Consider the following 57,671-nt stretch of genomic DNA (forward strand, 5'->3'; position numbering starts at 1 on the left):
CGGCATGACCGCCGACATATTCCCGTTCGACGCCGGCTTCCTCTCCCGCGTGGCGACGCGGATCGTGAACGAGGTCGCCGGCATCAACCGCGTGACGTACGACTATACCTCGAAGCCGCCCGGCACGATCGAATGGGAATGATTTAGGCCCCTCCAGAGGGGGCCGGGACCACGCAGAATACGACGTAAGTGACTGATAAAATCTATTTTTAACACAACGAGATTCAACAACAATCGGTGGGTAGCAGTTAAATCCGTCAGGCGATTTGACGGTATCGCCTCCTCGTGTCGATCGCCAAAATTGCCGTTACCGTCAGGGGGCGAGTATGTCGGCTTTCAGGGTGCGTCCGTGAACGGGATCGAGAACTTCTGGCGGCACCTGAAATGCTCGCTCACCGGCACGCACGTCAGCGTCTCGGCCAAGCACCTTGGGAACTACACGAAGGAGTTTGAATACGGCTTCAACCGTCGCCAGGACGCGGCTTCGATGCTGCCGGAGCTTCTTTCACCTTTCGGACCATTGAAGCCAAACCGCGATTGAAGGCGGCTTCGTCGCCGGGCGGGGCTTGCTCGGCCTCACGCTCGGCGATGAACTCGGCAAGCTTGCCTTGCTCGCGGGCCTCCTTAAGCGTTGTCATGTCCGCACCAGTTGGACCTTCGGGCGTGCGCGTATCGTCTCGACTGCGCTTTGTTTAGCGGTTGACTTGCGGCGCCAAAGGACGCCTGTCACACAGGCTACCGCCAGCGTCGCGGACGCAACAAACATCGAAACTAGGTCCGTTTTTGTTGCAGGGTGCACAGCATCGCCAAATCGGCTCAGACCATCATATGCTGGCGTTATGGCGCCGACGAAGCCACCCAGCGCCCATAAGCAAATGTCTTTCACTGGGTCCTGTTGCATTTCGCTTAGACCTTCAAGTTCGTTATCGGTTATATAGTGGCAAAGGGCTGATGGCGAAAGAGTCACCTCCGTCACCTGCGCCCCTACAGGCATCTGCATAGGCCCCAAGGCAGGCTGCTTAACCGCCATCAAACCCCGCCAGTTTTGGCTCAGCGGCGAGCGACTTTTGGTACTCTTTGATGAGGCGGTTTACCACTATCTGGTTGAAAAATCTAACAAAACCGCAATTGTTACAAACCGTGCTCAAGAGGGGTTGGTGCTCCCCTCCTAGCATCATTGGATTGGTTAAAACGTCTGCTCTGTAGATGTGGACAGTAACCTCATTGTTGGGGCTACCGCATACCGAACAGCCGTCCTTGGGGGACAACTGCCTTCCGGTTGATGTGTTCAACGACCGATGTATACTCAGGCATCGACAACCGAACAGCGGGGTCCACCGGCGGCGGAGCAGAGGGTGCGTCATCGGCCATTAACAGCTTGGTAGCGTGCAAGCGCGAGGAGAGTCGATTCCGTATGCGAAGGGGATAGACCACCTTTTTTGAGGACATCACCCCGGCCAGCGTGGTCAAGCCGTTCTATCAACTGGGCGAAGCGGAGGCTTGATTGTCAGGGGCAAAATAAACTGATCTTCCAGCGAACATCGCTATCGACATCTGAATTTGAGCACATGCCGAGTACGCCGTCATCGGGAGTGCGATGACGATCAGCAGCCTTCGATGATCATGATGTCGCCGACGGCATGCCCGACACGGAGGCTCCGAGCAGCCTGGTATTCGGGCGAATGGTAACAACGAAGCGCAGCATCGACGCTGTCGAATTCGATCACCACGTTTCGTGGGCGCTCCGTGCCCTCAAGCGAAACCACGATTCCGCCCCGTGCAAGCGGGCGGCCACCATACTTCTTGAAGGCCTCGGTCGCTCCGGTCGCGTAGAGGCCATACGGCTCAACGTCGTCGACCCGGACGTGCGCTATCCAATATCCCTTGGCCATACTGTGTTTCCTCAACTTCAGGGGTGAGTTTTCTGGCGGGGCGTCCGGGGCGTCCGGGGCGGGCGGGCCAGCTCCCCGCGGCGTGTTTCCGCGACGGTTGGAACAGACGGCCAGTCCACGCCGGACACGCTATTCGAACTCGGCTGGAGAGCTGTTCGGCCAGTAGAGCCGCTGAATGCTCGACATATCGAGCAATCGGTTTTCGGCGCCATTGGTCGCGTGCAGCGCAAACAGGTTTCGGGCGGCCGCGCCCAACGGGATAGGGGCGCCGGCCGCCTGAGCGGTATCGACGGCAAGTCCGAGATCCTTGAGCATCAGGCCGACCTGGAAGCCGCCCTGGTATCCGTGGCTCGCCGGGCTTTTCGCATCGACGCCCGGCCACGGGTTCCATCGTTCCAGTACGAAGTTGCAGCCCGTGCTCTTCCGCATGATGTTAGTCAAAATATGCGGCGCGAGCCCCGACCGCGCGCCGAGGGCGAGGACCTCCGCACTGCCCACCATGAGAATTGCGGCCATCATGTTATTGCAGACCTTCGCCAGCTGCCCCGACCCGTTGGGACCGACGTGAAAGGAGGTCGCGCCCATCGCGGCAAGAACCGGCTGCGCACGGCCGAACGTCTCAGCGCTACCGCCGACCATGAAACTGAGGGTGCCGTCTTGCGCGCCCCTCGTGCCGCCCGAGACGGGTGCGTCCAGCATCGCGAAGCCCTTCGCCCGCGCACCTTCCGCGAGTTGAATGGCCTTAGCGGGCGCGATGGTCGAGCAATCGATGAGGATCGCATCGGGCGGGAGGGCATCGAACAGGCTGTCGGGGCCGTTGTAGATCGCCTCCACGACGCGTCCGTTCGGAAGCATCGTGATGACGAATTGAGCGTCGTCGCTCGCATTCCTCGCGGATGTGGCGCCGATGGCTCCTGCCGCCTGGAGCTTCGCGATCGTCGCGGGATCACGGTCGAACACCTTCAAACGGTGGCCAGCGTGGAGCAGGTTGAGGGCCATAGGCGTGCCCATGTTCCCGAGGCCGACGAAAGCGATGTTTCCCACGATCGATCTCCAGTTTGATGCTCGTGACGCAGCGGTGTCCCCGCGCTGAATGCTGCTGCTCAGACGCCTGTGACGATATCCTCGCCGACGATGGTGTTCGTTAGCGTTCCGATGCCGTCGACGGTCACGCTGACCGTGTCCTCCGGCTTCATCCATAGAGGAGGCGTCCGCCCGGCCCCGACTCCACCGGGGGTGCCTGTTACTATGACGTCGCCCGGCAACAGCTCGGTAAAGATCGAGCAATATGCGATCAGCTCGGGTATGGTGAAGATCAACTGGTCGAGGGAGGCGGATTGAACGACTTGGCCGTTCAGCGTGGTCTGCAGGAAGAGGGACTGCGGGTCTGGGATCTCGTCGGCCGTCACCATCCACGGGCCGAAGGCGCCGGTCGCGGGGAAGTTTTTCCCCGGGTGAAATTGACTGGTGTGCCGCTGGAAGTCGCGGAGGCTGGCATCGTTGTAGCATGCGTAACCAGCTACGAAGGAGAGGGCCTCCTCCTCGCGGATCCGTCGACCTGCTCGGCCGATGATTAGCGCGACTTCCCCCTCGTAGTCGAGCATCTGGGATTCGTGAGGACACAGGATGGCCTCCATGTGTCCGGTCTGGCTTGCGGCGAAGCGCGCGAAAACAGTCGGGTGCCCGGTGCGTTCCCGCCGGGACTCCACCCGATGCTCGTCGTAGTTGAGACCGATGCAGAGTATCTGCCTGGCATCAGGAATCACGGGATCGAAACGAATGGTCGACGGATCGATGTCGGTCTCGCACCCCTCGCTCCGGTCGCGGATCTGATCGATCGACAAGCTGGCAAGCGCACGGCGCAGGCTCGGAAACTCGGGAAGTCGCGCTCCGAGGTCGATCACGCCGTTGTCGTCGATGATGCCCCATGACCTTCGCGATCCATGCGAGAAGCTGATCAGTCGCACTTGGAAGTCTCCTTTGAATTTTATGATGTTTGATCTGCCTGTGGGACTTGCCGTACTGGGGGTGTTGCTTCGATCGTCATGAAAGTGCGTCGGAGTTCGGGCCGACGGGCGCGTTGAATGCGTCTCGCCTCGATCCGGCGAAGTGCGCGTCGAATATGAGCACGCTGGCGATGACGCCCAGGACCAGCGACGCGGTTTCCAGGAAGAACAGGGACGGCGTCGCGTAGGTCAGTATGAGGTCACCAATCATCGTCCCCGCGATTCCGCCGAGGCGCCCCACAAGCGCCGCGAGCCCTGTCCCCGACGCTCGGCACTCGGGCCGATGAAGTCGGTCTTCCTGAAGGCGGTGATGCTTGCCACCGAGAATGCGTCGAACTTCTGGTCGACGCGTAGGCTGACACCGCCGGTCTTGATCCTGTTAAGCGGCTCGTAGTTGGCGTCGATGTACCGATCGCTGCCACCATAGGCGGGGCCAAACGGTGCTGGTATTGTCGCGCCGCGGGGGACCCGCAGACCGGCCAGGCTGTTCTTGTCGTCGCTGTAGTCGAAGATGAGCCGGGCTTCGGTCCCCTCTCCGGGCGAAAGGAACCACTTCGAGCGAACGCCGACGTCGTGATCGATGCGGCCGACATACTTTCCGCTTGCGAGATTGCGTCCGTAGCCGTCGCCCATGGTGGTTCCGACGACCGCGATATCGGCTGAGAGGTGCGGCGCCACCGGTCCTGTGAGATAGAAGTCGCCTTTGAGGGTTTCGTAGTTGCCGTAGCTTAGGTCGGCTTTTCCCCCGAAGGTGGCGCTTGGATCCTTAGTCTTGACCTGTATGAGGCCGCCGGTCGCATTCCTGTGAATCAGCGTGCAATGTTGACCCCGTTCGGGGCTGATCGGCGTGCAAAATTGACCCCCCTGAACTGAGCGGTTCACGCCCGGCGCTTTGCGCAGGAGCGGTCGGGGAGAATGCTGGTCGTGGAGACGGTGGCGCGCATCCGGCGCGAGTTCTACGTCAAGGGTAAGAGCATCAAGGAGATCGTGCGCGACCTGCGGGTGTCGCGGAACACGGTGCGCAAGGTGCTGCGGTCCGGCGAGACGGACTTCTCCTACGAGCGGACGGTGCAGCCGCTGCCGAAGCTCGGGCCATGGTCGGCGGATCTCGAGCGGCTGCTGGAGGCCAACGAGCGCAAGCAGCGGCGCGAGCGCCTGACGCTGGTCCGGGTGTACGAGGAGCTGCAGGGGCTGGGCTACCGCGGCGGCTACGATGCCGTGCGTCGCTATGCCACGGCATGGCAGCGTGAGCGGTCGGCGGTCACGGCCGCGGCCTACGTGCCGCTGAGCTTCGCGCCCGGCGAGGCCTACCAGTTCGACTGGAGCCACGAGGTCGTCGTCATCGCCGGCGCGACGACGACGGTGAAGGTTGCGCACATGCGGCTCTGCCACAGCCGGATGTTCTTCGTGCGAGCTTATCCGCGCGAGAGCCAGGAGATGGTGTTCGACGCCCACGACCGGGCGTTCGCCTTCTTCGGCGGCGCCTGTCAGCGCGGCATCTACGACAACATGAAGACCGCGGTGGACGCCATCTTCGTCGGTCGTGAGCGGCGCTACAACCGCCGCTTCCAGCAGATGTGCGGCCACTACCTCGTCGAGCCGGTGGCGTGCACGCCGGCATCGGGCTGGGAGAAGGGCCAGGTCGAGAACCAGGTCGGGCTCGTGCGCGAGCGCTTCTTCACGCCGCGGCTGCGCTTCAGGAGCTACGACGAGCTCAACGCCTGGCTGCTCGACCGCTGCACCGCCCATGCCCAGCGTGCCGCGCATCCCGAGCTCAGGGACTACACAGTCTGGCAGGTGTTCGAGGCGGCCGACCAGCCTGCGCTCATCGCCTACCGTGGTCCCTTCGACGGCTTCCACGCCTTGCCGGCGGCGGTGTCGAAGACGCTGCTGGTCCGCTTCGACTACAACAAATACTCGGTGCACGCGAAGGCGGCGGGCGCCCGGTCGAGGTGCACGCCTATGCCGAGCGCATCGTCATCCGGCAGGACGGCGAAGTCGTCGGCGAGCATGCCCGGCGCTTCGGGCGCGACCAAACGGTCTACGACCCTTGGCACTATGTGCCGGTCCTCGAGCGCAAGCCGGGTGCGCTGAGGAACGGTGCGCCCTTCAAGGACTGGCCGCTGCCGGTGGCGCTGGAACGCGTCAGGCGGAGGCTGGCGGGCCATGCCGACGGCGACCGCCAGATGGTGGGCATCCTGGCGGCGGTGACGACGGACGGACTGGACGCCGTCGAGGCGGCCTGTGCCGAGGCGCTGGCCGGCGGCACCGTCAGCCGTGACGTCGTGCTCAACGTGCTCACCCGCCAGCGCCAGACCGCCGCGCCCGCCAGCATCGCCACGCCCGAGGCTCTGCGGCTCGCCCGCGAGCCCGTCGCCGACTGCGCCCGCTACGACAGCCTGAGGAGGCCTTATGGAACGTCACGCCATCCTGGAGATGATGGGAACGCTGAAGCTCGTCGGCATGCGCCATGCCTATGACGAGGTCGTCGCCGATGCCGTGAAGCGGCAGCACTCCGCTCAGCGCGTCGTCGGCGACCTGCTCAAGGCCGAGATAGACGAGAAGCAGGCCCGCTCCATCCGCTACCAGATGACGACCGCCAAGCTGCCGCTCGCCAAGGAGCTCGCCGACTTCGACTTCGCCGGCACCGGCATCAACGAAGGCCTGGTCCGCGATCTCGGCACGGGTGCCTTCCTCGAAGCGCAGCGCAACGTCGTGCTGGTCGGCGGCACCGGGACGGGCAAGACGCATCTCGCCATCGCCATGGGCCGTGCCTGCGTGCGGGGCGGAGCGAGGGTCCGCTTCTACAACACCGTCGACCTCGTGAACCAGCTCGAGGCCGAGGCCCGTGCCGGGCGCCCCGGGCGCATCGCCGACCACCTGTCGCGGCTCGACCTCGTCATCCTCGACGAGCTTGGCTACCTGCCCTTCGCGCTCTCGGGCGGCCAGTTGCTCTTCCACCTCGTCAGCAAGCTCTACGAGCAGACCTCGGTGGTGGTGACGACCAACCTTGCCTTCGGCGAGTGGCCCACGGTCTTCGGCGACGCCAAGATGACGACCGCGCTCCTCGACCGGCTCACCCACCACTGCGACATCGTCGAGACCGGCAACGAGAGCTGGCGCTTCAAGAACCGCGAAGCCGCCTGAAACCCTTCCCCCGGACCCCCATCCCCCGGGTTGACCCGGTGGGTCCACAGGCACCTCCCACGGCCGTCACCGCCTGCGCTCGTGGCGGCGCGCGGCGCCGGCCGCGGGGCCCTCCTGTGGACTACCGGGACAACCCGGCTGCCATCAGAAAAGGGGGTCAAACTTGCACGCCGATACGGGGTCAACTTCCCGAGCCGATTGACATCTCAGATGCTCCCCTGATGATATTCGCTGTGGAGCTGGGCCGCGGTGTGGGAGCTGAAGAGCGTGTCGAGTCTCGCGAGCGCCTGCTCTTTCCTGAACTCGCCACGCAGCGTGGCGTCACCGGCATCGTGCATCGTGTCGGTCATCCACACGCTGAATTCCTGATACTTCCAGATCCGCGCGAGGCAGGTGTCGGAATAGACTTCAAGTGCGGACGGATCGCCATCCCGCACGGCCTTCGCCAACCCTTGTGCGAGCACGTCAACGTCGTGAAGCGCGAGGTTCATCCCCTTGGCGCCAGTAGGAGGAACCAGGTGGGCGACATCGCCCGCGAGGAAGAGGTTGCGGTAGCGCATCGGCGAGTAGACCACCGAACGGAGCGGCACGAAGAGCTTGTCGTGGATCTGAGCGTTCTCGAACGTCTCGTCCCTGAGGCGGAGCCGGATCTCGTCCCACACCCGTTCGTCGGACCACTTCTCGGGGCCGTCGCTGAGATCGCACTGCAGATAGAACCGGCTGCGCTGCGGGCCCCTGGGCAACTGGCCCACGAACCCGTCGTCGCTCACGCCCATGATCGGATGCCCCCGCAAGGGCGTCTCGGCGAGCACGGCCAGCCACGCATAGCCGAATTCATGGCTGTCCATCGTCAGCACGCCTTCGGGTATCGACGACCGACTGGTGCCCCGGCTGCCGTCGCACCCCACGATGAAGGTGCAAGCGATCTCGTGCACCCCATGCGCATCGGTGAAAGAGACCGAGGGTTGTCCGGTCTCGGGATTGTTGATCTGGACGTCGTTTACTTCGAACCTGACGTCGCCGCCGCTGACGTCGATCAGCTCTCGAAGCAGGTTGTTCACGAGCATCTGCTGCGTACAGAAGAGGCTCTGCTCGCTTTCCTCCCCCTTGATTTCGAACACACGGCCGACGCCATTGACTTGATAATCGATCTTCTGGGCGACGGGACCGCCGAGCAGCTTTTCGGCCAGCCCCCACCGTTCGAACATCTTGGCGCCGCGGGCCTCCACCACGCCGGCCCGGGCGCGGATTTCGACATAGGCGCGATCCCGTCGCTCGATGATCACGCAGGGAACGCCGGACCGGCCGAGAAAGGTCGCCAGCGTGAGACCCGCCACGCCACCGCCGATGATTACCACGGCCGTGCTTTCTTGCGTCAAATCCACCGGACTTCCTTCCGCTTTCTCATAGGAATCTAACGGCAGCCAATATATAAGTTATAGATTATATTGGCTAATCACATTCCGAAGAAGGTGAGGAAACCGGGCGTGGCCAGAGATATGCGGTTGAAAAAGCAGGCGAAACAGGCGCGATCGATAGCTACAGTTTCAGCCATTGTGGAGGCGGCCACTTACATTCTGCTGCGCGACGGCCCCGGTGGATACACTGCAAACAGAGTGGCCGAGCGGGCGGGGGTCAACATCGCGTCCTTCTATCAGTATTTCCCCAACAAGGAGGCGCTGCTGTTTCACATCATCCAGAGAAACTGGGAGGAGCAGTTGGCGAGACTGACGCCGATCCTGGGACAGCCTGGGCGGACCCATGCGTTGAGGCTGCGCGACTTCATCCGGGAATTCTTCCTCATCGAAGCGGCGGAGGCCGGGTTGCGCGGGGCGTTGCGGCTCGCATCGGTCGACATCCGCGACAGTGAGGAGTTCCGCGCGCTGATGGCGAAGGGTTACGGCCTGACGCGAACCTTCATCGCGGAGGCCGTGAAGGACGGTTCGTCCGAGGATCTGGAGTTCATCGTGAATTTCGTCGTGCTCGTCATCACGAGCTTCGGGGAGCGCACGACCGACGCCAAGCCTTCCAGCGCTGAACTCATCCGGCAGGCCGACCTGCTCAGCGAGATGCTTACCACCCAGTTCGGAATTGCGTGAGACGCATCGGCACGGACGTACGGTCGGCCTCACTGAGGGGCGCTGTCGTGGCCGATCTCCACGGTCGGTGGTATCCGCTCCGATCCTGGCTCGTGGCAGCCGTAGCCTGACTGCTTAACGCCTCCGAAAGGCACTGCTACGTCCAGATGCTGACCATTGTTGAAGCGCTCTTCCATGGAGGGATCGACGAGGCTGATGGTCTCGCCGGTGGAGCTCGGCACCCCTCCGTTGTCGATGAACAGGCCCGCGAAGCCTCGGAGCGGATTTGGACAGGGAATCCAGGCATCATCCATTCTCCTGGGTGGGCGCGGCTTCCGCGCAATCTAGGAACTCCCGCAGCAGATCGTTGAAGGCTGAGGGAGACTCGAACGGTGGGAGGTGGCCGAGGCCTGGCATGACTTCGAGCCCACGCAAGCAATCGCGATGTTCGCCGCCGGTCGACGCGAGTGAGCGTACATCTGTCGAGGCTGACGGCAAGATTCATAGCGGCTAATCTGTGGCCGGATGGGCTGGTCAGCGATATCGGACGTCTTTGAGAGATGGCTTGTGAAAAGCAGCAAACTTCCTGACACGGTATCAAAACCTTTGGCATTTTGAACGCTCCGCTAACCTGAGCCTTGATGGGCATCCGGATGTTCGACGTGTCAAATGTCGCTGACAGAGCGTTTTCGCAAAAGGGGAAGAAATTTCCCCAGGGAACCAAGAGCTTGCCATTTCGACGGCCTTGCTAGCGGCCCATAACAACAGAAACCTTTTATACTAAAATCAGGAGGTTATAGCCGAATGAACAATCGAGTGGGAGTGACTCTGGATTCTCCAGAGGATTCGGAACGACCGGATTAGAGGTATCGGTAAGAGGCGTCTCGCCGCCGCTGACACGCCCTCGCGCACGCCGGTTGCTCCCGGGCGCACCGCATTTGATGTCAGAGTTTTTCGAACTGAAACGGAGCGGGAAAGCGGCTTGGGTCGCTGCCAACAGGGCGCGCGTGGCCCAAAGCCGGTGAACCGCCGGCGGCAAAGCGCCGGACAGACGGCGATAACTCCCAGCCGCAGCAGAAGCTCTTCAGATCCTTGGATGTGCTGTGTTTGTTTGGTGCGCCACGCAGTCACTAGCGAACCCGTCTCGCCTGTTAAGTGCCGGTTTACAGGCTGATCGGCATAAAAACAGGAGGCGTTTTCTGCCGATCACGCGCTAAGTAGCCGTGTAATGAGCATAATTTGTGAAACGACCTGCATTGAGTAACAGGCCGTTATCAGGCGACAGCAGGCACACGCGGTGCAAAGAGCAGGAGAAGCAGGCGATTTCGTCCGATCACCGGCCTTGACGTGTTGGATCCTGCTCACCATTAGATGTACGTGACCCGAGAAGGCTAAGGATCAGGCTCGCTGGAGCCTCCCAACATGCCGAGGCGGCCGTGCGAACCGGGGGCCACTTCAGAACCATATTTGCGTTTCGACGCTGCCGAACGGCTGCGTGGTCGCATTTGTCTGGAGTGACCAATATGGTTGCCGATCGTATGAAGCCGCCTCCGCGCGCCAGCAACGTCGCTGGCGTCGCCATCCACGTCGAGAATGTACCCCCAGCGAGCCTGACCCCGCCGGCGCGCGAAGTCCGCCGCCGCACGCGGCAGCATGTGCAGCGTATCGCGCGCAGCCTTAGTGAGTTCGGCTTTCTCGTGCCGCTGATCGTCGACGGGCAGATGCGCATCGTCGCCGGGCACAGCCGCTGGGAGGCGGCCAAGCTGCTTGGCCTCTCAAGCGTGCCGGTCATCCGCGTCGAGCACCTGACCGAGGGACAGTTACGTCTCTTCGCCATCGCCGACAACAAGCTGCCCGAGGGAGTGGAGTGGGATCAGGACCAGCTTCGTATCGAATTCGGCGAGATCGAACTGGTCGCGCCGGAACTGGAGCTGAGTTCCAGCGGCTTCGCCATCGCCGAGATCGATACGATGTACGGGCGGCACCGGACCACTCAGCTGAGCGAGCATGACGACGAGCCGGAACCGCCCGCCGAGGACTCCGTCAACCGGCTGGGCGATGTATGGCGGCTCGGCCGTCACGCCTTCGCCTGCGGTGACGCGCGCGATAGCGCGTTGATCGGACGATTGCTGAACGGCGCGAGCGTCCGAACGCTTCTTTCGGATCCGCCGTGGAACCTGAAGATCGAGGGTGTTGTATCCGGAAACGGGCGCGTGAAGCACGCGGACTTCGTCATGGCGGCGGGCGAAATGACCAAGCCGGCGTTCACCGCCTTCCTCGGCGACTTCCTCGGCGCTGCCAAGCCGCACCTCTCCCCGGGCGCGCTGGCCTACGTCTATATGGACTGGCGTAACTATGATGCCCTCGTCGCCGCCGCTGTCGCGTCCGGTTTCGAGCAGAAGAACATGCTGGTGTGGTGCAAGGACAACGCCGGCATGGGATCCATGTATCGGTCGCAGCACGAACTGGTCGGTCTGTTCAAGGCTGATGATGCCCCGCACACCAACAACATTAATCTCGGGCGCCACGGCCGCAACCGGGCGAACTGCCTGTTCTATCCCGGCGTCAACAGCTTCGGCAAGGGCCGCGACAGACAGCTGAAGGCGCACCCGACTTGCAAGCCGGTGTCGATGCTGGCCGACCTCATCCTCGACAGCAGCGCACCCGGCGAGATCATCCTCGATCCGTTTGGCGGGTCGGGTTCCACCCTGATCGCTGCCGAGAAGGTCGATCGCACCGCTTGCCTGATCGAGCTCGATCCAGGCTACGCCGACGGCATCGTTCGCCGCTTCGAACGGGTGGTAGGCACCCCGGCACTTCACGTCGAAACCGGCCTGTCGTTCGCCGAGCTCGCGCATCATCGCGCAACGGAAGCGTTGGCGGGGGAGAAGGCCGATGTCTGATCCGACCATGGCATCCGAGGATAGCCCGCCACGTCGCCCGAACGGCACCATGATGCCCGGCCACACGGCCAACCGGCGCGGGCGGCCGCCAAAGTCGCGCGGCATGCTGACGATCTTCAACGAGCTGCGTGATGGCAAGATCTCGCTGAAGGTCGACGGCCGCTTGGTCAAGATGACGCGCATGGAGGCTTGGGTCACCAATTTGTGGAACAAGGCGATCAGCTGCGATCCGAAAGCCTCGGCGATGGTGATGGCGATCCTGCGGGCGAGCGGACAGCTCGACCCAGCACCCGGCGACGACAACCTCGACGCGGATAGCGCGGCGGCCTTGCAGGCGCTCATCGAGCGCCTGGGCGGCGGCGCTGGCAGCATGGAGGCCGGGGATGAGTGATGTCCAGGATGCGTTCCGCCTCGCCTGCCGCCAGCACCTCAGCATGTTTATCGATCGCACCTTCCGCGAGGTGTCGCCGGCGGATAGGGTCGAGATAAGCTGGTATCTGCAGGCGGTCGCCTATCATCTCGAGCTCTGCGCGCGGCGGGAGATCCGCCGCCTCATCATCAACATTCCGCCGCGGCATGGCAAATCGATCTCGGCTTCCGTCGCCTTCATCGCCTGGCTGCTGGGGCACAACCCGGCGGAGAAGGTCGTTGGCATCTCCTACGCCAGCGATCTGGCGTTGAAGTTCGCGCGCGACACCAAACGGGTGATGGAGAGCCGCTGGTATCGTGCGGTCTTCCCCGGCACCCGGCTGGGCGGGCGAGCGGCCGTGCACGATTTCGAGACGACCCGCCGCGGCTCTCGCTACACCACCTCGATTGACGGCGCGCTCACCGGCCTGGGCGGCAACATCTTTGTCGTCGACGATCCTAACCAGGCCAGCGACGCGCGATCCGCGGCCGGGCGAGCTAAGGTGATCGAATGGTATAGGGACACGCTGGTGTCGCGCGCCAACAACGCGCGCCAGTCGGTCATTATCGTTGTCCAGCAGCGTGTGCACGTGGAGGATCTGAGCGGCCATCTGCTCGAGAGCGAGCCGGGCGACTGGGTGCACCTCAACCTGCCCGCGATCGCCACACGCGACGAGGCGATCGCGATAGGGCCGGATCGGTGGCACCAGCGCCGTGTTGGCGACCTGCTCGATCCGATTCGCGAAACGCGAGAGACGTTGGAGCAGCGTCGGCGCAGCATGACGAGCCAGATCTTCTCGGCGCAGTTCCAGCAGGATCCGGTGCCGGAAGACGGCGAGATCATCAAATGGGGGTGGTTCAAGCGCTACGCCACGTCGCCGATCATCGAGGAGGGTGATCGTTTCGTGCAGAGCTGGGATACGGCTTCGAAGGCCGGCGAGCTGAACGATTTTAGCGTGTGCACCACCTGGTTCGTCAAGGGCCGCGACTATTATCTGCTGGACGTTTGGCGTGGGCGGGTCACCTTTCCCGACCTCAAGCGCCAGGTCTACGCCCTGGCGGCACGCTGGGGCATCGATCAGCTACTGATCGAGGATAAGGGATCGGGCACGCAGCTGATCGCGCAGCTGGAGGACGAGGATAGCGCGGGTCTGCCGCGCCCGATCGCGCGGGTGCCGAAAGAGGATAAGGTGACGCGCATGTCGGCTCAATCCGTCTGGATCGAGCAGGGTCATGTCCACATACCGGCCGAAGCGCCTTGGCTAGCGACGTTTCAGTCCGAAATGCTGCAATTTCCAAGCGCCAAGCACGACGATCAGGTGGATAGCGTCAGCCAGTTCCTCATGTGGGTGACCGAGCGGCCGGAAACGCATACTTTCTTCATGTTCGACTTTCACGGCAACCGGTTGATCTGAGCCAAGTTCACGGCGCTAGGGCTTAGATTGAAGTGCCCATCAGTTGCGCGTTAGCCCGAACTGCCCGGTGAGCAGCTTGCGTTTCCAGCTGGCCTCAGCGGCGAGAATGTCATCCGGCGTGGCGGTCGAGCCGGAGACCTCCAGCACGCTGGCGACATAGTCGCTGCGCTCGCGCCCCCGCATTGCGACGTTGCCGCCGTGGCCGTTGGCGCGATACTCGCTCCAGCGCTGCCAGAAGCCACCCTCGCCAGTGGCCGAGCCGATATACAGGCTGCCGTCGCGCGGGCAGGTCAGGAGATAGACGCCGCGCGCCTCCTTCAGCCGCTGCGCCCAGGTCGGCGGCGCCGCGTCAAGCGACGACAGCGGTGCCGTCAACTCCATCAGGCCCGGGAACGGCCGGTCGCTGGCATCCAGCGTCAGCTCCGTCACAAGCTTGTCCTGCGTCTCGGCCTTCTGCACCCACGCCCGTTTACCCGACGCGCCGCCACCCCAGTCGATGAACAGGCGGCCGGCATAGCCCTTCAGCGCGTCGGCAAGGGAGGTCGGATAATGATCGTACTGGCCGCCGGGATCGACAACCCCGCTGATTGGCGCAACGCGATCTTCGGCGATCAGCGTCGGTGCGTCAACCTCGTAGAGGCCGACGAACATAGTCCGGCCATCCCACGTGCCGATGAACGCCGCCCAGTAGGCGCGCGAGAATTGAACACGCTGGGCAGTGGCTTGCGCCGCCTGATAGAGTTCGAACAGGCTCGGATCGTTCCGCCATATGTCGGCGAGCGATTGGCCGCCCACCGTCGGCTGGTGTCGCAGCAAGCGCACTTTCGCGGGATCGATCCCCGCCTCTTCCAGCAGCATGTTGAAGCGAAACGGCATGGCGTTCTCCACTTGGAGACGCGCCGCGCTCACCCCCTTGGCTCGCTTCGTCGCGCCTATGTCCTCTCGGAGCGACGGCCTGAGCCGGATGTTGAGAACCTGTTACGCACAGGCGCATGCGCCTTTACCGTTACCGGCTGGACATGCGCGCATGCCACCCGGCCCCAGCAAAGCTGCGACCGAGGATGCGTAAAGGGGTTCTCACGCCCCGCCCCCTGGCTTTCACAGGAGGCGCGACCGTGATTGCTCGGCCGGCACTGGAAGGCAAGTCATCTTCGAGCTGTGCGGCCGGCGAAGGCTGCGTGAAGAAGCGCTCGCGCTCGAGGCCGACCTGGTTCTAAAACTGTCTATTCTCCCAGCCCGACGCTGGTGTGCACGCCACCGGTTCGACGACATAGTGGCCGCACATCTGCTGGACGCGTCGGTTGTAGTGCCGCTTGCGACCCACGAAGATGGCGTCCATTGCGGTCTTCATGTTGTCGTAGATGCCGCGCTGGCAAGCGCCGCCGAAGAAGGCAAGCGCCGGGCCGTGGGCGTCAAACACCATCTCCTGGCTCTCACGGGTAGTCCCGCACGAAGAACATCGGGCTGCGGAGCCGCCGATGGTCTGGTCACGGTAAGGGCGTGGACTTACAAGATGCAAGAAGGCGCATGACTGCAGTATCAGCGTGCGTCCATGAACGCAGTATCAATGATCGGTATCTTAGTCTCATCATAGCCTGACTGCCCAGACAGGAAGACCTGATTTCATGAAATTTTCAATTGCGGGCCAGCGCCGCCTGCGCCCCGCGAGCCGTGCGATCGACACGCGGTATTGCGATGCGCTCACATAATCGAGGCCGATCTTCGCAGAAAGCGATCGAGGCGGGGTCGCCGCCATGCTCGCCGCAGATGCCGAGCTTGCCTGCCGCTGAACGATGTTGCTGCGCGTCCCGCGTTCCTGCAAGCCAGCTTGCACCAGCGTCCAGCATTCTAGTGGGGCTAAATGCACGAGCGTGGATATGCGTTCCCAGCTAATGGGCTACCGACTGCCACATGATATGGTAAGAAATTTGATAATGAAGTAATGAGGATTCGTGCGTTCAAGGAATAGGAATATAGATAGATCCGAGCCATCCAGCAGGCTCTTGAGCCTTTCCTGATCAGCTGCGTTGTTCGAGATTCAGCCTAGACGGCGCTTCGATACAACCCCATATTCTTAGCTTGCTATCATCTTGAAAGAACGGTCTTCCTTGGATCGCTAATTGTTCGTTATCCATATCCCTTACGGGATCGTCAAATTCCCTAGCGCAGCCTTCTGATAGGCAAATCTGCCAAAAGCGGCGGAAAACCAAAGGCTTGAGTCGACGTCGGCGGCTGCGGTTTCCCGCGCTCAACAGGAGAGCGACGATGAAAAGTAATCAGGCGACCGCCTACGCATCTATGTCTGCTGCCTTTCGGCTGTTTTATGGCCGGCGGCGGCTGTCTGGCTTGAATCGAAGCACTTCCACGCTCGCCCTACTTCTCGCATCGACCTTCGGTGCTAGCCAGGCACAAGCGCAATCCGTGACGCCAAACCTCGTCAGCGCGTGCTCCGGGATCAGCCTACCGCCTTCGGTCGTCACGGGCATCATCGCACCCATCGTGAATGGCATTGTCGCTCCTACCGAGGGGACGGTCAACTCGCTGTTGGGCATCGTTACGCCGCTCGACATCGATACGGTGACATTGCTCGCCAATGCGGCGGCTGGCGCCCCAATCACGCTTCAAGTGCTCAACCAGGCCGGTACCGTCGTAGGCCCGGCCGATCGCTGCGATCTGCGTGCCGACTCGTTCGGCCTCAATACGCAGGGTGGCGTCGCGATCGGCGGCAACCGTATTACCGGCCTTGGTACCAACGGACTTGATGCCTTCGCAGGCGAGGCGAGTTCGATCGCCTTCGGCAACTCCGCCGTTACAGACGCAACGGCAACCGGCGCGATCGCTTTCGGGACCGGCGCCGGCGTAGGTGCCGGGGCGGTCGGCGGTGCGGCGCTCGGCACCGGCGCGCAGGTCATAGCGGCAAATGGCGTCGCGCTTGGGGCCGGGAGCATGGCCGCGCGCGGGGCGCTTGCAAGCTATGGGGCGCTCGGCCTCATCGCGCCGCAAACATCCTCGGGGGAGGTTTCGGTCGGCATGCCCGGGGCGGAACGCCAGATAACCAATGTCGCGGCCGGCTCGGCCCCCACCGATGCGGTGAATGTCGCGCAGCTCGCTGGGGTCGCTGCCCAGGTGGGCACCGTTGCCGGAAATGTCGTACTTTATGACGATGTATCGCGCAGCCGCGTGTCGCTGGGTGGGGTCGGCACGAGTGCCCCGCCGGTGGTGTTGGGCAACGTCGCCCCCGGTACGGTGGCCGCCGGCTCTACCGAGGCGGTTAATGGAGGACAGTTGTTCGCCGCCAACGGTGCCGTCACGAACAACAGTACCGCGATCACCAACCTCACCAACAATGTCTCCAACGGCGCGCTTGGACCTGTGCGCTATGCGGATCCCGCTGCGCCGACCGTCCCCAACGGTGGGATCCCCACCAACGACGTCACGCTGGCAGGCGAGGCGGCAGGGCCGGTGGGCTTGCACAATGTCCGCGACGGCGTGCTTGGCGCGGGTTCCACCGATGCGGTGAATGGAGGGCAAGTCGCGGGGCTTGGCGGCAGCGTGGCGGCCGCCATCGGTGGTGGCAGTGCATATGACTCGGCAACGAACCTGGTCACGACCGGGCTGACCCTTGGCGGCGTCAGCTACGGCAGCATTCAAGCGGCGTTTGATGCGGTGAACGGCACGGTGAACGGCGGCGCGGGCAACCGCTTCTTCCGCGTGCAGTCGGCGCGGGGCGACGCCGTCGTTTCGGCCGACGACACTGTGGCGATCGGCCCGGATGCGATTGTCTCGGCCGCCAACAGTGTCGCGCTCGGGGCTGGCGCCGCCGCCGCTCGGGGTGCGAACGCCGGCTATGCCGCGATCGGCTTGAGCTCGCCGCAAACCTCGACAGGCGAAGTCTCGATTGGCGCTACGGGCGCGGAGCGGCAGCTGACCAACGTCGCTGCCGGGTCTGCCGATACCGACGCGGTGAACGTGGCTCAATTGGCCGGGGTGGCGGAGCAGGTCGCGGCGCTCGGCGGCAGCGCGGTGCAATATGACGGCGCTGATCGCACGACGGTGACGCTTGCCGGCGCTGGCGGCACCACGATCAGCAACGTGCGCGCCGGTGCGCTCAGCGATACGTCCACCGATGCCGTGAACGGAGCACAGCTTTTCGCCACTAATGCTGCTACCACAGCCAACAGCAATGCGATTACCAACCTTACGAACAGCGTGGCGAACGGCGGCACCGGCCCTGTCCGTTACTCGAGTCCCGGCAGTGCGACGACGCCCAATGGCGGCACACCGACCAACGATCTGACATTGGTCGGCGCGGCGGCCGCGCCGGTGGCGCTGCATAACGTCGCGAGCGGCGCTATCGCGGCGGGATCGACGGATGCCGTGAACGGTGGACAGATTTTCGATCTTGCGCTCACCGCGGTAAACGCGGTTGCCTACAACACCGACACGACGGGCGCTCGCACCAATACCGTCACCTTGCAGGGTGGGAACCCGGCGACTCCGGTGACGGTGACCAATGTCGCCCCCGGCGCCGTCGCGGCCGGATCGACCGACGCTGTTAATGGCGGGCAGCTTCAGGCGACCAATCAGGCAGTTGTCGCGGCGCAGGCCACCGCCGGCACCGCCCTCACGCTCGGGCAGAATTCAGTGCAGTATGACAGCCCGCGCCGTAGCGATATCACGCTGGGCTCCGGCGCCGGAGGCGGGTCCGGCGCCCCGGTCGCGTTGCATAATGTCGCCGCGGGCACCTCGGCTACCGATGCGGTGAATGTCGCGCAGCTTGGCAGCGGTCTGTCTAATGCGATCGGCCAGGCCAATAACTATACCGACCAGCGGCTGGCCGCAGTGAACTTCGACCTCCGCCGGGTGCGCCGCGACAGCGCCGCCGGCACCGCCGGTGCGCTCGCCGCCGCCAGCTTGCCGCAAGCCTATGAAGCAGGTCGAGGAATGGTCGCCTTTGCTGGCGGCACATACCGCGGTCAGTCGGCCTTCGCGCTCGGTCTTTCTAAGGCCATGGACGACGGCCATACGGTCGTGAAGCTCAGCGGAAGCTACGATACGCAGAACCGCGTCGGTGGAGCTGCTGGCGTAGGCTATCAGTTCTGAATCCTGGGGCGGCGGAGCGCGATGCTCCGCCGCCCAAACAATGTCGGTATCCGCAGCGGCAACCGAATCTGACAGTTATATGACCGCTATTTGCCAACATTCAGACCCGAGCCCTTAAACGGACGTAAAGGTTCCGGGTCAGCAGCGCGGGCAGCAAACCAGAGGGCAGGCGCACTGCGGTTTTCCGGAGCACCTGGACCTCAAGCCGGCCGTTGGAAGCGGAGGGCTCACAACTCGCTCATCCTGCTCGGACTAGGTGCCGTTAGGCCCTGGTACGCCGCGACGGTTCAGCGCGGACGCCATGGCCGTAGCGCCAATCGCACCTTCCGTCGCGATCTGACGCAGAGTCGGTGCGTCCGCCGCCGCCGGCTGCACTGCCGCCGCGCGGATGGCCGCCCCGATCGAAGCAGGCCGCGTCCACATACAACCGGGAGCCACCTGGCATGCCGACCTTCGATCCGAGCTCGCGCAATTCCCGAACGGCAGGTTTGACGACCAGGTCGACAGCATCTCGCAGTTCCTGTTGTGGGTAAGGTCGCACCGGACGCCGAGCTTCCAGCTCGCGCGCACCCGTTAGGCGGCGGGCTGCCCGTCTGAAGTCTCAAGTGACGACGCTGCGCAATGAACAACTTTCGCGAGATCGTCGATGCGGCACGGCTCACCCAGGCGCCGTACGCCTCGCAATCCAATCGTCTGCTGATGAGGTAGTCTGCTCGCTCCCACCACATAAAAGCTCCACTGTTGCGGATCGCGGTGGTCGGCAGAGGCGTCCAGAACTTCGTGGAGAGCAAAGATGTAGAGGTCTGCCCACCTGCGACGATCGCCGATCCACTCGGCTCCATCCCACCTTCCGGTCCGTTCCGCGATGTCGAAGGCGCAGCGGCTTGGCCTGATGCTCTCCCAGCTCTGGCGCATGGCGGATTGCTTGACCTCCAGCCGAAGGCCATCCGCTCGCTCGAAATCCCATGCGTGATAATCCTGAGAACACCAACGCCAGGACGGGCAAAGGGCGGCGGCTACAATCGCTTCGACCACCAGGCCTCGCAGCACGTTCGTTACGAGCGGCCTGCCAAATGCTGCAGCCGATGCTGCTGCCATAATCTCCACGACGCCGACTCCATCATGCGTCGTGGTGGCGGGTGCTTCTCCGGAGTACATACTATAGAGGATAAACTCTCACCGGCGAACCAGTCAACTCGGCGCGCATGGATATGCGTAAGCTGGTGGGAGACAATGTGCGGCGCGTACGCCATAAGGCCGGGCTGTCGCAGGAGCAGCTGGCGGAACACTCCGGCTTCACCCAGCAGTACATCTCCGATCTCGAACGCGGTCGACGCAATCCGACGGTCGTCTCGCTGTTCGAACTCGCCCAGGCGTTAGGAACCACACCGGTCGCGCTCATCAGCCCCTAAGGCAAGAGGTCTGCCACCCTGGGTCCGGTGATCGGTGTCAGGAAGTCGCTCACTGTAACGGGTGAGGGGAGGTGCTAGACGGCCTGGAATTGTCGGAGCAGCTCGCACGATGCGACGCCCTCGTTCGTGGCTACTGTTGCTAAGAGGCTGTGTCGGAAAGGGTTGAGTGGCCGGAGTTTGGTTGATTCTAGCGGAGCGCTTGAATTGCTTCAGCGTCAGCAAGCTAGAAAGCAAACGGGGCTTTGAACTCGGCCACGCGTGCAGGTGGGCCATCACGTCACGTCCGCCAGGGCGGCGTCTTCCGGTGTCGTGATTGCCGCGATCGCGTCCTCCAGCGAGCGAACATAGCTGTTCGCCCCGACCGCCTGCTGGATGCCACGATCGCCGAGCACCGCCTCGCCTTCAGGCCACAGGCCGACAACGATCCGCGCGGCCGGAGCGCGCTGGCGTAGGCGTCGGACCAGGTAGCGCACGTGTGAGGGCGACCCGGCCAGTTCGAGATAGGACAGCATGATGACATCGAAGCCGGCGAGATCGAGCTGACCGATAGTGTCACGCCTGACGGCGCTGTGCGGGACCATGCGCGCGACGACACCGCGTTGCTTGAGCAGCTGGATCAGCATCCCCGAGACGGCATCGTCGAACGGTCCGCGACCCGACACGCAGGCGATCGTGCCTACGCCCTTGTCGCTCGCGATCGATCCGGCCTGCTCGGTTGGCCCGGTCGCATCGACATGATCCTCAAGGTCGCCGATCACCGCCAGCATCGCAAGGCTCATCTGCCGGGCCCGGTCGCGGTCGATCGTGCCGCGCGCCTCGTCCTCGGCGGCCAGCTTCAGGCCCTTGAGCACGACGCCGTCATAATAGTCGACCAGAGAACGATCGGCGAGCAGCAGCTCCGCCTGTGCCAGCGCCTCGTCCGGGTTGTTGGCAAGCACGCGCTGGTAGAAGCTCTCGACCGGAGACAGCGCCGGGCGGTCTCCCAGAAGCACGTCGAAGAACTCGAGGCTCTTCACGTGCCGCCCCATCACCACCAGGCAGAGCGTGAGCGGCGTCGACATGATGAGGCCGATCGGACCCCATAGCCACGTCCAGAACACGGCCGAGACGATCACCGACACCGGCGAGAGCCCGGTCGAGTGGCCGTAGAGCAGTGGCTCGACGACGTAGCCGACCAGCGGCTCGACCACCACGAAGAGCAGCGCAACGTAGATTGCCATCGACCAGCCCGGATCGACCGCCGCGCCCAGGGCTATCGGCGCGACGGCGGCAAGGAACGAACCGATGTACGGCACGAAGCGCAGCAACCCCGCGAGGATGCCCCACATCGCCGGCGACGGGATACCGATCGCCCACAGGCCGAGCCCGATGATGACGCCGAAGCCGGTGTTCACCGCCAGTTGCGACAGGAAGTATTTGCTGAGCCGCTTGCCGGCATCGTCCATAGCCAGCGTGGTGCGATGGAGGTCGCTCGATCCGAACAGGCGGATGAAACGATCGCGCAAATCCTCCTTCTGCATCAGCACGAAGATGGCGACGATCAGCACGATCACCGTCGTTTCGAGCGGGCCGAGGATCGGCTCCAGGATGGTGCGCGCGAGCGTCAGCGGCGAGGTCTGCGGCTGCGCCATCTCGACCAGCACGGGCCGGCGCGAGACGGAAGCGGCGGGCGTGCCGGCGGCCGGAGGCGCTAGCGTGGCCGGGGTGGCACCGTCCCTCGCGCGCACGGCGGGCTTGGTCCCGCCGCCCAGCTCCTTGGTGAGCGAGGCTAGCCGGGCGACGGCGAAGCCCTGCACACCCTGCACCTTCGCCTCGATCGTCTTGGCGTATCGCGGCGCATCGGCCGTGAGGGCCGCCGCCTGGGAACCGATCAGCGTGCCGATCAGCCCCATCAGGCCGAGCGCCGCCAACACCGTGAGGATCACCGCCGGCGCTCGCCAAAGGCGCAGCCGCTGGAGCAGGTCCACCACCGGCGACAGCACAAACGACAGCATCACTGCGAGCATGATCGGGATCAGCACGTCCTGCGCGAAGTAGAGCGCCGCCACCGACAGCGCCGCCACCGCGATGCCAAGCAGGCTCTTCAGCTCCGGCGACGAGACGCCGGGCACCCGCGCGGCACCGGGCGTCGTCTCGCTGCTGCCGGTGACGACATCCTTGTAGCCGGCCACGTCATCACCGCTCATTACCTATCCTTCAATGATGCGGTTTTCCGCGAGACCGTTGCCGAACCCCTGATGGCCGCGATATCGACAAGGCGCGCCGCGTCGGCCGTTGTCCACCATCTTTTAATGCCTTCCCGACGGGTTTCACCAATCAGGTCAAGTAAGGCTCGAACTGGGGGCGCGCTTCGGCTAACCCGCGGTCGCCCGTCCGGAAGATGCTGGCGATCCCGTCGCCAGGCAACGAGCCCGCAGAGAGCCACACTCACGACCCCTTTTCGGCAGCGCTGAGAGGCGGAACATCGTATCCTTCTGTTCGCTAAACGGAATGTCACGGCTGATCTGGCCGGTGGCACCCGAGGAGCGCTGCCATGTCAACCCCTGAGGATCTCAAGGACATCTATACCGACGAGCTGAAGGATCTATGGTCCGCCAACGACCAGATGAAGCGGCTGTTGAAGAAGATCTCGACCAAGGCCAGCGATCCGCAGCTCAAGGAAATGCTGACGAAATCGCAAGAGGGCATCGATAAGCACACCGACGTGCTCAAGGAACTGATCGCCGGGCAGGACGAGAAGGTCTCTAAGGAGCATTGCAAGGGTATGGAGGGCCTCGTCACCGAGGCGACCAAGCATGTCGTGGAGGAAGGGCCGGAGAAAGGACCGCTGCTCGACGTCATCATCATCGCGCAGTACCAGCGGATGACGCATTACGGCATCGCCGGCTTCGGCACCGCCGCCGCCTACGCCAAGGCGCTCGGCCTGAAGGACGACAATAAAAAGCTGCGCGACGCCACCAAGGAAATCTACGGCGGCGACGAGTATATGACGAAGCTCGCCGAGACCGCCGTCAACCTGCACGCCGAGGCTGCGGGCGATTGATCCCCCAGGCCCGCCGGTACGCCGGCGGGTCACCCTCGATCATCTGAAGGACAGCGGATGTTCGAGTTTTCGCCCTACCATATGGCCCTCGCGGTGCTCGGTTGCGGCCTGATCGTCGCTTACTGGCTGCCCCGCTTCGTCTCGGGGCGAGAGCCCGCCGCCTCCACCCTCCTGATCCTCTCCGGCATGGGGTGCCAGCACGCTGCTGCCGGGACAGCCGGTATACCCGCCAGGACGTCAGCCTGTCCTCAGCTTTACTCCGGATCAACTCGCCCTCTGCGCGTTACACGCTAGAGCCGGCTAAGCTTGCCGGGCAGAGCGTGCCGCGCGGAGCAGCAGTAGTGCCGCCAGCCCGGTTCCGATCAGGCCGAGCAGCAATGCCGTCCGCAGTCGCTTGGCAGGCTCGCCTGTCGCTACATCGCTGATCGCGCCGATCAGCGGTGGTCCGGCGCCGTAACCCGCGAGAGTGGAGATCATCACCAGCAGCGCAGCGGCGGTCGCGCGAGTCTCCGGTGCGACGCGGGACTGCGTCGCCGCAATCGTCATCGGCCCGGAGGCGGAAGTGGCGCCATAGGCCAGCGCAGCGAAGATGCAGAAAAGTGTGAAGGATCGACTGCTCAGCGCGGCGACTAGCAACATAATGCAGAGCCCGTGCCCCGCTGCCGCCATCAAGATCGGAGCGGCCATCGTCCTGCGCGAGAGCATATCGGCGATGCGCCCGGTGAGGATCATGACGGCGGCCGAGATCAGCCCGGTGGCGAGGCCAAGGCCTTGCCCCACTTCCGCCTTGCCGAGCGCGAACGTGCGGACCGCATAGGTAGGCGCCCATATGACAATCGCGAACATCTCGATGCTGCCGAGCGCGGCGGCAAACGCCACCCAGCGGTAGAACGGATCGCAGAAGAGCCGGGCGAAGGTGGCGAGGAGCAGGCCGACCGCTTCTGCCGGCGACCGTGCGCGCGTCGCCGGGGGCGTCGCGCCGGGCTCCATCGCGCCGCGCACCGGCTCGCGTATCGCCAGCACCAGCACCAGCGCGAGCAGGAGGCCGGGTGCCGCCGCCGCGACGAAGGTCCAGCGCCAGCCGATCGCCTCGGCGACGATGCCGCCGATATAGAGCGAGATCAACGTGCCAGCCGGAACGGCCGAGAAGAAGATCGCCGTCACCGTGGCCCGTCGCTCGGGCGGATAGAGATCGCCGATCAGTGACAGCGAGGCGGGATAGCCGCCCGCTTCCCCGATCGCGACGCCGACGCGTGCGAGCGAGAGCTGGACGAAACTGCCGGCGGCGCCGCACGCGGCAGTCATGATGCTCCACGCGACAAGGCATCCGGCGAGCAGCCGGACGCGATTACGCCGATCCGCCAGATAGGAGAGCGGTATGCCCATGAAGACGTAGAGGAGCGCGAAGCTCGTGCCGGAAACGAAGCCCAGCTGCCAGTCGGCTAGGCCGAGGTCGCGCTGGATATCCGTTGCGACGAGGGCGATCACCTGCCGATCGACATAGCTGACGAGGCAAACCAGATAGAGGATGGCCAGCACATGATGCGGGCGTGTCGCTGCCTTCCCGCCGCTCACCGCTCTCTCCGACTTGTTATGGCGATAATGCTAAGTGGATTACCGGCCGGGTCAACCTTCGGTACGCGATCCGAACTCAGCCCTGATGAAAAGAATAGTAATGCCCGACCCATGCCTCCACTTGACGGTGGCTGGCGACTTAAACATTATGGTCAGCATAAATAGGGTGACCTGCAGAAGCGGGGTGCCCGGACCGTCAGGAAGACGGCGAAATGCAGGAGGGGTGAGACCATGCTCAGAACAAGTTCGTCCGTGCTGGCGCTTTCGCTGGGGCTGCTGCCGGCGTCGGCCTTCGCCCAGGCCACGGCGGCGTCGGGCAACCCGCCGGTTTCCGCCACGCCCGACGCGGCGGCAAGCCGCTCCAGCGAAGCGGCCGGTGATGGCCTTACGGACATCGTGGTGACGGCGCGCCGTCGCGCCGAGCCGCTCCAGCGCACGCCTGTCGCGGTTTCCGCCATCACCGCTGCCGATATCGCCTCGAAGCATGCCGTCACGATCGTGGATGTGGGCAAATCCATTCCGAACGTCAGGATCGACTCGGTCGGCTCGCAGGGGCGTGCCGGGATGCTCTCGATCCGCGGCGTCAACTATGCGCGGCCCGACATGACCGGCGATCCGTCGGTCGCCTTCTATGTCGACGGTCTCTATCAGACGCGCTCGACGCTCAACATCCTCGATCTGTTCGACATCGAATCGATCGAGGTGCTGCGCGGTCCGCAGGGCACGCTGTTCGGCCGGAACGCCTTCGCCGGCGCGGTCAACATCCAGTCCAAGCGGCCCGATCTCGATCGCTTCGGCGGCGAGGCGGAAGCGCGCATCGGCAATTTCGGCCGTCACGAACTCCGCGCGGCGCTGAACGTACCGATCGTGGCGGACGCGCTGGCGATGCGCGTTTCGGGCTTCTACGGCAAGTCGGATGGCTATTACCATCTCATCAACCAGGGTGGGAAAAGCTTCGGCGGCGACGACAACATCACCGGCAAAGTCTCCTTCCTGTGGACGCCGAGCGACAGCTGGAGTATCTTTCTAAAGTACGAGCATGTCCGCGACCGGAGCGACCCCACGCCGAACAAGAACTCGTCGCGTTCGACTCAGTTATTCGGCAACCTTCCGGGCGATCCGCCTAACCTAAACATCGGCGGCCGTTACGACGTGAACTTCAATCTGCCGAAGGGCCAGCGCAGCTTCGTCGACCTGAACAACGTCGTCCTGAACGTCACCAAGGATCTGGAGGGCGGCTCGCTCAACCTCATCAGCGGCTATCAGGCCGCGCGGGACGGCCTCATCACCGATCCAGGCAGCGGCAACCAGCCCTACCTTAACAGCTATTATCGCACACGGGTGGACGCCTACAGTCAGGAGGCGCGCTTCACCCACGAGATCGGCGACATCGGCCAGTTCATCGTCGGTGCTTATTACCAGCGCGACGAAGTGACCTACGGTGCGATCACCTATTCGACCTACCGGCCGCTGCTCGGCACCAATGCGCAGGTCGACACCAAGCAGAACCGCGACAGCTGGGCGATATTCGGCGAGCTGGAGCTTCGTCCGATCGATCGCGTGCGGGTGAATTTCGCGGGGCGGCAGATGTGGGAGGACAAGGAGTTCTTCTTCCTGCGTCGCCTGCGCTCGTCGGCGATGGATTTCGCCGACTTTCTGCCGAAGCCCGCGACCTATGCCCGGGACAATGAAAGCTGGACCAACTTCTCGCCCAAAATCTCGGCGGACTGGCGGCCGACGGACGATATCATGCTCTACGCATCATGGACGCGCGGGTTCAAATCGGGTGGCTTCGCTTCCATCTCCACATCGATTGCGGCCGCCGGCCCCTATGATCCGGAAAAAATCGAGACCTATGAGGTCGGGATTAAATCCTTCCTCTTCGATCGCAAGATCCGCCTGAATCTCACCGGCTTCTGGAACAATATCGACGATCTCCAGCGGCAGGTGAACTTCACGGTAAACGGCGTGACCAACAACCTCGTGTTCAACGCCGCCTCCGCCGTGACGAAGGGCTTCGAGGCGGAGCTTGAGACGCGGCCGGTGCGCGACCTCACGCTGCGCGCTTCCGCCGGCTATACCGACGCCTATTACAAGCGTTTCTGCGCTGCCTTCGGGCTGCCCGGCACCGCCTGCAACGATGGCGCGAACGGCGGTGCCGGTACGTCGGGTGCGGTCGATAACAGCCGGCTCAAGCTCTACAACGCGCCGAAGTGGCAATTTTCAGGGGGTGGCAATTACGAAGTGGAGCTCGGCGACATCGGCAGCCTGACCTTCTTCGCGGACGTGAGCTACACGTCCGCGCTGTTCACCACCGACAATAATCTGGACAGCCGGCGTGGGCCGATGACGCTCGTCGACACCAGCTTCCAGTGGACCTCGGCGAACAAGAATGTCTACGCTACCATCTTCGTGCAGAACCTGTTCAACGAGATCGACGTGCAGCAGCAGATTCGCGCGGGTAACACGCTGAGCATCCTCAACTACACGCCGCCGCGGCGTTACGGCGCGTCCGTCGGCATTAAATTTTAGGATCGACATGGCAGACGCATCCACCCCCCGCGACGAGAGCGGGATGAGCCTGAACTTCGGCACCTATGAGGAAGCGCTCTCCTGGATCGGCCGGACGACGGAGCCGTTCGAGAGCGAGTTCGCCGTCAACGTGCCGATGATCCGCTACTACTGCGCCGCGCTCGAGGATGCCAATCGCAGCTATTGGGACACGGATTTCGCAGCCGAGCATTGGGGCGGCAGTGTGGCGCCGCCTGGTATGCTCCAGACCTGGACGATCCCGCTCCAGTGGCGGCCCGACGGCAAGCGCGCCATCTCGGTCATGGCGGCGAAGGTGCCGCTTCCCGGCGACAAGCCGATCAACGTGACCACCGACTTCGAGTATTTCGAGCCCGTGCGCGAGGGCGACCGGCTGGTGATGACCGATCGGCTGGAAGCGATTTCCGAGGAGAAGACGACGCGCGTCGGCACCGGCCACTTCATCACCTCCATCACCGAATATCGCAACCAGGCCGGCACGCTGCTGGCGCGCAGCACCAACACGCTCTTCCGCTATCGGAGTGAAGGCTGATGCTTCCAGGGCAGCTCTACGCCGGCGACGTGAGCGTCGAGACGACGATCCCCGTCTGCACCATGGACGTGACCTACAAGACCGCGATCCTGCACGTCGCCGCCGGGTGGGACTATATGCCGGGTCATCATGAACCAGCGTATGCCGTGCGCCAAGGCACCGAGAACATCTACCTCAACACGCTCTTCCACCAGAGCTTCGTCGATCGCACGATCACCGACTGGTCCGGCCCGCTCACCTTCCTGACGCGACGCAGGATATCGATGCGCGACCAGATCTATCCAGGCGACCGGATCGAGGGCTATGCCCATGTGACAGGCGTGCGCACCGGCGATCGCGGCGAGGCGCTCGTTGATGTGGCGGTGACGATTCGCACGCCGCGCGCCGATGCGTGCGTGGCGACCTGCACGATCCGCCTGCCGGAGCGGCCGTGAGCGAGGCCGGCCTATCGGCCGCCGCTTGGTGCCGGCGGATCGGCCGCAGCCACGCGCTGAACCCGGCGCTCATCGATGGCGCGCGACAGCGCACTTATGCCGAACTTGACGCACGCACCGATCGGCTCGCGCGCGCTCTGATCGCGGCCGGCGTGGGCCCCGGGGACCGGGTGGCCGCCTTGCTCTACAACGGCGCGCCGCTGATCGAGCTCTACTTCGCCGCGGCCAAGGCGCGTGCGATCCTGCTGCCGCTGAACTGGCGCCTCGCCGCGCCCGAGATCGCCTTTATCGTCGAGGACGCCACGCCGAAGCTGCTGTTCGTCTCGCCAGGGCTGGCACCGCTCGCCGATGGCCTCGTCAGCCACGCGCGCCGCATCGCTGTCCCGGACGAGCCCGCCACGGACGATCCGTTCGAGGCGCTGGTCGCCGGCGATCTCGATTCACTCCCGGGGGCGGAGCCCGACGACCTGTGGATAATGCTCTATACAAGCGGCACGACAGGCCGGCCGAAGGGCTGCCTGCTCGATCAGCGCGGGCAATTTGTCTCGGCGCTCGCCTCCGCGCTGCTGTGGCGCGCGCAGCCGCACGACAAGGTGCTCATGGCGCTGCCGCTCTTCCACGTCGGCGGGCTTGGCATCCTGTTCGCGCATATGATCGTCGGCGCCTGCACCGTGATCGCGCCGCGCGTGTGCGACGGCGCGCTCGCCCGCGACATGATCGCCGATTATGGCTGCACCCGCGCGGCCATCGCGCCACAGCTTTACGCGCGGATGCTGGAGGTACAGGCGGAAGTGCCCCGACCGCTCGCGCTCGACCTGGTCAGCATGGGCGGCGGCATGCACGAGCCTGCGCTGGTGGCCGAGGTGCGGGACGCGCTGGAAACCGACATCCTGCTCGGCTACGGCCAGACCGAAGCCGGCAATTTCATCTCTTACCTCACCGCCGCCGAGCAATTGGCGCGGCCCCGCTCCTGCGGGCGAGCGATGGCGCATCTCGACGTGGCCGTGCTGGATGAAGCCGGCCGACCCGTGCCGGCGGGGGCGAGCGGCGAACTGGTGGTGCGCGGCGCGAGCGTGCTCCGCCGTTACTGGAACCAGCCCGAAGCGACCGGGCGCACGCTGCGTGACGGCTGGCTGCGCACCGGCGACCTCTTCTCGATCGACGAGGCCGGCTACCTGACATTGCTCGGCCGGCTCAAGGATCTCATCAAAAGCGGCGGTGAGAATGTCTACCCGAAGGAGGTGGAAGCCGTACTGGACGCTCATCCGGCGATCACGGAGAGCTGCGTGTTCGGCGTGCCAGACGATCAATGGGGCGAGGCGGTAAAGGCGGTGATCGTCATCCGACCCGGCCGGACGCTCACCGCCGGTGAAATCGTCGCCTGGTGTCGCGATCACATCGCAGGCTACAAGCGGCCGCGCTACATCGAATTCGTCGATGCGCTGCCACGCAGCGACGCCGGCAAGCTGCTGATGCGCGATCTGCGCGCGCGCCCTACCGGCCCGGAGCATTGGACAGGCTGAGGCGGCACTTGCCACCGGGCCGTCGCATCCGCATGGAGCACCGGCACCGCGTGAACGGCGTGCATGCGAGGAGCAGATGCCGAAGCTGGTCGATCATCGGGAGCGACGCCGCGAAGTGGCGAGGGCGACCTCGGCACTGATAGCGGAAGCCGGAGTGGGTGCGATCACGATACGGGCGATCGCCGATCGCCTGAACTACAGCACCGCGATCGTGCAGCATTATTTTTCGAACAAGCGGCAGCTGCTTCTGTACACGCTGCGGATGGAAGGCTCGCTCGGCCACCACCGCATCGAGGCGGCGAGCGCGAACGATCCCGGCGATCTCGTCGGGATGCTCGCCGCGATGATGCCGCTCGATCTGGCGCGCACCAAGAGCTGGAAGACGTGGCTCGCTTATTGGAGCAGCGCGATGCTTGATCCGGATATCGCGCTGGAGCAGCGACGCCTGTTCGACTCCTTGCGCAGCCTCATCACGCACAGCCTGCGCTATCATGGCCGCGGAAGCGACCTGCGTCGCGATATCGATACCGAATTGGTTTCCCGCCGCCTGCTGGCGCTGGTGCACGGCATCGGCATGGAGGCAGTGTGCCACCCGGACGACTGGCCGCCCGATCGCCAGCTCACCGCCTTGGTCGACGAGATACGCGACCTGACCGGCCTCGACCTGCATGACGGCTTTGCCGAAGAACGCGAGCGGCTAAGGCGCGGCCTCTAAGGCGGAATCCAGAAGCCTAGAGTTTGGTTCATCAGACGTGAGTCGGTGAGAGATTCACAAGAGGGTTGCGATCTGATTCAAGCTACCTCGAAAACTCAGGCTATGCGTTGGAGTAAACAAAAATGCTCTAAGTTTGGACACTCGTTTCTGCGCTTCGGCGAGCACGAAGTTATCAAGCATCCATCTACGGTATTACCTCTGCGATCGGCGGTTCATGGCAGGAGCGTCAGCACATCTCCGACCTTGACATGGCCTGGATTCCGAACGTTGCAATAGGCGCTCAGGCATTGTGCCATTTCGCGCACGATGGTGCGGGTGATCGTGGGGTCGCGTGGCAAGCCTCCCAGCTGTTCGGCTGCGATCATCGTGCAACGCGGACATTCCATGATCACGTCCAGCTCCGCGCTGCCGATCCGCACGCTGTGCCCAATCCATTCCCGTTCGAGCACATCGTTGCCGTCGCTACCATCATCGAGCAGGAAGTTGGGGCGAAAGCGGCGCACGTCGAGATCTACCCATGGCAGATGGCGCTGAAGGTGGCGGATCGACGCCGCGGCGAGAATGTCGATCGGAAAGGCATCGAAGTACGTGCCGCGCGGGGCCGCAAGTTCGGTCAGCTCGCGAAGCAACGGCGCCGGCACCCTGCTGATATCCGGCAGCGGTTCGCTCGGCTCCAGCCCAAACATCATCCGCATCTCACTAGCCACGTCGCCGGTCACCATGGCGCCGGGGCCGAGCCGCAGATGCTCGACCTCATTGACCGGCTGAAGCGGCCAGAGCGTGACGGGCTTGCCAAGCCATTGCGAAAGATGGTCATTGGCGTGCACATCGTCCGAGCGAATGGTGTCGCCGTGTGGCAGGGTTATCTCGACATGGGGCACCAAGCCGGCGTCCGTATTGGCGATGTAGCGGGCAGAGCAGAGTAGCAGCTTCGGCAGGTAGCGGGCGCTGCGGATCGCCCCCGCTCGCTCGTCGCGCACGGCCCAGCCGCGGTCCAGCGGCATACCGCGCGAGCCCACCTCAGTGGATTCCATCTGCTCACCGCCCATGGACTTGACCGGGTAACGCCAAATCTCGACTACACGCAGCGGCCGGGTCGTCATCATCAGTCGACGGTTTCTTTGCCGAGATACGCCGTCGCCCGCACCTCGGCGCGCGCGCCGGTAATGCCAAGCCGGGCGACGCCGATCGCCGTCCACGCGGGGTGCGGCACGCCCATGTAGCCGGCACGCACCGCGTTGAAGATGTGCAGGTCTGCGACGAGGTCGCCCGAGACGTGGAAGCTGTCGAGCGCCACAATATCGGCCGTAGTTGCGCCCTCGCAGGCAAGCAGCGCGGCAATCGTTCGGAAGGTGGCATGATATTCTGCTTCCGCATCGGGGAAGGCGCGTCCCTTCTCGTCCGCGCCGATTACGCCTGATATATAGATGAACGAGCCGGCGCGAACTGCCGGGGAAAACTGGAAGGCATCGTAGAGCGCACGTTCCTCGCACTCGAAGACCGGTCGTGCGTGGCGCATGTCGAACTCCTTTTCCCAGATGGGCTGCAGAATACCGAACAGGTCTGAGCGGCCTACTCCGCTAAATGTCAGTGCCGACTCCCCGAATTCCAGCCGGGTGAGATCCGCTTCGCGGCTGAGTGCCGTAAGCTTGATGCGCGCCACATCAAACCGGCCCACCTGTCCGGCGCCAAGGGCCCACTCCATACAAGCGTCCAATATCGACCCCCTTCTTGCTAGTTTCAAAGCGGCATGAGGACAATGACCGGCATGGGTGCTAAATCCGAGGGAGGCCGCCCCCGCATTCCGAAATGATGCTGCCTCCTTGGGGCGGTGTCGGTCGGGGTCCACTGGCGGGGTTAGGTTCGCTCCTTTGAGTTGTCCGAAGGAGCGGCTGATACCGGCGGAAGGGGTGAGCATGCGGCGTGTCCGCGAGATGTTGAGATACCGGGCCGAGCAAGGTTTGGGGTACAAGGAGATATCGTTGCGCGTCGGCGCGGTGCCATCGACGGTGCGCGAGACGCTGAAGCGGGCGGCGGCGGCCGGTCTGGTGTGGCCGCTCGGAGACGATGTCAGCGACACAGCGCCGGAGGCCGCGCTCTACCGCGAGCCCGGCAACAAGACCGGCTACCGACGATGCCCGGAGTCCGACTGGGGCCGGCTCTACCGCGGAATGCAGCGCAAGCATGTGACGCTGCAGATCCTGTGGGATGAATATTTCGCGGCGCACCCGGACGGCTATCGTTACAGCCGTTTCTGCGACCTTTATCGCGGCTGACCGCCTGACCCATCCCGAAAGGCTGGCGCTGCTACTCGACCGCGAATAAAGTTTCCGGCACGACCGTAAGCTCGCCGCCCGCCTGCGCGTCGCCAAACTGCGCCACTAGGCGACACCCGAGGATATTGACGATCGCAGCACGCGTGGGCTCGACCGCGCGCTGCTCATGAAGCTGATCGCGGGTGACTGGATCGCGACGCACGACAATCTCGTCATCACCGGGCCGACCGGCGTCGGCAACAGCTGGTTGGCCTGCGCGCTCGGGCACAAGGCATGTCGCGATGACTGTTCGGTCCTCTACCAGCGCGTGCCGCGGCTCTTCGCGAACCTGGCGCTCGCCCGTGGTGAAGGTCGTCATGCCCGGCTCCTGCGCACGCTCGGCAGCGTCCAGTTGATGATCCTCCACGATTGGAGCTGGAGCCGCTGGACGCTCTGGCGCGCCACGATCTGCTCGGGATCTCGAAAAGCGATATGGTGGGCGCTCGACCCTCGTCACCAACCAGCTAGCCGTGACCGCCTGGCATGAGGTCATCGGTGACCCGACCTATGCCGACGCGATCCTCGACCGCCTCGTCCACAACGCCCACCGGCTCGATCTCGACGGCGACAGCATTTGCCGGATTAAAACTGACCTCGACCGCTTGACGCCGACCTGCGAACGAAACAACAACCATTAGTGCCAGTACGGCCCCGTCTTCGAGGGGGCGACATTATTTCTGAATAACGAGGTACGATCTTTTCGGAAAGAGGGGGCGCTTCGTCGAAAGCGGCAGCCAGCCCACTTCGTGGCGTTGCGATAGCATTTCTGCCAATCATTCATGCCGGCATTTCGACGCAAGCGCGGATGGAAGTTTAAAGCTGGAGCCCCTTCGATCAAGGTTCTCTGACGTTTGTCGCCCGTTTTTTTGATCACGAGGCTAAAAGTTCCGACACGAAGCTCGTCGACTTCAACGCCTGTGACGATTCGCCGAGAGCGTCGTCAGCGTTAACTCCATCTTTTCTCGTCAGTTTTAGGAAGCGAGCTTGATAGCGGTAGGATGATGATGCGGCACGATTCGATTCTCGAAGGCGGGACCGCCGCAGCTTCGTCTTCCCGGATTCTGGACGCGCTTCAGCATCCGGTTCTGGTCGTAGATGCCGACAGCGTAATTACTTATGCTAACTCGGTAGCGGCGGTCAGCTTAGGCGGCTGGATCGTCGGGTTGACGCTCGATGACATCTTTTCCGATTATCTTCGTCCTGCGTCGATCGACGCTGGGCCATCGAGCATGAAGCTTACGACGTTGCAGGCTGAGATGTTCGAGGCGTTGTTCAACCCGATCGGCGGCGGCGACGCTTGCATCAGCCTTTGGCCAGTTTCCGCTGCCTTGGATCAGATGCAGCCCCAAAATGACGACCTGACGGGGCTCGCCTTGCGGAACACCTTCATGGCGACGCTTGAGTGCGCACTCTCCGACACCGCCGAGGGACCCGGTTCGATCGCCGTACTGTGCCTCGATCTCGATCGCTTCAAGATTATCAACGACACGCTAGGACACGGCATCGGCGATCAGCTGCTCAAGAAAGTGGCGGATTGAGCTGCTGCCGGTTCCGTGGACACGAGGTTAAGCTACCTGCGCCTGCCGTTCGAAGTCCATGGGACTGAGATAGCCCAGGGTCGAGTGGCGTCGCGTCGGATTGTAGAAGCGCTCGATATAGTCGAACACGTCGGCCTTTGCGTGATTGCGCGTGCGGTAGATTTTGCGGCCGATCCGCTCGGTCTTCAGCGATGAGAAGAAGCTCTCCATGGCAGCATTGTCCCAGACGTTGCCCGACCGGCTCATCGAGCAGGTCACGCCGTTGTCGGCCATCAGCCGCTGGAACTTCTCGCTCGTATATTGGCTGCCCTGATCCGAATGGTGCAGCAGGGCGTCGGGCTTTCCGCGCCGCCAGATCGCCATCATCAACGCGTCGGTGACGAGTTGCGCGGTCATGGTGTCGCTCATCGACCAGCCCACCACCCGGCGTGAAAACAGGTCGATGACGACGGCAACATACAGCCACCCTTCTGCGGTCCAGATGTAGGTGAAGTCCGCGATCCACCTCTGGTTGGGTGCCTCGGCGCTGAACTGGCGATCAAGGAGGTTGTCGGCGATGACCGACCGCAGGCCGTCGTCCTTCGGCAGCCCGCGGCGCCGCGGACGGGCCTTCAGGCCATGCACACGCATCAGCCGTTCGATACGGTGCAAGCCACATGAAAGGCCTCCGGCCAGAAGGTCGTGCCAGACACGACGCGCACCGTACGTCCGATAGCTGGAGATGAAGCTGGCGCGGACCCTGGCGCCGAACTCCTCATCGCTGCGGGCACGGGCACTGGGTGCTCGAACCAGCCAAGCGTGAAAGCCGCTGCGCGAAACACCGAGCGCTTCGCAGATCCACGATACGGGCCAGATCCCCCGGTGCTTCGCTACGAACTCGAACCTCATATCGAGTCCCTGGCGAAGTAGGCCGCCGCTTTTTTTAAGATGTCGCGCTCCGCCTTCATCCTGGCTAACTCGCGGCGCAGCCGCTCAATCTCTTGGCTCTCCGGCTTCATCTCGCCGTCCCCGGGAAACGCTGATCCCGGATCGGCCGCCTCTTCGCGAACCCACTTGCGCAGCACGTTCTCGTGCAGGTCCAGATCGCGCGCCGCCTGCGATACCGAAACGCCCCGTTCTCGCACCAGCTTCACCGCCTCGAGCTTGAACTCGCGGCTGAACTTACGTCGTTGCATCTCCATCCTCCGGTTCCAAAAACACCTTATCTCGGTGTCCACGAAACCGGCAGCAGCTCACACCTTCATTGTTCGCCAAGGCGTATCCGTCGAAGAGCTTCAAAGAGTAAGCAAATATTGAGACTTCGCGCTTAGCGTCTAGCGGCCGAGGGTGGGAATGGATGGTTGAATAATGCGAACTGCGCCGCACCTGTTCAACGAGGATGCGCGGCTAACCGCGCAGTGAGCAGAGGTGGCTTGGAGAATCTGGACAGCGGGGATGAGTGGATCGCCGGCCTGACGGCAGCCATGATGGCTGCGAGCAGGAGGCATGATGAGCAAGCGACCCCGCCGGAACCACAGCACGGCATCAAGGCTAAGGTGGCACTGGCCGCTGTAAAAGGCGCGAAGACGCTGGCCGAGCTGGCGCAGCAGTATGACGTCCACCCGAACCTGATCAACCAGTGGCGGGCGAAGCTGCTGGAGAGCGCGGCCGACGTCTTCGGCGCGGAGGCCAGCGCACCCGAACCGACGATCGACGTGAAGGTGCTGCGCGCGAAGATCGGCGAGCTGAATCAGGCCCTACGTTTCTCGGCGGATGACGTCCTGCAGCATTTCCTTGTCGAGGCTGAGGTTGGCCACCAGTCGCTTCAGGCGGACGTTCTCTTCCTCCAACACCTTCAGTCGCTTCATCTCTGACGGCATCAACCGACCGTATTTTCTACGCCATCGCCAATAGATTTGGATCGAGATGCCGGCCTTCCGGCAAATCTCCTCGACCGTCGTTCCGTCTTCGGCCTGTTTGAGAATGAACGCGATCTGCTGCTCGCTGAACCTCGACTTCTTCATCGGCGAATTTCCTCGTGCCGCACCTGCCAAACCTACCCGGGAATTTTCCACAAAAATGGACCAGTTTGAAGGGCTCGGGTCATCCCAGCTTGGCGGCAAGCGCCACGATCGCGAGGTTAGGGTAAGCGTACGTGAGCAACCCACGCACCCAGTCGCCCGTTGGCGTCGTCCGTTTGACGAGATGTGCCATAGCAGCACGCGCGCCGTGGCTTAACTTAAACCCGGAGATATCTGTTGCCCCGCTTGCTGATGCTCGATAGCCTCGTCCTGTCGCCTGTGGAATGTTGTCGTGGTGTGGGACGAAGCTACGCCGCACTTCACCTACTATGATGCCGATTGAGTCTTTCAGGAAAGTTTTTGCCTCTCTACTAAGCATTCACTTCCATCTACGAGGCATACGTTCACTTCTAGATATTTGGCTCGAGCAAACAAATTGCAGAAAAGTATGCTATTGTGCTTTTGTCAAAATTTTGCGAGTGACGGAACAGTGCTATCTATGTTGGAGGGGTTCTAGTTATCACCCGCAGTCCTACGGCATCGTTAAACGCAGAAGATCCGGCGACTTTGCCGTCGGGGCGTTTGTCAGGTAAACGGATCGAGCGCAGGCGGCGGATTTTGGAAGCAACTCGCGAGCTCGTCATTGAGCGCGGCGCACGTAGCGTCACGATGCGAGACATCGCCGATCTGAGCGAAGTCACAGAAAAGACGCTCTTCAATAATTTCGGCTCGAAGGATCGCCTCGTGGCCGAGGCAACAGCGGAGAAGAGCGCGGACGTAATCGCAGCCGCCCATGCAGCCGAAATGGGCGGCCCGTGGCGCACGCTTCTCGCCATCGCAAAGGCGATAGCAGAAGCCGTCTTGGAGCGACCCGAACTTGCTCGATCCTCCGTTCCGCTGCTGATCGATCCGGCTAGCGGGGTTCGCATCGACGACGTCTATCACCGCTACGTCGCCCCAGAGGTAGCCGAGCTGGTCAATAAGGGAGATCTTGTTTCAGGCAGTCCGAGAGACGGGCTAGTGACGCTCATCCGCCTCGGCATGATCACCGGCATACTCGGTTGGTGTGCCAACGATGTGCCGGACAATCGGTTGTCCGATCATCTTCAATGGCAGCTCGCCGTCGTCCTTCTGCCGTTCGCGCGCCGCGCCTTTGCCGAGGAATGTCGCGCGCAAGCAGCACGCTGGACGCTCGACTAGCCTAAATTGCAGTCCACTGTAATTTGATTGACATGGCGCGCTGGTGCCTGATAGCGCGTCGCTGAGGCGCAGGGGTGCGCCTGCTCGCAACAAGACATAAGCGGTCAGGCCGCAGTATAATGGGGAGAGTGACAATGGCGCGTGCGCAGACCTGGAATCGTTATAGTATCGCGTTGTCGCTCGGGACAGCGGTCGCAGCGCTGGTCGGCGTGTCTGGCAACGCTCATGCACAGGATGTTGCCGCCGCAGTGACGCCCAGCGGGGATTCTATCGCCGACAAGCCGACCGCCGATGACGGATCGATCCAGGACATCGTCGTCTCCGCCCGGCGCCGAGATGAAACGCTCCAGACGACGCCGATTGCGATCACCGCCATCGCCCCCGCGCAGCTTGAGGCAAAGGCGACGCTGAATATCGGCGACCTGCAGGGCGCGGCGCCGAACGTGCTCATCACCAATCAAAACTCAGGGGCGGCGGCTGCCAACGTATCGATCCGCGGGCTGAGTTTCGCGGACATCGACAAGTCGTTCGATCCTACGGTCGGTATCATGGTGGACGGGGTGTTCATCGGGACGAATACCGGCGCCTACCTCGATTTCTTCGATATCTCGTCAATCGAGATATTGCGCGGGCCGCAGGGTACGCTGTTCGGCCGTAACACGATCGGCGGCGTCATCAACATCCAGCGGACCAAGCCGACCGGCGAGTTCGGTGGTAAGTTCGAGGCGAGTTACGGCCGGTTCAATACTTGGGCCGGGCGCGGCGTGCTGAACGCGCCGATTGTGCCCGACGTGCTGGCCGCCAAGCTATTCTACTTCCACAACGAGAGCGACGGCTATTACCGCAATGCGATGACCGGTCGGCGGACGGGTGCGAGCAACAACGAGAATTTCGGCGGCAGCCTGCTGTTCACGCCATCATCCGACTTCGCATCGCTGTTGACGCTGGAGAAGCAGGTTCAGGATTTCGTGCCGGTCAATTCAAACATCTCGAAGACGGGCGAGCTGTTCTGCCTGTTGGAACCGGCCAACGAGTGCGACCGCAATACGACGACCGATCTCTACACCGTGTTCGTCAGCCCGACGTCATCGCACTATACCGCGCCAGCGGTGACGTGGCAGAATGACCTCGACCTCGACTTCACAAAGCTGACATCAATCACCAGCTACCGCTCCGCCAAGGAGCAGCAGACACAGGATTTCGATTCGTCCTCGGTGGATATATATTATTCCAATCGCCGCCAGAAATTTCATCAGGTCAGCCAGGAGCTGCGCGCGGCGGGCAAGTTCACCGACAATTTTGACTATGTAATCGGTGGATATTTTTACAGCTCGCGCTACGAGCTGCTGCAGCGGACTCGCATCACGCTGTTCGCACCACCAAGGATCACGGAACAGAACACAATCGGCCACTCGCAATCCTATGCCGTGTTCGGCGACTTTAATCTTTCCATCACCGACCGGCTACGCCTGTCGTTTGGCGGTCGCTACACGCATGATCGTAAGAAGAACCGCAACCGCGTCGATGCCGACCAGTTTCCCGGTGTGACCTACAACGGCAGCAAGTTCACACCGAAGGTGGAGGTCGATTATCGGCCGAATGAGCAGATCATGGCGTATGCCTCCTGGTCGCGCGGTTATCGTTCGGGCGGTTTTTCCGGACGTGGCACCACGCTGGTCTCGTCGACGACGCCCTACGGACCGGAGACGGTCGATTCGTATGAGATCGGCTTGAAGATGGCGTTGTTCGATCGCAAGCTGCTGTTCAACATCGACGCATTCTACGCCGATTATAACAGCCTCCAGCAGAGTACGACGGTGCCGACGAGCACTGGCGTGGGCAACGAGACAATCGTCACCAACGTCGGCAGCGCGAAGATCAAGGGCATCGAGGCGGACTTCACCGCGCGCCCGGTGGATCGGCTGACCTTTACCGGATCGATCGGCTACCTCGAAAACGGCTTTAAGAATTTCATCACCCAGGGTGCGATCAGCGCGCTTCAGCCGGCCGTGCGGACGATCGACTATTCAAACGTAAATCTCATCTACGCGCCGAAGATCACGGCGGCCATCAATGCCGAGTACAGTGTGCCTACCGATTTCGGCAAGGTGCAGGCGAATGTAGGTTACCGCTACATCGCGCGCTACGACCAGCAGATCGGGCTAGACGCAACCGCCGCCTATCCGCCGACCGGCACCGTCGTGATCCCGCGCAACGATCCGCGCGTGCGGTCGGACGAGCAGAACCTGCTCGACGTCAGCCTCTCCGCGCAGTTTGCGGTGGAAGACCGAAAGGTCCGGGTAACGGCCTATACGCGCAACCTACTCGACGATCGCGGCCCGAACGCCGCATTCACCGTGGCAGGTCTCTGGTCCTTCTCCTCGGCACGCGAGCCGCGCACCTATGGCGTGCAGCTGGGCGTAGAATTCTAGAACAGGTCTGAAGTGCCGCGCCAGCGCGGCAGGGCGCATGACGACACGGCGCTGAACGAGTGGGGATGATGATATCGGGGAAACCAGGCCGGTGACGGACTGGATGCAGGCTTAGCAGGCCGGATGTGCTAGTTCACACGCGCAGCAAGGGAAATGCATGGTGAGCGAAGAGACCAAGTGGGATCTGGAGGCCGACGTCGTCGTGCTGGGTTCGGGCGGTGCGGCAATGACGGCGGCGATCTCCGCGCATGATTTCGGCGCAAAGGAGGTCGTCATCCTGGAGAAGACCGGCATGGTCGGCGGCACGACCGCCATGTCCGGCGGCATGCTCTGGATCCCGAACAACCATCATCAGCTGGAATTGGGCTTTGAGGATTCCGATGACGAGATCGTGGCCTATCTAGATGCTTTGTCACCAGGCGCGCTCGATCCGGAGACGTTGGGCGCGTTTATGGAAGGCGGTCCGGAAATGCTCCGCTATCTCGCGGAAAGAACGCCCGTCCGCCTGCACGTGTTCGCAGACTTTCCCGACTATCAATCCTATCTGCCGGGCGCGAAACCCGATGGCGGACGCTCGCTGGATAACGAGGCTTTCTGCTTCGAGCAACTCGGCAAATGGGCCTCCCGGGTCAATCCGAGCAAGATGGCTTATCCGCTGCGCGGCAGCCTCATGGAGGCGGTCAACGGCACGCTCGACGAGGCGGCACTGGCCGAACGCGAGGCGCATGACTATCGTGGCCTGGGGCAGGCGCTGGCCGGATCCCTGTTTAAGGCGGTGCTGGATCGCGGCATTCCGGTCGAGTTCGAGAAACGCGCCCGCCGGCTCGTGAAGGATGGCGACAGGGTGATAGGCGTCGTCGCCGAGGACGCCGACGGCCGGGACTTTCGCGTGCGCGCGCGCCGCGGCGTGGTGATCGCGACCGGCGGGTTCGAGTGGAACGAGAAACTGGTCCAGATCTTCCTGCGCGGCCCCCTTACAGGGCCGGTCAGCGTGCCGGAGAATGAGGGCGACGGTCTGCTGATGGCGATCGACGCCGGCGCGCAACTCGGCAACATGCAAAACGCGTTCTGGATGCAGAGCGTGCTCGAATTTAAGCCGCAACACCGCAACGCCAAGCCCAACTACCTGCTGGGATCGGACGAACGAGCGCGTCCCGGCGCGATCCTGGTTAACCGAGCCGGCAAGCGCTTCGTGAATGAGGCGGCAAATTACAACGCGTTGGGCAAGACGCTGCATGCCTTCGACGCCGGCACGCACAGCTACGCCAACCTGCCCTACTGGCTCATCATCGATCAGCGCTACAGAAGCAAGTATCAGACCTTCAATACTCCGCCGGGTGGTCCGATCCCTCCATACATGATGCACGCCGACACACTCGAGGAACTGGCGGCCGCAGCGGGGATCGACCCCGATGGTCTGAAGGCAACCGTCGCGCGGTTCAACGATATGGTTCGCAACGGGCATGACGACGACTTCAATCGCGGCGATGCCACTTACGACAATTTCTACATGTGGGGCGATACCGAATTTGAAGCGCCGTTCCGCACTCTGGGTTTGATCGATCAGGGGCCGTATTTCGCAGTTAGGATGGAAGCGGGCGCGCTTGGCACCGCCGGAGGTCCGAAAACCAATGGCGACGCGCAGGTGCTGGATTGGAGCGGCAATCCGATCCAGGGTCTCTATGCGGCCGGCAACGCCATGTCAGCCGTGTTGGGCGAGGCTTACGGCGGCGCCGGCGGCACGCTGGGACCGGGCCTGACCTTCGGCTATCTGGCCGGCCGTCATCTTGGAAGTCACATCCCCAATCATTGACTAGGCATTACCGCGGTCTCGTCCATCATGCCCCCCAACCATGGGGCTTCGACACCTCCACCTTACCGATGAGCCCGGTGATCACCGAGACGCTGATGCCGGGGCGGGGCCTCGGCCCTATCCCGGCACACAGCATCATCTCCACCGGGGAATTACACCACCACTGCGGACGCTAGCCCGTTAACGTATGCCTCCGGTGAGCACCGCGATCAGGCGGGCTTGAGCGCGGGCTCGGCGGCTCGCCAGTTCCAGGGCAGCAGCTCGTGGAGGCGGGTCTGCGGCAGGTCGGCGACGGTGGCAATCACGTTGGCGAGCCTGCCCTGGGGATCTACGTCGTTGAGCTGCGCGGTGACGATGAGGGTGTACATGAACGCCGTGCGTTGACCGCCACGGTCTGAGCCGGTGAACAACCTCGCCTTGCGACCGAGCGCGATGCCGCGGAGCGCCCGCTCGGCGGCGTTGTTGGTGAGGCAGATGCGACCGTCGTCTACGAACCGGGCGAACGCGGTGCAGTCCTCGAGCATATATTCGATGCGCTCGGCGACCGGGTTGGAGCGGGCGAAGCCGCCGCGCTGCTGGCGCAGCCACTGCTCGAGCGCATCGACGAGAGGTCGGACGTGCTCCTTGCGGACGGCGGCCCGCTAGTCGGCCACCTTGCCGGTGATGGTGCGCTCCACATCGAAGATGGCGTCGATGCGCTTCACCGCCTCGATCGCGATCGGCGAGAGGATCGCCGATCCCTTGCCGCGCTTGAGCTGCGCGACAGCGTCTGCCAACTTGAAGAATATGCGGCGCGCAAGTGCGACCAGCGGCAGCGCGTGGCCCCGGTCGATCATCGCCTGGCGCTCGGCGATAGACCGGCCTTCCCGAGCGCACCGGCCAAAAATCGTTCGTCAGCGTCAACTCGCCGATTTTTGCGTGCAGCACCGTCACGTCGACCGTGGCCTCTCCAGGCGTTGACGTCACGATCAAATATGTCGAACTGACCGCGCGACTATCTGACATCGGCGAGCCCGTGCTGGCGCTTGATTTGATCGCCTTCGCCGTCGATTTCCCATTTGATCCCAACAAAGGCGAGAGTCCGACTCTCAGCGTCGATGGTCTGGCCGCTTCGGGAATCGTCCGCAAATTCTATCCCACCCGCAGTCGAATAACGCCAGGGCCAGTGCTCCGCTGCAATTTCGAGGCCCGAGGCGGAATGAGCGGCGGTCCCGTCTTTGATAGGCATGGCAACGTCTTCGGCATCGTCACCTCGTCAATGATGGTTGATGGCGAGTGGGACACCTATGTCAGCCTACCCTGGTCCGCCTTCATGTTCGAGGCCCAGCCCGAATGGCCGGCCGGCTTGTACAGACAGCCGAGTACGTTGTGGCCGGGCCATGTCGCCGAGAACTGGCGGCTAAGTGTCTGCTTTACGCTCCTACGCGACCTGTCCCTGTCGGGGCTCAGCCGCGAACAGCGTCGCGGTGGCCGAAGCTGACAGTGGCTCGCTGAACAGCGGACCCTGACCCGTGTCGCAGCCGCGCTCCAGCAGCCCACTTTCCTGATCGCCCGCTGTGACGCCTTCGGCGATGACCTTCATTCCCAGCCCGCGGCCCAGCCCAACCAGCGCGGTGACAATGCTGGCACTCTCGCTGTCGCTGCTCATCGCCTCGACGAAGCGCCGGTCGATCTTGACCGCGTCCAGCTTGAAGGCGCGCAGGTGGTAGAGGCTCGAATAGCCGGTACCGAAGTTGTCGAGCACGACGCGCAGCCCCGCAGCGCGCATCGTCGCCAGCAGAGCTCCGGCGCCTTCGGGATCCGCCACCAACGCGCTTTCGGTCACCTCCAGCTGAAGTCGGTCAGGCGCTAGCTGCGCCTCGTGTAGCACCCGCACGATCCGGGCGGTGAGCAGCTGGTCCTTGATCTGGCTCGGGAACACATCGACGGACAGCGTCACGTGCGGCGGCCAGGCCGCCGCTGCGCTGCATCCCTGACGCAGCAGGTCCTCGGCCAGCGCGTGGATCAGCCCGGTCTCCTCGGCGACGGGGATGAAGCGCTCGGCGGGAACGTCGCCACCGTCGGCGCGCTGCCAATGCGGCTTTAGTTCGAAGCCGGCGATCGCGCCGGTGGCGAGATGGACGACTGGAAGAAAGGCGGCGCGGATCGCGCCGGCGTCGATCGCGGTGCGAAGCTCGCCCTCGAACGCGGATCGCTCGCGGACCTGCGCGTCCATCGCTGGCTCGAAGAAGCGCAACGCCGAGCGCCGCTCCGCCTTGGCGCGGTAGAGCGCGACATCGGCCATGCGCAGCGCCTCGTCGACGCTGTCCGCGTCCTGCGGGATCATCGCGATGCCGATGCCCGTGCCGACGCGATGCACCGCGCCGGCGGCGGTGATCGGCGTCTCTAGGACATCGATGACCCGCATAGCGACGTTGGTGGCAGCCTCGCCGCCGACCAAATGCTTGGCGAGGACTGCGAACTCATCGCCGCCGAACCGCGCCACTATGTCGCCGCCGCGCATCGCCGCCAGCAGGCGCTGGCCGACGATCGTCAGCACCTCGTCGCCCGCGCCGTGGCCGTGGACGTCGTTGATCTGCTTGAAGCCGTTCAGGTCGAGCAGGAACAGCCCATGGGCTGCTCCGGCACGCGGTGGCGAGCCGATCGCCTCGCGCAGCGCCTCGTCAAACTGGCGGCGGTTGGGTAGGCCGGTAAGGCCGTCCTTATAGGCGAGTTCGCGCGCGTGCTGCTCCGCCGCGATACGCCGCGCAGTCTCCTGCCGCTGCCGGACATACTGGCGCCAGGCGAACAGGAGCAGCCCCAGTGCAAGCATCGCGCCGACCAGCAGTGCCTCGTCCAGCTCAATCCAACCGTCCTTCCTCGGCACGGTCGGCGCGTTCTCGAAGACATCTACGGCATAGATCCAGTAGAGGGCGACCAGGGTACCGGCACCGACGATCGAGAGATCGCGAATGGCGAAACGACGCCGCATGATGGAACTCCGAAAGCGAGCGCGGCGACTGGCGGGGTCTTGGCTCATCCCGACATAATAGATTGGGATGGTTGAGAACCGGTAAGCGCCCGAACCGATCCTACGAAAACGACCGCTCGCCTGAGCTGGTGGGCGGTCATGACCCATAAATCGCCGTTCGGACGCCCTTAGCTGCCCCCAGTTAACGGTCGCCCGTCAACTTGAACTAGGGGCAGATTAGCCGTGGGCAATTTGTTGTCTCCGGCGAGAGGGAACGCTTGATGATACGATCGCCTCCGGCAGCACGAGCGGGTGGAGCGAGCAGTTCAAGCAGCTGGATGCGCTCGTGATCACCCTGCCCACCTAGGATGACGCCTTGCCCCCCACGCTGAGCCATGCTCAATACCGTGCCCGCACGCTGGCGAAGAAGCTGCGGCCCGGTTCGGGGAAACCGTCGACGAGCTGGTAGTTATCGTCGAACAGGTTGCGGCCGCCGATGCCGATCTGCATGCCGTCGACGATCTCATAGTCGATGCGGAAATTGCCCTGCACGTAGCTGCCGGTCCGGTAGTATAAAGGAACGCCCGGCGGTGTCGGCGTAGTGGAGGCGAGCGTGGTGCGGTTGGACGCCGCCTCGATGCTCGGCACGACATGCAGCCTCGGCGTGGGCGACCAGTCGGCATAAGCGAAGCCCTTTTGGCCGGGCACGTCGGTCAGCTGGAAGGCGAGCGGCAGGATCACGCCCGGGCGCTGGCGGATGTCGAAGTCACGGTGGATGTAGCTATAGTTCGCGCCGAGGAGCAGCGTGGCACCCAGCCGCGCCGTCACCGAAAGCTCGGCCCCGTAATATCGGGCATCACCAAGGTTCTGGCGCTGGCTGACGCCGGCCGGCGCACCGGCGGGGCGGATCGAGACGATCGCCTTGCTGATGTCGCTGTAGAAGGCGGCCGCCTCGACCGCGATCGGGCCGAACGCGCGTGTCCCGCCGATCTCGTAATTGGTCGCCCGCTCGGGATCGAGGCCGGGGTTTGACGCCGCGGTGCCGAACTGCGTGCTGAACCGCTCGAAGATGGTCGGAAAGCGGGAGCGGCGGGATATACTGGCGTGCAGGGTCGTGCCCTCCTCGGGCCGCCACTCCAGCCGTCCCTGCCAGTTGAACGCGGAGGAATTGGCGAGCGGATAGCTGAACAGGCGCGCCGCGCCACCGCCGCGGGGCGTGCCATATTCCTGCGCCTTCTTCAGGTCGCGCCAGTCGTAGCTCGTCCCGAGCGTCAGGCTGAGCGCGGGCGTGATCGCCAGCAGATTCTCGGCCGCGATGCTGTATGTATCCTCCAGATTCTCCTGCGGCGGCTCGGTGAAACCAGATGGGAAGCCCTGCTGATACTCGACATGCTTGTCGCGGCGATAATAAGCAGCGAGGCTGAAGCGGTCCTCGGGCAAGAGCTGCACGTCGAGCTGCGCCGATCCGCCATAAGCGCGGTCCGCATAATAGCTGTTGAAGGCACGGCCAAGCGTCTGGGTGGTCTGCGTCCGATCGTTGAACGAGCGCAGCAGGTTGTTGAACTCGTTGCGGTACGCGCGGGTCTTCAGCGTCGCCTGGTCGCCCAGCGCGGTGGTCGAGAGGCAATAGAGGCTCTCGATGTTCCAGTAGGGCCAGCTCCAGAAACGCGGCGTGGGCGAGCCGGGGACGATCGGCGCGGAGCCGGCGGGCAGCGGGGTCGTGCGCAGATCGTCCGTCACGTTGAGCGGCGCGTTCTTGCGGCCTTCCTGCCGGGTATAGCTGATCGCATATTCGTCGGTGGCGTTGGGCGTGAAGCCGGCCTTGGCGTTCACCCGCCAGTCGCGCGTGGCGGAAAGGTCGCGCGCGCCGGCACTCTGGTTCACGGTCGGGGTGAAGCCGCCCGCCAGATCCCAATGATCCTGCACGTTGCGGGTATAGGAACCCTGCACATAGAACTTGTCCTGCTTCGTGCCGAGCAACCCGAAGACGTTGTAACCGCCATAGTCCACATCGCGATCGAGGTTGAGCGTACCGCGCGCCTCGGTCTCCAGGGCCTTGGTCGGCTTGCGGGTGACGAGATTGATGGCGCCGCCCAGCGCCCCCGGCCCGTCCAGCACCGAGGCATAGCCTTTCGCGACCTGGATCTCGGCGATGTCGGGGGTCAGGAAGCGGCCATAATCGAGCCGGTTGTCGGCGGGCAGATAGACGCGGATGCCGTCGATCGACAGCGGCACCTGGAAGCGATCGAAGCCGCGCACGAAGATCAGCCGCTCGTTGCGCGAACCGCCGGTGTTGGAGGCGGTCACGCCGGGGATGATGCTCGCCGCCTCGTCCAGGCTGTTGCGGTTGAAAGTGTAGATCGCCTCCTGCCCCAGCGTCTCGCCGCCGATCGCGATGCCTTGCGGGCGCGGCGCCGTCACGATGATCTGGCCAAGGCCGAAACTGGTATCGGCGTCCCCGCCCCTCCCGTCGGTCGACGGCGCGGTCCGATCCTGTGCGATGGCTGGCGTGGCGAGCGCGAGCAGACTGACGGCCGAAAGCAGATAGCGCATGTGAATCCCCCTTGTCGCCGCGACGCCCCTGTCGCAGGCTATTCATCGGCTATATCCCGCCATATACAGAGCTTGCCGGATTGGAGAAGACCTTGGCTGCAACGGTTCTGCTGTCCCTGCTGCTCGCCGCGGCGCCTGCGCCGGCGATGGAGGGCATGGATCACGCGCAGATCGCCTGCCCGGCCACCCCGGCGCCGCTGCCGGCTGGACTGGAGCGCTGGTCCGGCCAGACGCCGGTTCGCGCCGGCGCGTCGGCGGCGCCCGCGACGCCGCTGTCGGTCGGCGAGGCCGTGGTCGCGACACTGCTTCCCACGCCCAGGGTGGCCTATGCCATGCGCCCCGAGAAGCCGGGCGGCTCGGTCAGTAGCGGCGGCCTGTTCGCCTTCGCCGTGCCGGCGGCCGGGCGCTATCGCGTCGCGCTGGGCTCGGCCGCGTGGATCGATGTTCTGTCCGGAACGGTGCCGGCGACCTCGGTGGCCCACGGTCATGGCCCGGACTGCAGCGGCATCCGCAAGATGGTCGATTTCGATCTGCAGCCCGGCCGCTACCTCCTGCAGGTGGCCGGCAACGGTTCGGCCACGCTCCCGCTGATGGTTGCCCGCGTGCCGTGAGGCGGATCGCGCTGGCGCTGGTGGCAGGCGGCATCCTCGCCGCCGCCGCGCCATCCTGGCAATGGTCGTTGCCCGTCGGGATAAGCGCGCCGTCCGTGCCCGCGGACAATGCGATGAGCGCGGCGAAAGTGGCGCTCGGCCACCGGCTTTTCTACGATGCCGACCTGTCGATCGACGGAACGATGGCCTGTTCGACCTGCCACGAACAGCATCGCGGCTTCGCCGATGGCAACCGCACCCATGCCGGCGTCCATGGCGATCCCGGGCGGCGCAACGTGCCCGGCCTCGCCAACGTCGCGTGGCGGCGGGTGCTGACCTGGGGTGATCCACGTCCTTCCTCGCTGGAGGCGCAGGCCGCGATCCCGTTAACCGGCAAGACCCCGATCGAGATGGGCATGGCCGTGGATAGTCCGGATCTTGCCCGTCGGTTGGGGCGGGACGCCTGCTACCGCCGCCTGTTCAGGGCCGCCTTCCCCGGCACCGGCGGCCGCATCGATCAGGCGAGCGTGGCGATGGCGCTCGCAGCCTTCGAGCGGACGATGGTCTCGTTCGACGCGCCGGCCGATCGGGGCGCGGCCCCCGCCGTGGGCGCCGCGATCTTCGCGGCGAAATGCGCCTCGTGCCACGCGGGCCATGATTATACCGACGGGCGGTTCCACCGGTTGCTGCCGACCTCCGCCACGGACCGGGGCGCCGGCGAGATCACCGGCCGCAGCGACGATGACGGCGCCTTCCGCACGCCCTCGCTGCGCAATGTCCGTGACCGGCCCGTGGTTGCACGACGGCTCGGCCGCGACCCTGGACGCCGCGCTTGCGGCCCATCCGGGCAGCGACCCGGCAGATCGGCCGGCGCTGATCGCCTTCCTGGAGGCGCTGACGGACCGCCCGTTCCTCACGGACGAGCGTTCGGCCTACCCCAGCCGTCGCGGCGCTAAGCCGGCACGCCCGACTGTTTGCTGATCAAATCGGTCGAAATGCGGGACCAGGATGGGCAAAAGGCTCCTTGATGACTTCAAATAGACCCAAGCTCGGTCGTTCAACGCGACTTGAGTGCTTCCCAACTCTGGCCATCCGTTCAGCTGAAGACGCGGCGGTTCGGAGCCCAAGGTAATCGATCAATCGATCACCTTTGCTGGTCTACGCTGCCACGGCCTCGTGCGAACGGTAGAACGCGCGCTTGTAGGCATCGCGGGCCGTGGTGCGGGCGAGGTAGGCCTGTTCGGCATCGCTGAGGACGAACCCGGCGTGGTTCGCGCCCAGGTCCAGCGCGTAGGTCACAGAGATGTCGGCGGCCGTTAAACTATCACCGGCCATATAGGGCGCGCCCGCGAGCTGCCGCCTTACGAGCAACAGCCGTCGCTCGACGCACGCGCGCGCCCAGCGGGCGCCCCAATTGTCCCGTTCCGCCTCGGGCGCGATGAACCCGCTCACCAGCGGGACCATCATCAAAGTCGCCAGGCCCGCTTCGCCCATGTGGAGGAACTGCTTGTAGGTGGGGAAGGCCGGATCGTCAGGCGAGGGCTGCAGCGGCGTGGGCCCATAGCGGCCCATCAGATACTCCATTATCGCCACGGACTCGACCATAGTGACTTCGCCGTCCTCGATCGCGGGCAGGAAGTCGCCGGGATTGACGGCGAGCCACGCCGGATCCTTCTCCGCGGCCAGCATGTCCACGTGCCGCACGCTGTAAGGTAGCTCCATCTCCTCCAACACCCAGACGGCCCGGATCGATCGCGAGGTCTGTCCGCCCCATACCGTGATCATCGTCTTGCTTCTCCAAGCGCGGGGCACCGGCGAACGGCGTGCCGTCAGCTTGCGGGCGAGGTCTTGCTCTTGCGGTCGATTAGGACAGCCTGTTGCCATCGGCTCGGCGCTTTATCGGTTCGATGAATGCAACCTGCCCAGCAGCACGGCCGCTTCTTTCCTTCGAGCAGTTCCTCACGGGTTCGCGCGATGCGTCGCTGGCGGGTTGCGCTCTGCTTGGCGTCATCAACCCAGCAGATGAACTCGTTTCGGCCGAGAGGCGTCAGCCCTTCCCACAGCAACAGCACGCTCGGCTCCGATCGAATGGCGGCTTGAAGGTCATCCCGAGCCTCATGCACAGTGCCATGGAGAAAAACGTCAGCCACAAGACCCTCACACGCGTTCGCCCGATCCAACTACCGAGTGTGCTTAAGAGTGATTTAGAAGCATGACCGCCCGGTTATGTGATGTCCACGGCCGGATCGGCTTCGGCCCGCAGCAGCGAAGACCCAGATGCGGTCATTCAGGGGCAAGTTTCTCGCTCTCGGAAGCGGACATTCGTTCAGATTGACGCGAGACAAGGCCAATTCGGGCGTAGAGGGTCGGTAGAACGAACAGCGTAAGCAGCGTCGCAGAGACGAGCCCGCCTATGACCACCGTCGCGAGCGGCTTCTGGACCTCCGCCCCGGCACCGTGACCCAGTGCCATCGGCACGAAACCGAGGCTAGCGACCAGTGCCGTCAGGGCTACCGGCCGAAGGCGCAGCAAGGCGCCTTGCCGTGCAGCTGCGGCACGATCCCAGCCATCGCGCACCAGCTCCTGAATGGCACTCAACATGACGAGGCCGTTGAGGACGGCAATGCCGGAGAGCGCGATGAACCCGACCGCGGCCGAAATCGAGAACGGCAGCCCGCGCAGCACCAGCGCCAGCACGCCGCCTACCAGGGCGAGCGGCACGCCGGTAAACACCAGCGCCGCGTCGCGGACGCTGCCGAGCGCTCCGTAGAGCAGCAGCAGGATCACGGCGAAGCACGCCGGCACGACCAGCATCAGCCGCGCGCGTGCCGAGGCCAGGTTCTCGAACTGCCCGCCCCATTGCAGATACTCGCCGGTGGGCAATCGCACGTCGCGGCCGATCGCGGCTTGTGCGTCCGCTACGACGCTCGCCACGTCGTGGCCGCGGACGTTGGCCTGGACCACCACGCGGCGCTTGCCGTTCTCGCGGCTGATCTGGTTCGGCCCGTCCGTGATTCCGATATCGGCGACGCTCCCGAGCGGGACCGAGGCGCCCTGAGGTGTCGGGACCGGCGTCTGTCCGAGCGTGTCGAGGTTGGCCCGGGCGGCATCCGACAGGCGGACGACGATCGGGAAGCGCCGATCGCCCTCATAGATTTGGCCGCTCTCCTTGCCGCCCACCGCGGCCGACACCGTGTCGGCGACGTCCTGGGCGGTGACACCGAGCCGGGCCGCGGCATCGCGCTTCAACGCGACGTCGAGCATCGGCAGCCCTTCGGTCTGCTCGACCTTGACGTCCTCCGCGCCGGGCGTCCGGCGCAGCACGGCCGCGACCTTCGCCGCAGTCGCGTTCATGCTGGCAAAGTCGTCGCCGAACACCTTGACCGCGACGTCCGAGCGGACGCCGGCGATCAGCTCGTTGAACCGCATCTGGATCGGCTGCGTCACTTCATAGGCGTGGCCGGGGACACTGGCCAGGCGCTGCTCGATCCGCTCGACCACCTCCGCCTTGCCTTCCGATGGGTCGGGCCACTCGCGCCGGTCCTTCATCATGATGAAGGTGTCCGTCGCGTTGGGCGGCATCGGATCGGACGCGATCTCGGCGGTGCCGGTGCGCGAGAACACGGTCTTGATCTCGGGCATCCCGGCCAAAGCTCGCTCGATCTGGAACTGCATCCGCTGGCTCTGCTCGATCGATGTGCCGGGCACCCGGAACGCCGACACCAACACGTCGCCCTCGTCGAGCTGGGGCAGGAACTCCTGACCGAGCGTCGTGAAGGCCGCGGCGCCGATCGCCATCGCGCCGATCGCGACACCGATCGTCGCTCGGGGCCGGCGCAGCGCGCGATCTAATCCCGGTTCGTAGCGGCGATGCAGCCAGCCGATGATGCGGTTCTCGCCGGTGTGACCGGAGCGCGCGATCCACGTCGCGATGGCCGCGGGTACGAAGGTCAGCGACAGCACGAACGCGAACGCGAGCGCCAGCAGCACGGTCAGAGCCATCGGCTCGAACGTCTTGCCCTCCACCCCCGAGAAGGTCAGCAGCGGCAGATACACCAGCATGACGATCGCCTGCCCGTAGACCGAGGGCCGGATCATCTCGCGCGCGGCGTCGGCGACCAGCGCCAGCCGTTCCGGCTTGCCGAGCTGCCCGCCATCCACCTCCTCGCGCTCCGCGATCCGGCGCAGCGCGTTCTCGACGATGATGACGGCGCCGTCGACGATCAGCCCGAAGTCGAGCGCGCCGAGGCTCATGAGGTTCGCCGACACGCCGAGTCGGCCCATGCCGAACGCCGTCAACAGCATGGCGATCGGGATCACCGCAGCGGCGATCAGCGCCGCCCGCCAGTTGCCGAGCAGCACGAACAGGACGACGATCACCAGCGCCGCCCCTTCCGCGAGGTTGCGCGCCACGGTGACGATGGTCGCATCGACGAGCCGGGTGCGGTCCAGCACCGGCTCGATCACCACGTCCGGCGGTAGCGACGGCTCGATCGTCTTGAGCTTCGCACCGACACCCGATGAGACGGTGCGGCTGTTCTCGCCGATCCGCATGATGGCGGTGCCGGTCACGACCTCATGCCCCCCTTCCGAGGCCGAGCCCATGCGGACGCCTTGGCCGAGCCGGACGTCCGCGACGTGGGAGAGAGGGATCGGCGTGCCCTCGCGGGTCGCGATCACCGCCTGACGGAGCTGCGCCAGGCTGGCGATCCGCGCATCGGCACGCACCGCCAGCCCCTCGCCGTTGCGGTCGACCGTCCCACCGCCAACCGCGACGTTCGCACGCTCCAGCGCGGTCGCGAGATCGGCGAGCGACAGATGAAGCGCGGCGAGCTTCTGGACGTCGGGCACGACGAGATATTCGCGTTCGTAGCCGCCCAAGGAGTCGATACCGGCGACACCCTCGACCCCCTTCACCTGCGGGGCAACGATCCAGTCTTGGACGGTGTGCAGATACGTCGCCTTATCGGCTTCGCCGACGAGACGGTCGCCCTCGGGGGTGATGTAGCTCCCGTCCGGCTGTAGCCCCGGCTCGCCGGGCTTATGCCGATCGTGTGCGCGTTCGGCGTAGCGCAGCGTCCATACATAGACCTCGCCGAGGCCGGTCGCGATCGGCCCCATCGCCGGCACCACGCCTGCCGGCAAAGTCTCCTGCGCGCCGGTAAGGCGCTCCTGGACCTGCTGGCGGGCGAAGTAGATGTCGGTGCGGTCGGAGAACACCGCCGTCACCTGCGCGAAGCCGTTGCGGCTTAGCGAGCGGGTGCTTTCGAGGCCGGGGATGCCGGCCAGCGCCGTTTCGATCGGAAACGCGACCTGCTTCTCGATCAGCTCCGGCGACAGCGCCGGCGCGCGCACGTTCACCTGGACCTGGTTGTTGGTGATATCGGGCACGGCGTCGATCGGCAGCTTCGGCAACGACAATGCGCCGATCACGGCCGCGATGGCGGTGAACAGGAGGACGAGCCAGCGGCGCTCGACCGCCCAGGTGACGATACGGCCGATCATCAATCTTCGTCCGCGATCGCGCCGAGCGCCGACTTCAAGGTGAAGCTGTTCCCGGCCGCGACCTGCTCGCGACCGGACAGGCCGCTCGCGACGATCACCGCGTCGCCAGCGTGTTGTCCAAGCGTCACCGGCACCGCCTTGAAGCCCTGCGGCGTCCGGACGAACACGACCGTCTTGCCGTCGACGGTCTGGAGCGCGGTCGATGGTATCCGGATTGCCGACCCGTTGCCGCTCCCGGCGAGGTCAACGGCGACTGTGACCGGCTCGCCGACCCGCCATAGCCCGGCGCGGTTGTCGAGCGTCGCGATGGCGGCGACGAGCTTGGTATCGGGATCGAGCGCGGGCGACACGAAGTCAATCCTGGCGGCGGCTTGCCGCCCCGACGCCGTGACGACGACATGCGCGCCGGGCCTAACGCGACCAGCGTCCGCCGGCGACAGGTTGAGCGTAAGCGATACCCGGCCCAGGCGGGCCACTCGATAGAGTTCTGCATCGGCCGCGACCGTCTGGCCCAGCACCGCGGTTCGCGCGATTACCTGGCCGGCGATCGGCGAGACGATCGCGATGCGATTGAGGGAGCCGCCACCCCCGCCAGCGGCGGCCACCTGGCCGCTCGCCTGCCGGTAGGCAATCCTGGCCTCGATCGCGGCTGTGCGTGCCGCGATGAGGTCCTGTTCGGGCGAAACGCGCTGATCGAACAGGCGCTGCTCGCGCGCGAGATTGCTGTTCGCCAGCGCCAGCCGGGCGCGCGTCGCCTCGACCTCGCCCTTGAGCTGCGCCGCCTCGCGACTCTCGATCACCGCCAGCGGCGTTCCCGCCGCCACGCTTTGTCCGAGGTTGCGGTTGAGTGCGACGACGCGCCCGCCGATCGCGGCCGAGACGACCTGTGTTCCTTGCGGATCACCGTCGATCGTGGCGGGCAGCTCGATCGTGCCGCCCCCCTCGCCGATAGTCGGGCGCACCAGCTCGATCCCGCCCGTCGCGATTTGCGCGGCCGACAGCGTGACCGTGCCATCGGCCGCCTTCGGCTTGTCCTCGCCGGCCGCTTCCTTCGGCGCTTCGGCGGCTTGTTTGCCGCAGCCGCCGACCGCCACCACCATCAACAGCGGCACCGCCGCCCCCAGCCAATGCCGCTTCACTTGCGTGTTTCCTCATAGGGGGTTGTGAGCCGGTCGAGCCGGGCTTGCGCGTCATGGTAGGCGGCGAGCGCGTCGATCGCCGCGGCGCGGGTTTCCGCCAGCGCGCGCTCCGCATCGATGAGATCGAGCTGACCGAACTTGCCTTCGCGATAGCCGATGTTGGCGATGCGCGCCGCTTCCTGTGCGGTGGCGAGCGTCGGTCCGTTGGTGGCGCGCGCGGCGCTGGCGGCGTTGTCGCGCTCGGCTTCGGCCGCGATCACCGCCCGATCGGCTTCCAATTCCGCCGTACGCGCGAGTGCTTCGGCCCGGGTGCGTTCAGCCCGCACCTGCGCGAGCGCCGCGGAACCGTTGTTGAACAGGGGCAGCGGCACCGAGAGGCCGATCACCGCAGCGCTGGAGCCGACCATCGGCACGCGGCGCACGCCGGCGCTGACCGTCACGTCGGGGACGCGCTGGGATCGCGCCAGCCGCTCTTGCGCCGCCGCGGTCGCGACATCGGCACGTGAAGCCGCGACGGCCAGCGCACCCGACCTCTGCACTGGCACATCGCCCGCAATGCGGTCGAACCAGGCCGCATCAAGCGGCCCTAAGGCCGGCTGACCGATCAGCAGCACGAGCGTTGCCCGTGCCGCCGAGGCGAGCCGGGCCGCCTGCTCGACTGCTACACCGGCGTTGTTACGAACCACGCCGGCGCGGCTTTCTTCGAGCGGTGAGGCACGACCCGCCTCGACGCGGACCTGTGCAGCGTGAAGACCGTCCGCCGCGATCCGCGCCTGCTCGCGCGCGTTTGCGAGCCGGCGATCGGCCGCGAGCGCATCGCCATAGGCGCGCGTCACGGCAAGCCGCAGCTCGGCATCGACGCTGGCGCGGTCGATCGCCGCGCGCGCGCCCTGCGCTTCGGCCACGCCGATCCGCGCCGCGCGCTTCCCGCCCAGCTCGATCGGATAGGCCAGGCTGACCGTCTGGTTCGGCGCTTCCACGATGTCATAGGCGCGGCTCCCGCCGACATTCTCGACGTCGACCGAGGCCGTCGGATTGGGGCGGAGCCTCGCGGCGCGTCGTGCGGCCGAGGCGGCGTCGATCGCTGCCGCCGCCGCTGCGGCGGTCGGGCTGGACGCCCGTGCGAGATCGACCGCCGCGTCCACCGTGAGCGGCGGACCCTGGACCTGAGCGAACGCCGGCGTCGCCAGCAGCAGGATCGGCAATAGCAGGCGGCGCATCAGTCGAACTCGACCTCGCCGCCCTTGCCGCGCCACACCGGCCACGCCGACCGCAGCACATGGGTCGCGGAACGCAGGAACAGGAGCGCGATGACGACGCCGGCGACGATATCCGGCCAGCCCTTCCCCGACCACGCTACCAGTCCGGCCGCGACGAGGACGCCGACATTGGCGATCACGTCGTTTCGCGAGCACTCGAAGGTGCTCGCCATGTTCACGTTGAGGCGGCGGAAGCGCCACAGCAGCGCGAGACAGCCGAGGTTGGCGGCGAGCGCGATCGACGTGACCACCAACATGATGTTGCTGGACGGCGTGACGCCTTCCGCCACCTTGAAGACGGTTTCGATCAGGACGCCGATGCCGAAGGCGAGGATCAGCCCGCCCTTCGCGAGCGCCGCGCCGACCTGCCAGCGTTCGCCCTGCCCGAGCGCGTAGAGGCTCAGGCCATAGACGATCGCGTCGCCGAGCATATCGACGGAATCGGCCATCATCGCGCTCGATCGCGCAATCAGGCCGAAGCCGAACTCGGCAGCGAACATGACGATGTTCACCACCATGACGATAATGAGCACGCGCCGCTGATCGCCTTGCGCCAGCACGTTCAGCGTCTCGCTCTTGGCGCTACAACAGTCGTCCATCTGATCCTCGACGGGAAAGGTGGACAGCCCTATGCACCCTGAAGCCACTACAGGGTCAAGCGATGAATGAACTTCGGATTGGCGACCTTGCGCGCGCCACTGACACCAAGGTTGAAACGATCCGCTGGTATGAGAAGGAAGGGTTGATTCCAGCTCCTTTACGGACCGCAGGAAACTACCGCGCCTATGACGCGAGGGCGTTGGCGCAGTTGAGCTTCATCCGGCGCGCGCGTGACCTAGGCTTTCCTCTCGATCAGGTCCGCGCGCTGCTCGGTCTCGCCAGTGACGAGGCCGGTGATTGCGCGTCGGTTGACGTGATGGCCCAACAGCACCTTGACGAAATTGACCGGAAGATTGCCGATCTAACTGCGCTTCGCGCGGAACTATCGGGGCTGCTAGCATCATGCCAGGGTGGAACAATCGGTAAGTGCCGGATCATCGATGCTTTAGGGCCTCGTCGTTGACCCAGTTCCGGTCGCTCGGAGTCGATTAGCTGCTTCTCAGAAGCAGCCACTCGTTCATCTTAGTCCAACGGCCGCTCCGTCGTGGTTCAGCTCTCTCCCGTTTGGCCCGACCAGAGGAGGCATCATGTCGGCTTGACCCTGCTTGATGCTTGTTTAACGACCCGCTCGGCTCAGCCCTGGTCCTTGGCTTGCACGATGTAGAGTTGGGCGTTGAACTCGCGCAGCCCAATATCCGCAAGCCTCTGAAGGCCGGCAGCTCCGGGGTCCTCAGTACTTTGGAGCCTGCGCAGGCGGCAGATCGCCTCCGAAATGGCCGCACGTCATGGCGGAAGGCAGCGATGAATTGCCTGACGCAGGCAGAAACCTCTGCTGCACGACTATCCTGATCTGGCTTGGATTTGGGCTCCGTTCGACTTATGTTCGCGCCAGCGGCTGACCCGTGCCGCCAGGAGATGGGCATGCACGTTGTTCGCTTTTTCCCCATCGGCAACGCCGACACCTGTCTGATCGAATTAGAGAACGGAAGGCGCGCGCTGTTCGACTTTGCGGATATGCGAAACCCGGACGACCAGTACGAT

48 protein-coding genes and 8 pseudogenes (2 of these 56 cut by a window edge) are annotated in these 57,671 nt (G+C 64.3%); 29 read left to right on the forward strand and 27 right to left on the reverse strand.

Features of this window, described 5'->3' with window-relative positions:
* Both guaA and GNT64_RS21475 read left to right on the forward strand, forming a co-directional pair.
* Positions 1–142, forward strand: partial view of a glutamine-hydrolyzing GMP synthase gene (gene guaA, locus GNT64_RS01580; RefSeq protein ID WP_156677931.1) — the final stretch only. The gene continues 1,454 nt to the left of window position 1, outside the view; 142 of the gene's 1,596 nt are visible here — the last part of the coding sequence; the start codon falls outside the window, past its left edge; it ends in the stop codon at positions 140–142.
* A 159-nt stretch (positions 143–301) separates the two neighbouring features.
* The gene (locus GNT64_RS21475) at positions 302–541 is read left to right on the forward strand and encodes a transposase (protein ID WP_277873254.1); all 240 of its coding nucleotides are present in this window, start codon (positions 302–304) and stop codon (positions 539–541) included.
* A gap of 1,063 nt (positions 542–1,604) precedes the next feature.
* Here GNT64_RS21475 and GNT64_RS01590 read toward each other — a convergent pair.
* The 5 genes from GNT64_RS01590 to GNT64_RS01610 form a co-directional block, all read right to left on the reverse strand.
* Positions 1,605–1,892 carry a DUF1330 domain-containing protein gene (locus GNT64_RS01590; protein ID WP_156677933.1) on the reverse strand — a complete coding sequence of 96 codons (288 nt, stop codon included), beginning with the start codon at positions 1,890–1,892 and terminating at the stop codon, positions 1,605–1,607.
* Between the two features lie 129 nt (positions 1,893–2,021).
* Positions 2,022–2,936, reverse strand: a complete 915-nt coding sequence (gene mmsB / locus GNT64_RS01595; protein WP_156677934.1) for a 3-hydroxyisobutyrate dehydrogenase — start codon at positions 2,934–2,936, stop codon at positions 2,022–2,024.
* Positions 2,937–2,995: 59 nt separating this feature from the next.
* Positions 2,996–3,859 carry a fumarylacetoacetate hydrolase family protein gene (locus GNT64_RS01600; RefSeq protein WP_156677935.1) on the reverse strand — a complete coding sequence of 288 codons (864 nt, stop codon included), beginning with the start codon at positions 3,857–3,859 and terminating at the stop codon, positions 2,996–2,998.
* Between the two features lie 76 nt (positions 3,860–3,935).
* Entirely contained in the window at positions 3,936–4,109 is a 174-nt protein-coding gene (locus tag GNT64_RS01605) for a hypothetical protein (RefSeq protein WP_156677936.1), read from the reverse strand.
* A complete protein-coding gene (locus GNT64_RS01610) occupies positions 4,106–4,780 on the reverse strand; it encodes a TonB-dependent receptor (RefSeq protein WP_156677937.1) in 675 nt (224 codons plus the stop codon). The genes GNT64_RS01605 and GNT64_RS01610 overlap by 4 nt, the downstream gene beginning before the upstream one ends.
* 33 nt (positions 4,781–4,813) lie before the next feature.
* On the opposite strand from GNT64_RS01610, the pseudogene istA reads away from it, so the two are divergent.
* A pseudogene (gene istA, locus GNT64_RS01615) lies at positions 4,814–6,378 on the forward strand (IS21 family transposase).
* A complete protein-coding gene (gene istB / locus GNT64_RS01620; RefSeq protein ID WP_156677938.1) occupies positions 6,311–7,045 on the forward strand; it encodes an IS21-like element helper ATPase IstB in 735 nt (244 codons plus the stop codon). Before istA ends, istB begins: the two are co-directional and overlap by 68 nt.
* A 206-nt stretch (positions 7,046–7,251) precedes the next feature.
* Here istB and GNT64_RS01625 read toward each other — a convergent pair whose 3' ends face one another.
* A complete protein-coding gene (locus GNT64_RS01625) occupies positions 7,252–8,430 on the reverse strand; it encodes a 4-hydroxybenzoate 3-monooxygenase (RefSeq protein ID WP_156677939.1) in 1,179 nt (392 codons plus the stop codon).
* Positions 8,431–8,493: 63 nt separating this feature from the next.
* Here GNT64_RS01625 and GNT64_RS01630 point away from each other — a divergent pair, with 63 nt between their 5' ends.
* Positions 8,494–9,144, forward strand: coding sequence for a TetR/AcrR family transcriptional regulator (locus tag GNT64_RS01630; RefSeq protein WP_231639177.1), 651 nt, complete (start codon positions 8,494–8,496; stop codon positions 9,142–9,144).
* A gap of 29 nt (positions 9,145–9,173) precedes the next feature.
* Here GNT64_RS01630 and GNT64_RS01635 read toward each other — a convergent pair whose 3' ends face one another.
* Positions 9,174–9,437, reverse strand: a complete 264-nt coding sequence (locus GNT64_RS01635) for a hypothetical protein (protein ID WP_156677940.1) — start codon at positions 9,435–9,437, stop codon at positions 9,174–9,176.
* A gap of 1,209 nt (positions 9,438–10,646) precedes the next feature.
* On the opposite strand from GNT64_RS01635, the gene GNT64_RS01640 reads away from it, so the two are divergent.
* From GNT64_RS01640 to terL, 3 genes are read left to right on the forward strand one after another with little or no spacing between them, the layout of a single operon-like run.
* Positions 10,647–12,026, forward strand: a complete 1,380-nt coding sequence (locus GNT64_RS01640; protein WP_156677941.1) for a site-specific DNA-methyltransferase — start codon at positions 10,647–10,649, stop codon at positions 12,024–12,026.
* A complete protein-coding gene (locus tag GNT64_RS01645) occupies positions 12,019–12,417 on the forward strand; it encodes a DUF5681 domain-containing protein (RefSeq protein ID WP_156677942.1) in 399 nt (132 codons plus the stop codon). Before GNT64_RS01640 ends, GNT64_RS01645 begins: the two co-directional genes overlap by 8 nt.
* Positions 12,410–13,849 (forward strand): phage terminase large subunit, encoded by a 1,440-nt coding sequence (terL, locus tag GNT64_RS01650; RefSeq protein WP_156677943.1) that lies wholly within the window; start codon positions 12,410–12,412, stop codon positions 13,847–13,849. The genes GNT64_RS01645 and terL overlap by 8 nt, the downstream gene beginning before the upstream one ends.
* Before the next feature lie 39 nt (positions 13,850–13,888).
* On the opposite strand, the gene GNT64_RS01655 is transcribed toward terL, so the two are convergent.
* The 3 genes and pseudogenes from GNT64_RS01655 to GNT64_RS21740 form a co-directional block, all read right to left on the reverse strand.
* Positions 13,889–14,725, reverse strand: coding sequence for a GIY-YIG nuclease family protein (locus tag GNT64_RS01655; RefSeq protein ID WP_156677944.1), 837 nt, complete (start codon positions 14,723–14,725; stop codon positions 13,889–13,891).
* 340 nt (positions 14,726–15,065) lie between these two features.
* A pseudogene (locus GNT64_RS01660) lies at positions 15,066–15,315 on the reverse strand (IS21 family transposase); the annotation flags it as partial.
* Between the two features lie 168 nt (positions 15,316–15,483).
* Positions 15,484–15,627, reverse strand: a pseudogene (locus GNT64_RS21740) (putative PEP-binding protein); the annotation flags it as partial.
* Between the two features lie 487 nt (positions 15,628–16,114).
* Between GNT64_RS21740 and GNT64_RS01665 the strand changes: the two are divergent.
* Positions 16,115–18,952: a YadA family autotransporter adhesin gene (locus GNT64_RS01665; protein ID WP_156677945.1), complete on the forward strand. Its 2,838-nt coding sequence runs from the start codon at positions 16,115–16,117 to the stop codon at positions 18,950–18,952.
* 573 nt (positions 18,953–19,525) lie between these two features.
* Here GNT64_RS01665 and GNT64_RS01670 read toward each other — a convergent pair.
* On the reverse strand, positions 19,526–20,059 hold the full coding sequence (locus GNT64_RS01670; RefSeq protein ID WP_156677946.1) for a hypothetical protein: 534 nt from the start codon (positions 20,057–20,059) through the stop codon (positions 19,526–19,528).
* Between the two features lie 98 nt (positions 20,060–20,157).
* Here GNT64_RS01670 and GNT64_RS01675 point away from each other — a divergent pair, with 98 nt between their 5' ends.
* Positions 20,158–20,364 carry a helix-turn-helix domain-containing protein gene (locus tag GNT64_RS01675; RefSeq protein ID WP_156677947.1) on the forward strand — a complete coding sequence of 69 codons (207 nt, stop codon included), beginning with the start codon at positions 20,158–20,160 and terminating at the stop codon, positions 20,362–20,364.
* 272 nt (positions 20,365–20,636) lie between these two features.
* Here GNT64_RS01675 and GNT64_RS01680 read toward each other — a convergent pair whose 3' ends face one another.
* Positions 20,637–22,550: an AI-2E family transporter gene (locus tag GNT64_RS01680; RefSeq protein WP_156677948.1), complete on the reverse strand. Its 1,914-nt coding sequence runs from the start codon at positions 22,548–22,550 to the stop codon at positions 20,637–20,639.
* Between the two features lie 347 nt (positions 22,551–22,897).
* Here GNT64_RS01680 and GNT64_RS01685 point away from each other — a divergent pair, with 347 nt between their 5' ends.
* The gene (locus tag GNT64_RS01685) at positions 22,898–23,407 is read left to right on the forward strand and encodes a ferritin-like domain-containing protein (RefSeq protein WP_156677949.1); all 510 of its coding nucleotides are present in this window, start codon (positions 22,898–22,900) and stop codon (positions 23,405–23,407) included.
* Positions 23,408–23,707: 300 nt separating this feature from the next.
* Here GNT64_RS01685 and GNT64_RS01690 read toward each other — a convergent pair whose 3' ends face one another.
* A complete protein-coding gene (locus GNT64_RS01690) occupies positions 23,708–24,982 on the reverse strand; it encodes a spinster family MFS transporter (protein ID WP_156677950.1) in 1,275 nt (424 codons plus the stop codon).
* A gap of 231 nt (positions 24,983–25,213) precedes the next feature.
* Between GNT64_RS01690 and GNT64_RS01695 the strand changes: the two genes are divergently transcribed.
* The 5 genes from GNT64_RS01695 (at position 25,214) to GNT64_RS01715 (ending at position 30,736) form a co-directional block, all read left to right on the forward strand.
* Entirely contained in the window at positions 25,214–27,514 is a 2,301-nt protein-coding gene (locus GNT64_RS01695; protein WP_156677951.1) for a TonB-dependent receptor, read from the forward strand.
* Positions 27,515–27,521: 7 nt separating this feature from the next.
* On the forward strand, positions 27,522–28,064 hold the full coding sequence (locus GNT64_RS01700) for an FAS1-like dehydratase domain-containing protein (RefSeq protein ID WP_156677952.1): 543 nt from the start codon (positions 27,522–27,524) through the stop codon (positions 28,062–28,064).
* Positions 28,064–28,498: a hotdog family protein gene (locus GNT64_RS01705; protein ID WP_156677953.1), complete on the forward strand. Its 435-nt coding sequence runs from the start codon at positions 28,064–28,066 to the stop codon at positions 28,496–28,498. The genes GNT64_RS01700 and GNT64_RS01705 overlap by 1 nt, the downstream gene beginning before the upstream one ends.
* On the forward strand, positions 28,495–30,021 hold the full coding sequence (locus GNT64_RS01710; protein ID WP_197277230.1) for a class I adenylate-forming enzyme family protein: 1,527 nt from the start codon (positions 28,495–28,497) through the stop codon (positions 30,019–30,021). Before GNT64_RS01705 ends, GNT64_RS01710 begins: the two co-directional genes overlap by 4 nt.
* A gap of 76 nt (positions 30,022–30,097) precedes the next feature.
* The gene (locus GNT64_RS01715) at positions 30,098–30,736 is read left to right on the forward strand and encodes a TetR family transcriptional regulator C-terminal domain-containing protein (RefSeq protein ID WP_156677955.1); all 639 of its coding nucleotides are present in this window, start codon (positions 30,098–30,100) and stop codon (positions 30,734–30,736) included.
* Positions 30,737–30,948: 212 nt separating this feature from the next.
* On the opposite strand, the gene GNT64_RS01720 is transcribed toward GNT64_RS01715, so the two are convergent.
* The gene (locus GNT64_RS01720) at positions 30,949–31,842 is read right to left on the reverse strand and encodes an MOSC domain-containing protein (RefSeq protein WP_156677956.1); all 894 of its coding nucleotides are present in this window, start codon (positions 31,840–31,842) and stop codon (positions 30,949–30,951) included.
* The gene (locus GNT64_RS01725; RefSeq protein ID WP_197277232.1) at positions 31,842–32,441 is read right to left on the reverse strand and encodes a Rid family hydrolase; all 600 of its coding nucleotides are present in this window, start codon (positions 32,439–32,441) and stop codon (positions 31,842–31,844) included. The genes GNT64_RS01720 and GNT64_RS01725 overlap by 1 nt, the downstream gene beginning before the upstream one ends.
* A 211-nt stretch (positions 32,442–32,652) precedes the next feature.
* Here GNT64_RS01725 and GNT64_RS01730 point away from each other — a divergent pair.
* The 4 genes and pseudogenes from GNT64_RS01730 to GNT64_RS01740 form a co-directional block, all read left to right on the forward strand.
* Positions 32,653–33,006: pseudogene (locus tag GNT64_RS01730) on the forward strand (IS21 family transposase); the annotation flags it as partial.
* 172 nt (positions 33,007–33,178) lie between these two features.
* Positions 33,179–33,538, forward strand: coding sequence for an ATP-binding protein (locus tag GNT64_RS01735; protein ID WP_277873255.1), 360 nt, complete (start codon positions 33,179–33,181; stop codon positions 33,536–33,538).
* Positions 33,522–33,689 carry an ATP-binding protein gene (locus GNT64_RS22150; RefSeq protein ID WP_277873256.1) on the forward strand — a complete coding sequence of 56 codons (168 nt, stop codon included), beginning with the start codon at positions 33,522–33,524 and terminating at the stop codon, positions 33,687–33,689. Before GNT64_RS01735 ends, GNT64_RS22150 begins: the two co-directional genes overlap by 17 nt.
* A gap of 360 nt (positions 33,690–34,049) precedes the next feature.
* Positions 34,050–34,589: a diguanylate cyclase domain-containing protein gene (locus GNT64_RS01740; RefSeq protein ID WP_156677958.1), complete on the forward strand. Its 540-nt coding sequence runs from the start codon at positions 34,050–34,052 to the stop codon at positions 34,587–34,589.
* 27 nt (positions 34,590–34,616) lie between these two features.
* Here the strand turns inward: GNT64_RS01740 and GNT64_RS01745 are convergent.
* Positions 34,617–35,764, reverse strand: a protein-coding gene (locus GNT64_RS01745) for an IS3 family transposase (protein ID WP_156677959.1) whose coding sequence is annotated in 2 segments (ribosomal slippage) — positions 34,617–35,503 and positions 35,503–35,764 — 1,149 coding nt in all. Because the reading frame shifts where the segments join, the coding sequence is not laid out codon by codon here.
* A 313-nt stretch (positions 35,765–36,077) separates the two neighbouring features.
* Between GNT64_RS01745 and GNT64_RS01750 the strand changes: the two are divergent.
* Positions 36,078–36,316: pseudogene (locus tag GNT64_RS01750) on the forward strand (transposase); the annotation flags it as partial.
* Between the two features lie 15 nt (positions 36,317–36,331).
* Here the strand turns inward: GNT64_RS01750 and GNT64_RS01755 are convergent.
* Both GNT64_RS01755 and GNT64_RS01760 read right to left on the reverse strand, forming a co-directional pair.
* A pseudogene (locus tag GNT64_RS01755) lies at positions 36,332–36,592 on the reverse strand (transposase); the annotation flags it as partial.
* 189 nt (positions 36,593–36,781) lie between these two features.
* Positions 36,782–36,885 (reverse strand): annotated as a pseudogene (locus tag GNT64_RS01760) (transposase); the annotation flags it as partial.
* Positions 36,886–37,207: 322 nt separating this feature from the next.
* On the opposite strand from GNT64_RS01760, the gene GNT64_RS01765 reads away from it, so the two are divergent.
* The 3 genes from GNT64_RS01765 to GNT64_RS01775 all read left to right on the forward strand — a co-directional run bounded on the left by GNT64_RS01765 (position 37,208) and on the right by GNT64_RS01775 (position 42,034).
* Positions 37,208–37,789 (forward strand): TetR/AcrR family transcriptional regulator, encoded by a 582-nt coding sequence (locus GNT64_RS01765; RefSeq protein ID WP_197277234.1) that lies wholly within the window; start codon positions 37,208–37,210, stop codon positions 37,787–37,789.
* A gap of 134 nt (positions 37,790–37,923) precedes the next feature.
* Positions 37,924–40,221, forward strand: coding sequence for a TonB-dependent receptor (locus tag GNT64_RS01770; protein ID WP_156677962.1), 2,298 nt, complete (start codon positions 37,924–37,926; stop codon positions 40,219–40,221).
* Positions 40,222–40,378: 157 nt separating this feature from the next.
* A complete protein-coding gene (locus GNT64_RS01775) occupies positions 40,379–42,034 on the forward strand; it encodes an FAD-binding protein (RefSeq protein ID WP_156677963.1) in 1,656 nt (551 codons plus the stop codon).
* Positions 42,035–42,243: 209 nt separating this feature from the next.
* On the opposite strand, the pseudogene GNT64_RS21745 reads toward GNT64_RS01775, so the two are convergent.
* Positions 42,244–42,837 (reverse strand): annotated as a pseudogene (locus GNT64_RS21745) (IS66 family transposase); the annotation flags it as partial.
* A 137-nt stretch (positions 42,838–42,974) separates the two neighbouring features.
* On the opposite strand from GNT64_RS21745, the gene GNT64_RS01790 reads away from it, so the two are divergent.
* Complete coding sequence (locus GNT64_RS01790) at positions 42,975–43,514, forward strand: S1 family peptidase (protein ID WP_197277235.1); 540 nt, start codon at positions 42,975–42,977, stop codon at positions 43,512–43,514.
* On the opposite strand, the gene GNT64_RS01795 is transcribed toward GNT64_RS01790, so the two are convergent.
* Positions 43,455–45,152 (reverse strand): putative bifunctional diguanylate cyclase/phosphodiesterase, encoded by a 1,698-nt coding sequence (locus GNT64_RS01795; RefSeq protein WP_156677967.1) that lies wholly within the window; start codon positions 45,150–45,152, stop codon positions 43,455–43,457. The genes GNT64_RS01790 and GNT64_RS01795 overlap by 60 nt on opposite strands.
* A 231-nt stretch (positions 45,153–45,383) precedes the next feature.
* Positions 45,384–47,537: a TonB-dependent receptor plug domain-containing protein gene (locus GNT64_RS01800; RefSeq protein WP_156677968.1), complete on the reverse strand. Its 2,154-nt coding sequence runs from the start codon at positions 47,535–47,537 to the stop codon at positions 45,384–45,386.
* Between the two features lie 80 nt (positions 47,538–47,617).
* Here GNT64_RS01800 and GNT64_RS01805 point away from each other — a divergent pair, with 80 nt between their 5' ends.
* Positions 47,618–48,148 (forward strand): homogentisate 1,2-dioxygenase, encoded by a 531-nt coding sequence (locus tag GNT64_RS01805; RefSeq protein WP_231639180.1) that lies wholly within the window; start codon positions 47,618–47,620, stop codon positions 48,146–48,148.
* Positions 48,145–49,083 (forward strand): cytochrome-c peroxidase, encoded by a 939-nt coding sequence (locus GNT64_RS01810; RefSeq protein ID WP_338420402.1) that lies wholly within the window; start codon positions 48,145–48,147, stop codon positions 49,081–49,083. The genes GNT64_RS01805 and GNT64_RS01810 overlap by 4 nt, the downstream gene beginning before the upstream one ends.
* Before the next feature lie 202 nt (positions 49,084–49,285).
* Here the strand turns inward: GNT64_RS01810 and GNT64_RS01815 are convergent, their stop codons facing one another.
* From GNT64_RS01815 to GNT64_RS01840, 6 genes are all read right to left on the reverse strand, one after another.
* Complete coding sequence (locus GNT64_RS01815) at positions 49,286–49,912, reverse strand: glutathione S-transferase family protein (RefSeq protein WP_156677969.1); 627 nt, start codon at positions 49,910–49,912, stop codon at positions 49,286–49,288.
* A gap of 44 nt (positions 49,913–49,956) precedes the next feature.
* Positions 49,957–50,277: a YdeI/OmpD-associated family protein gene (locus GNT64_RS01820; RefSeq protein ID WP_156677970.1), complete on the reverse strand. Its 321-nt coding sequence runs from the start codon at positions 50,275–50,277 to the stop codon at positions 49,957–49,959.
* Positions 50,278–50,410: 133 nt separating this feature from the next.
* A complete protein-coding gene (locus GNT64_RS01825) occupies positions 50,411–53,632 on the reverse strand; it encodes an efflux RND transporter permease subunit (RefSeq protein ID WP_156677971.1) in 3,222 nt (1,073 codons plus the stop codon).
* Positions 53,632–54,732 carry an efflux RND transporter periplasmic adaptor subunit gene (locus GNT64_RS01830; protein ID WP_422396646.1) on the reverse strand — a complete coding sequence of 367 codons (1,101 nt, stop codon included), beginning with the start codon at positions 54,730–54,732 and terminating at the stop codon, positions 53,632–53,634. The genes GNT64_RS01825 and GNT64_RS01830 overlap by 1 nt, the downstream gene beginning before the upstream one ends.
* Before the next feature lie 35 nt (positions 54,733–54,767).
* Positions 54,768–55,991, reverse strand: coding sequence for a TolC family protein (locus GNT64_RS01835; RefSeq protein WP_156677973.1), 1,224 nt, complete (start codon positions 55,989–55,991; stop codon positions 54,768–54,770).
* Complete coding sequence (locus tag GNT64_RS01840; RefSeq protein ID WP_156681365.1) at positions 55,991–56,629, reverse strand: cation efflux transmembrane domain-containing protein; 639 nt, start codon at positions 56,627–56,629, stop codon at positions 55,991–55,993. The genes GNT64_RS01835 and GNT64_RS01840 overlap by 1 nt, the downstream gene beginning before the upstream one ends.
* Positions 56,630–56,691: 62 nt before the next feature.
* Here GNT64_RS01840 and GNT64_RS01845 point away from each other — a divergent pair, with 62 nt between their 5' ends.
* Together GNT64_RS01845 and GNT64_RS01850 are read left to right on the forward strand one after the other, a co-directional pair.
* Positions 56,692–57,093 (forward strand): MerR family transcriptional regulator, encoded by a 402-nt coding sequence (locus GNT64_RS01845; RefSeq protein WP_156677974.1) that lies wholly within the window; start codon positions 56,692–56,694, stop codon positions 57,091–57,093.
* 458 nt (positions 57,094–57,551) lie between these two features.
* Positions 57,552–57,671 carry the 5' portion of a ComEC/Rec2 family competence protein gene (locus tag GNT64_RS01850; protein WP_156677975.1) on the forward strand. It continues 996 nt past the right edge of the window, so 120 of the gene's 1,116 nt are visible here — the first part of the coding sequence; it begins with the start codon at positions 57,552–57,554; its stop codon lies off the right edge, out of view.

The sequence above is a fragment of the Sphingomonas profundi genome (assembly GCF_009739515.1).
In the GTDB taxonomy this organism is placed as follows: domain Bacteria; phylum Pseudomonadota; class Alphaproteobacteria; order Sphingomonadales; family Sphingomonadaceae; genus Alterirhizorhabdus; species Alterirhizorhabdus profundi.

Coding starts and splice junctions, on each gene's coding strand:
- GNT64_RS01845 (WP_156677974.1), top strand. CDS start 56,692: ATGAATGAACTTCGGATTGGCGACCTTGCGCGCGCCACTGACACCAAG.
- GNT64_RS01700 (WP_156677952.1), top strand. CDS start 27,522: ATGGCAGACGCATCCACCCCCCGCGACGAGAGCGGGATGAGCCTGAAC.
- GNT64_RS01645 (WP_156677942.1), top strand. CDS start 12,019: ATGTCTGATCCGACCATGGCATCCGAGGATAGCCCGCCACGTCGCCCG.
- GNT64_RS01840 (WP_156681365.1), bottom strand. CDS start 56,629: ATGGACGACTGTTGTAGCGCCAAGAGCGAGACGCTGAACGTGCTGGCG.
- GNT64_RS01665 (WP_156677945.1), top strand. CDS start 16,115: ATGAAAAGTAATCAGGCGACCGCCTACGCATCTATGTCTGCTGCCTTT.
- GNT64_RS01675 (WP_156677947.1), top strand. CDS start 20,158: ATGGATATGCGTAAGCTGGTGGGAGACAATGTGCGGCGCGTACGCCAT.
- GNT64_RS01605 (WP_156677936.1), bottom strand. CDS start 4,109: ATGATTGGTGACCTCATACTGACCTACGCGACGCCGTCCCTGTTCTTC.
- GNT64_RS01815 (WP_156677969.1), bottom strand. CDS start 49,912: ATGATCACGGTATGGGGCGGACAGACCTCGCGATCGATCCGGGCCGTC.
- GNT64_RS01705 (WP_156677953.1), top strand. CDS start 28,064: ATGCTTCCAGGGCAGCTCTACGCCGGCGACGTGAGCGTCGAGACGACG.
- terL (WP_156677943.1), top strand. CDS start 12,410: ATGAGTGATGTCCAGGATGCGTTCCGCCTCGCCTGCCGCCAGCACCTC.
- istB (WP_156677938.1), top strand. CDS start 6,311: ATGGAACGTCACGCCATCCTGGAGATGATGGGAACGCTGAAGCTCGTC.
- GNT64_RS01655 (WP_156677944.1), bottom strand. CDS start 14,725: ATGCCGTTTCGCTTCAACATGCTGCTGGAAGAGGCGGGGATCGATCCC.
- GNT64_RS01825 (WP_156677971.1), bottom strand. CDS start 53,632: ATGATCGGCCGTATCGTCACCTGGGCGGTCGAGCGCCGCTGGCTCGTC.
- GNT64_RS01590 (WP_156677933.1), bottom strand. CDS start 1,892: ATGGCCAAGGGATATTGGATAGCGCACGTCCGGGTCGACGACGTTGAG.
- GNT64_RS01715 (WP_156677955.1), top strand. CDS start 30,098: ATGCCGAAGCTGGTCGATCATCGGGAGCGACGCCGCGAAGTGGCGAGG.
- GNT64_RS01830 (WP_422396646.1), bottom strand. CDS start 54,732: ATGGTGGTGGCGGTCGGCGGCTGCGGCAAACAAGCCGCCGAAGCGCCG.
- GNT64_RS01720 (WP_156677956.1), bottom strand. CDS start 31,842: ATGATGACGACCCGGCCGCTGCGTGTAGTCGAGATTTGGCGTTACCCG.
- GNT64_RS01735 (WP_277873255.1), top strand. CDS start 33,179: ATGAAGCTGATCGCGGGTGACTGGATCGCGACGCACGACAATCTCGTC.
- GNT64_RS01725 (WP_197277232.1), bottom strand. CDS start 32,441: ATGGAGTGGGCCCTTGGCGCCGGACAGGTGGGCCGGTTTGATGTGGCG.
- GNT64_RS01835 (WP_156677973.1), bottom strand. CDS start 55,991: ATGCGCCGCCTGCTATTGCCGATCCTGCTGCTGGCGACGCCGGCGTTC.
- GNT64_RS01775 (WP_156677963.1), top strand. CDS start 40,379: ATGGTGAGCGAAGAGACCAAGTGGGATCTGGAGGCCGACGTCGTCGTG.
- GNT64_RS01800 (WP_156677968.1), bottom strand. CDS start 47,537: ATGCGCTATCTGCTTTCGGCCGTCAGTCTGCTCGCGCTCGCCACGCCA.
- GNT64_RS01770 (WP_156677962.1), top strand. CDS start 37,924: ATGGCGCGTGCGCAGACCTGGAATCGTTATAGTATCGCGTTGTCGCTC.
- GNT64_RS01685 (WP_156677949.1), top strand. CDS start 22,898: ATGTCAACCCCTGAGGATCTCAAGGACATCTATACCGACGAGCTGAAG.
- GNT64_RS01640 (WP_156677941.1), top strand. CDS start 10,647: ATGGTTGCCGATCGTATGAAGCCGCCTCCGCGCGCCAGCAACGTCGCT.
- GNT64_RS01795 (WP_156677967.1), bottom strand. CDS start 45,152: ATGGGTCATGACCGCCCACCAGCTCAGGCGAGCGGTCGTTTTCGTAGG.
- GNT64_RS01680 (WP_156677948.1), bottom strand. CDS start 22,550: ATGAGCGGTGATGACGTGGCCGGCTACAAGGATGTCGTCACCGGCAGC.
- GNT64_RS01635 (WP_156677940.1), bottom strand. CDS start 9,437: ATGGATGATGCCTGGATTCCCTGTCCAAATCCGCTCCGAGGCTTCGCG.
- GNT64_RS01695 (WP_156677951.1), top strand. CDS start 25,214: ATGCTCAGAACAAGTTCGTCCGTGCTGGCGCTTTCGCTGGGGCTGCTG.
- GNT64_RS01740 (WP_156677958.1), top strand. CDS start 34,050: ATGATGATGCGGCACGATTCGATTCTCGAAGGCGGGACCGCCGCAGCT.